General features: G+C 60.7%; 53 protein-coding genes and 1 pseudogene (2 of these 54 running past the window's edge). 29 read left to right on the top strand and 25 right to left on the bottom strand.

Annotation, left to right across the window (positions count from 1 at the left end):
• The 4 genes in view from trkA to def are tightly spaced (at most 57 nt apart) and all read right to left on the bottom strand, a layout consistent with a single transcriptional unit that may run on beyond the window.
• Nucleotides 1–662, bottom strand: partial view of a Trk system potassium transporter TrkA gene (gene trkA / locus HU739_RS17550; RefSeq protein WP_186546234.1) — the beginning only. It extends 715 nt beyond the left edge of the window; 662 of the gene's 1377 nt are visible here — the first part of the coding sequence; the start codon lies at nucleotides 660–662; its stop codon lies beyond the left edge, outside the window.
• A gap of 22 nt (nucleotides 663–684) precedes the next feature.
• Complete coding sequence (gene rsmB / locus HU739_RS17545) at nucleotides 685–1995, bottom strand: 16S rRNA (cytosine(967)-C(5))-methyltransferase RsmB (RefSeq protein ID WP_186546235.1); 1311 nt, start codon at nucleotides 1993–1995, stop codon at nucleotides 685–687.
• Nucleotides 1992–2951, bottom strand: a complete 960-nt coding sequence (fmt, locus tag HU739_RS17540; RefSeq protein ID WP_186546236.1) for a methionyl-tRNA formyltransferase — start codon at nucleotides 2949–2951, stop codon at nucleotides 1992–1994. The genes rsmB and fmt overlap by 4 nt, the downstream gene beginning before the upstream one ends.
• Nucleotides 2952–3008: 57 nt before the next feature.
• Nucleotides 3009–3515, bottom strand: coding sequence for a peptide deformylase (def, locus tag HU739_RS17535; RefSeq protein WP_186546237.1), 507 nt, complete (start codon nucleotides 3513–3515; stop codon nucleotides 3009–3011).
• A gap of 160 nt (nucleotides 3516–3675) precedes the next feature.
• On the opposite strand from def, the gene HU739_RS17530 reads away from it, so the two are divergent.
• From HU739_RS17530 to HU739_RS17495, 8 genes are all read left to right on the top strand, one after another.
• Complete coding sequence (locus tag HU739_RS17530; protein WP_186546238.1) at nucleotides 3676–4701, top strand: LysM peptidoglycan-binding domain-containing protein; 1026 nt, start codon at nucleotides 3676–3678, stop codon at nucleotides 4699–4701.
• 81 nt (nucleotides 4702–4782) lie between these two features.
• A complete protein-coding gene (dprA, locus tag HU739_RS17525) occupies nucleotides 4783–5883 on the top strand; it encodes a DNA-processing protein DprA (protein ID WP_186546239.1) in 1101 nt (366 codons plus the stop codon).
• Nucleotides 5884–5937: 54 nt separating this feature from the next.
• Complete coding sequence (locus tag HU739_RS17520) at nucleotides 5938–6495, top strand: L-threonylcarbamoyladenylate synthase (protein ID WP_186546240.1); 558 nt, start codon at nucleotides 5938–5940, stop codon at nucleotides 6493–6495.
• A gap of 272 nt (nucleotides 6496–6767) precedes the next feature.
• Entirely contained in the window at nucleotides 6768–7436 is a 669-nt protein-coding gene (locus tag HU739_RS17515) for a hypothetical protein (RefSeq protein ID WP_186546241.1), read from the top strand.
• Complete coding sequence (locus tag HU739_RS17510; RefSeq protein ID WP_186546242.1) at nucleotides 7414–8148, top strand: iron-containing redox enzyme family protein; 735 nt, start codon at nucleotides 7414–7416, stop codon at nucleotides 8146–8148. Before HU739_RS17515 ends, HU739_RS17510 begins: the two co-directional genes overlap by 23 nt.
• A gap of 42 nt (nucleotides 8149–8190) precedes the next feature.
• Complete coding sequence (locus HU739_RS17505) at nucleotides 8191–9285, top strand: DUF3419 family protein (RefSeq protein ID WP_186546243.1); 1095 nt, start codon at nucleotides 8191–8193, stop codon at nucleotides 9283–9285.
• Nucleotides 9282–10550, top strand: coding sequence for an aminotransferase class I/II-fold pyridoxal phosphate-dependent enzyme (locus tag HU739_RS17500; RefSeq protein WP_186546244.1), 1269 nt, complete (start codon nucleotides 9282–9284; stop codon nucleotides 10548–10550). The genes HU739_RS17505 and HU739_RS17500 overlap by 4 nt, the downstream gene beginning before the upstream one ends.
• Nucleotides 10540–11862, top strand: coding sequence for a phenylacetate--CoA ligase family protein (locus tag HU739_RS17495; protein WP_186546245.1), 1323 nt, complete (start codon nucleotides 10540–10542; stop codon nucleotides 11860–11862). Before HU739_RS17500 ends, HU739_RS17495 begins: the two co-directional genes overlap by 11 nt.
• Nucleotides 11863–11883: 21 nt before the next feature.
• On the opposite strand, the gene HU739_RS17490 is transcribed toward HU739_RS17495, so the two are convergent.
• Entirely contained in the window at nucleotides 11884–12861 is a 978-nt protein-coding gene (locus HU739_RS17490) for a quinone oxidoreductase family protein (protein ID WP_186546246.1), read from the bottom strand.
• A 151-nt stretch (nucleotides 12862–13012) separates the two neighbouring features.
• Here HU739_RS17490 and hemF point away from each other — a divergent pair, with 151 nt between their 5' ends.
• Complete coding sequence (hemF, locus tag HU739_RS17485; RefSeq protein ID WP_186546247.1) at nucleotides 13013–13927, top strand: oxygen-dependent coproporphyrinogen oxidase; 915 nt, start codon at nucleotides 13013–13015, stop codon at nucleotides 13925–13927.
• Nucleotides 13928–13936: 9 nt separating this feature from the next.
• Nucleotides 13937–14758 carry a shikimate dehydrogenase gene (gene aroE / locus HU739_RS17480; RefSeq protein WP_186546248.1) on the top strand — a complete coding sequence of 274 codons (822 nt, stop codon included), beginning with the start codon at nucleotides 13937–13939 and terminating at the stop codon, nucleotides 14756–14758.
• 108 nt (nucleotides 14759–14866) lie between these two features.
• On the opposite strand, the gene HU739_RS17475 is transcribed toward aroE, so the two are convergent.
• The 3 genes from HU739_RS17475 to betC form a co-directional block, all read right to left on the bottom strand.
• Nucleotides 14867–16435 carry a SulP family inorganic anion transporter gene (locus tag HU739_RS17475; RefSeq protein WP_186546249.1) on the bottom strand — a complete coding sequence of 523 codons (1569 nt, stop codon included), beginning with the start codon at nucleotides 16433–16435 and terminating at the stop codon, nucleotides 14867–14869.
• A gap of 211 nt (nucleotides 16436–16646) precedes the next feature.
• Nucleotides 16647–17567 (bottom strand): choline ABC transporter substrate-binding protein, encoded by a 921-nt coding sequence (gene choX, locus HU739_RS17470; RefSeq protein ID WP_186546250.1) that lies wholly within the window; start codon nucleotides 17565–17567, stop codon nucleotides 16647–16649.
• Nucleotides 17568–17583: 16 nt separating this feature from the next.
• Nucleotides 17584–19098: a choline-sulfatase gene (gene betC, locus HU739_RS17465; protein ID WP_186546251.1), complete on the bottom strand. Its 1515-nt coding sequence runs from the start codon at nucleotides 19096–19098 to the stop codon at nucleotides 17584–17586.
• Between the two features lie 114 nt (nucleotides 19099–19212).
• On the opposite strand from betC, the gene HU739_RS17460 reads away from it, so the two are divergent.
• Nucleotides 19213–20163, top strand: a complete 951-nt coding sequence (locus tag HU739_RS17460; RefSeq protein WP_186546252.1) for a choline sulfate utilization transcriptional regulator — start codon at nucleotides 19213–19215, stop codon at nucleotides 20161–20163.
• Between the two features lie 3 nt (nucleotides 20164–20166).
• Here the strand turns inward: HU739_RS17460 and HU739_RS17455 are convergent, their stop codons facing one another.
• A complete protein-coding gene (locus HU739_RS17455; protein ID WP_186546253.1) occupies nucleotides 20167–20835 on the bottom strand; it encodes an NAD(P)-dependent oxidoreductase in 669 nt (222 codons plus the stop codon).
• Nucleotides 20836–20917: 82 nt separating this feature from the next.
• Between HU739_RS17455 and HU739_RS17450 the strand changes: the two genes are divergently transcribed.
• Entirely contained in the window at nucleotides 20918–21244 is a 327-nt protein-coding gene (locus tag HU739_RS17450; protein WP_186546254.1) for a DOPA 4,5-dioxygenase family protein, read from the top strand.
• Here the strand turns inward: HU739_RS17450 and HU739_RS17445 are convergent.
• Nucleotides 21241–21645, bottom strand: a complete 405-nt coding sequence (locus HU739_RS17445; protein WP_186546255.1) for a GFA family protein — start codon at nucleotides 21643–21645, stop codon at nucleotides 21241–21243. The two genes, HU739_RS17450 and HU739_RS17445, sit on opposite strands and share 4 nt — an antisense overlap.
• Before the next feature lie 322 nt (nucleotides 21646–21967).
• Between HU739_RS17445 and HU739_RS17440 the strand changes: the two genes are divergently transcribed.
• Nucleotides 21968–23275: a CitMHS family transporter gene (locus HU739_RS17440; protein ID WP_186546256.1), complete on the top strand. Its 1308-nt coding sequence runs from the start codon at nucleotides 21968–21970 to the stop codon at nucleotides 23273–23275.
• Between the two features lie 67 nt (nucleotides 23276–23342).
• On the top strand, nucleotides 23343–24110 hold the full coding sequence (locus HU739_RS17435) for a TerC family protein (RefSeq protein WP_186546257.1): 768 nt from the start codon (nucleotides 23343–23345) through the stop codon (nucleotides 24108–24110).
• 129 nt (nucleotides 24111–24239) lie between these two features.
• Here the strand turns inward: HU739_RS17435 and HU739_RS27080 are convergent.
• Nucleotides 24240–24329 (bottom strand): annotated as a pseudogene (locus HU739_RS27080) (DUF6124 family protein); the annotation flags it as partial.
• A gap of 211 nt (nucleotides 24330–24540) precedes the next feature.
• Here HU739_RS27080 and HU739_RS17430 point away from each other — a divergent pair.
• The 10 genes from HU739_RS17430 (at nucleotide 24541) to HU739_RS17385 (ending at nucleotide 35375) form a co-directional block, all read left to right on the top strand.
• Nucleotides 24541–25038, top strand: a complete 498-nt coding sequence (locus HU739_RS17430; RefSeq protein ID WP_186546258.1) for a PAAR domain-containing protein — start codon at nucleotides 24541–24543, stop codon at nucleotides 25036–25038.
• Nucleotides 25039–25055: 17 nt separating this feature from the next.
• Nucleotides 25056–26213, top strand: coding sequence for a DUF2515 family protein (locus HU739_RS17425; RefSeq protein ID WP_186546259.1), 1158 nt, complete (start codon nucleotides 25056–25058; stop codon nucleotides 26211–26213).
• Nucleotides 26210–26845 carry a hypothetical protein gene (locus HU739_RS17420; protein ID WP_225922741.1) on the top strand — a complete coding sequence of 212 codons (636 nt, stop codon included), beginning with the start codon at nucleotides 26210–26212 and terminating at the stop codon, nucleotides 26843–26845. The genes HU739_RS17425 and HU739_RS17420 overlap by 4 nt, the downstream gene beginning before the upstream one ends.
• A 527-nt stretch (nucleotides 26846–27372) precedes the next feature.
• Nucleotides 27373–29031 (top strand): Na/Pi cotransporter family protein, encoded by a 1659-nt coding sequence (locus HU739_RS17415; RefSeq protein WP_186546260.1) that lies wholly within the window; start codon nucleotides 27373–27375, stop codon nucleotides 29029–29031.
• Nucleotides 29032–29200: 169 nt separating this feature from the next.
• On the top strand, nucleotides 29201–30589 hold the full coding sequence (locus HU739_RS17410) for a M16 family metallopeptidase (protein WP_186546261.1): 1389 nt from the start codon (nucleotides 29201–29203) through the stop codon (nucleotides 30587–30589).
• A 191-nt stretch (nucleotides 30590–30780) separates the two neighbouring features.
• Complete coding sequence (locus HU739_RS17405) at nucleotides 30781–31809, top strand: DUF5924 family protein (RefSeq protein WP_186546262.1); 1029 nt, start codon at nucleotides 30781–30783, stop codon at nucleotides 31807–31809.
• 54 nt (nucleotides 31810–31863) lie between these two features.
• Nucleotides 31864–33012 (top strand): ABC transporter permease, encoded by a 1149-nt coding sequence (locus HU739_RS17400; protein ID WP_186546263.1) that lies wholly within the window; start codon nucleotides 31864–31866, stop codon nucleotides 33010–33012.
• Nucleotides 33009–33812 (top strand): ABC transporter ATP-binding protein, encoded by an 804-nt coding sequence (locus tag HU739_RS17395; RefSeq protein WP_186546264.1) that lies wholly within the window; start codon nucleotides 33009–33011, stop codon nucleotides 33810–33812. The genes HU739_RS17400 and HU739_RS17395 overlap by 4 nt, the downstream gene beginning before the upstream one ends.
• A 1-nt stretch (nucleotide 33813) precedes the next feature.
• The gene (locus tag HU739_RS17390; protein ID WP_186546265.1) at nucleotides 33814–34752 is read left to right on the top strand and encodes an MlaD family protein; all 939 of its coding nucleotides are present in this window, start codon (nucleotides 33814–33816) and stop codon (nucleotides 34750–34752) included.
• Nucleotides 34749–35375, top strand: coding sequence for an ABC-type transport auxiliary lipoprotein family protein (locus HU739_RS17385; RefSeq protein ID WP_186546266.1), 627 nt, complete (start codon nucleotides 34749–34751; stop codon nucleotides 35373–35375). The genes HU739_RS17390 and HU739_RS17385 overlap by 4 nt, the downstream gene beginning before the upstream one ends.
• Nucleotides 35376–35491: 116 nt before the next feature.
• Here HU739_RS17385 and HU739_RS17380 read toward each other — a convergent pair whose 3' ends face one another.
• From HU739_RS17380 to HU739_RS17360, 5 genes are all read right to left on the bottom strand, one after another.
• On the bottom strand, nucleotides 35492–36721 hold the full coding sequence (locus tag HU739_RS17380) for a nucleoside recognition domain-containing protein (RefSeq protein ID WP_186546267.1): 1230 nt from the start codon (nucleotides 36719–36721) through the stop codon (nucleotides 35492–35494).
• Nucleotides 36722–36919: 198 nt separating this feature from the next.
• Complete coding sequence (gltP, locus tag HU739_RS17375; protein ID WP_186546268.1) at nucleotides 36920–38251, bottom strand: glutamate/aspartate:proton symporter GltP; 1332 nt, start codon at nucleotides 38249–38251, stop codon at nucleotides 36920–36922.
• A gap of 710 nt (nucleotides 38252–38961) precedes the next feature.
• Complete coding sequence (locus HU739_RS17370; RefSeq protein WP_186546269.1) at nucleotides 38962–39426, bottom strand: inhibitor of vertebrate lysozyme family protein; 465 nt, start codon at nucleotides 39424–39426, stop codon at nucleotides 38962–38964.
• A gap of 2 nt (nucleotides 39427–39428) precedes the next feature.
• Nucleotides 39429–39593, bottom strand: a complete 165-nt coding sequence (locus HU739_RS17365; protein ID WP_003177151.1) for a DUF1328 domain-containing protein — start codon at nucleotides 39591–39593, stop codon at nucleotides 39429–39431.
• A 75-nt stretch (nucleotides 39594–39668) separates the two neighbouring features.
• Nucleotides 39669–39953 carry a hypothetical protein gene (locus HU739_RS17360; RefSeq protein WP_186546270.1) on the bottom strand — a complete coding sequence of 95 codons (285 nt, stop codon included), beginning with the start codon at nucleotides 39951–39953 and terminating at the stop codon, nucleotides 39669–39671.
• Nucleotides 39954–40381: 428 nt separating this feature from the next.
• Between HU739_RS17360 and algB the strand changes: the two genes are divergently transcribed.
• A complete protein-coding gene (gene algB / locus HU739_RS17355) occupies nucleotides 40382–41728 on the top strand; it encodes a sigma-54-dependent response regulator transcription factor AlgB (protein WP_186546271.1) in 1347 nt (448 codons plus the stop codon).
• Nucleotides 41729–41738: 10 nt separating this feature from the next.
• Nucleotides 41739–43526: an ATP-binding protein gene (locus HU739_RS17350; protein WP_186546272.1), complete on the top strand. Its 1788-nt coding sequence runs from the start codon at nucleotides 41739–41741 to the stop codon at nucleotides 43524–43526.
• Here the strand turns inward: HU739_RS17350 and HU739_RS17345 are convergent.
• The 7 genes from HU739_RS17345 to HU739_RS17315 all read right to left on the bottom strand — a co-directional run bounded on the left by HU739_RS17345 (nucleotide 43523) and on the right by HU739_RS17315 (nucleotide 50829).
• Entirely contained in the window at nucleotides 43523–45139 is a 1617-nt protein-coding gene (locus HU739_RS17345; RefSeq protein ID WP_186546273.1) for an EAL domain-containing protein, read from the bottom strand. The two genes, HU739_RS17350 and HU739_RS17345, sit on opposite strands and share 4 nt — an antisense overlap.
• A gap of 73 nt (nucleotides 45140–45212) precedes the next feature.
• Nucleotides 45213–45995: an N-acetylmuramoyl-L-alanine amidase gene (locus tag HU739_RS17340; RefSeq protein ID WP_186546274.1), complete on the bottom strand. Its 783-nt coding sequence runs from the start codon at nucleotides 45993–45995 to the stop codon at nucleotides 45213–45215.
• Between the two features lie 101 nt (nucleotides 45996–46096).
• Entirely contained in the window at nucleotides 46097–48151 is a 2055-nt protein-coding gene (locus HU739_RS17335) for a diguanylate cyclase (RefSeq protein WP_186546275.1), read from the bottom strand.
• Entirely contained in the window at nucleotides 48148–49026 is an 879-nt protein-coding gene (locus tag HU739_RS17330; protein ID WP_186546276.1) for an endonuclease/exonuclease/phosphatase family protein, read from the bottom strand. The genes HU739_RS17335 and HU739_RS17330 overlap by 4 nt, the downstream gene beginning before the upstream one ends.
• Before the next feature lie 14 nt (nucleotides 49027–49040).
• Nucleotides 49041–49682, bottom strand: coding sequence for a thiol:disulfide interchange protein DsbA/DsbL (locus tag HU739_RS17325; RefSeq protein WP_186546277.1), 642 nt, complete (start codon nucleotides 49680–49682; stop codon nucleotides 49041–49043).
• Between the two features lie 199 nt (nucleotides 49683–49881).
• Nucleotides 49882–50493 carry a c-type cytochrome gene (locus HU739_RS17320; protein ID WP_186546278.1) on the bottom strand — a complete coding sequence of 204 codons (612 nt, stop codon included), beginning with the start codon at nucleotides 50491–50493 and terminating at the stop codon, nucleotides 49882–49884.
• Nucleotides 50494–50523: 30 nt separating this feature from the next.
• Nucleotides 50524–50829: a c-type cytochrome gene (locus HU739_RS17315; RefSeq protein ID WP_186546279.1), complete on the bottom strand. Its 306-nt coding sequence runs from the start codon at nucleotides 50827–50829 to the stop codon at nucleotides 50524–50526.
• Nucleotides 50830–51020: 191 nt separating this feature from the next.
• Here HU739_RS17315 and yihA point away from each other — a divergent pair, with 191 nt between their 5' ends.
• Nucleotides 51021–51665 carry a ribosome biogenesis GTP-binding protein YihA/YsxC gene (gene yihA, locus HU739_RS17310; protein ID WP_186546280.1) on the top strand — a complete coding sequence of 215 codons (645 nt, stop codon included), beginning with the start codon at nucleotides 51021–51023 and terminating at the stop codon, nucleotides 51663–51665.
• Between the two features lie 281 nt (nucleotides 51666–51946).
• On the opposite strand, the gene polA is transcribed toward yihA, so the two are convergent.
• Complete coding sequence (gene polA / locus HU739_RS17305; RefSeq protein ID WP_186546281.1) at nucleotides 51947–54748, bottom strand: DNA polymerase I; 2802 nt, start codon at nucleotides 54746–54748, stop codon at nucleotides 51947–51949.
• A 74-nt stretch (nucleotides 54749–54822) separates the two neighbouring features.
• Between polA and HU739_RS17300 the strand changes: the two genes are divergently transcribed.
• Nucleotides 54823–55113 carry a DUF2782 domain-containing protein gene (locus tag HU739_RS17300; protein ID WP_039757137.1) on the top strand — a complete coding sequence of 97 codons (291 nt, stop codon included), beginning with the start codon at nucleotides 54823–54825 and terminating at the stop codon, nucleotides 55111–55113.
• Nucleotides 55114–55167: 54 nt separating this feature from the next.
• The gene (locus HU739_RS17295) at nucleotides 55168–56121 is read left to right on the top strand and encodes a homoserine kinase (RefSeq protein ID WP_186546282.1); all 954 of its coding nucleotides are present in this window, start codon (nucleotides 55168–55170) and stop codon (nucleotides 56119–56121) included.
• Between the two features lie 122 nt (nucleotides 56122–56243).
• Here HU739_RS17295 and znuA read toward each other — a convergent pair whose 3' ends face one another.
• Nucleotides 56244–56252 carry the 3' end of a zinc ABC transporter substrate-binding protein ZnuA gene (gene znuA, locus HU739_RS17290; RefSeq protein ID WP_186546283.1) on the bottom strand. Its footprint extends 921 nt past the window's final position, so the window shows 9 of its 930 coding nt (coding positions 922–930); its start codon lies off the right edge, out of view; the stop codon is at nucleotides 56244–56246.

Below are 56252 nucleotides of genomic sequence, written 5' to 3'. Positions count from 1 at the left end.
ACCGCTCGAATGTCCTCACGGGCGGCGATGAAGAACACTTCGTCGTCGGCCTCGATCACCGTGTCGCCCTGCGGCAGGATCGGCCGGTCGCGACGGAAAATCGCTGCCACGCGGGTTTCGACGTTCGGCATGTGTTCGCGCAACTGGCGCAGTTGCTGACCCACCAGCGGCCCGCCGTAATAGGCCCGCACCGCCACCAGTTGCGCCGCGCCTTCAGCGAAGTCGATCACCTGCAAGGCGCCGGGATGCTGGATCAGGCGCTTGATGTAATTGGTCACGACCTGCTCGGGGCTGATCAGCACATCGACCGGAATCGCCTCGTTCTGGAACAGTTGTTCCTCGCGATTGAGGTACGAAGCCTCGCGCACCCGGGCGATCTTGGTTGGCGTGTGGAAGAGCGTGTGGGCGACCTGGCAGGCGACCATGTTGGTCTCGTCGCTGTTGGTCACGGCCACCAGCATGTCGGCGTCGTCGGCACCGGCCTGGCGCAGCACCGACGGCAGTGAGCCGCGGCCCTGCACCGTGCGGATGTCGAGACGGTCGCCAAGGTCGCGCAGGCGTTCGCCGTCAGTGTCGACCACGGTGATGTCGTTGGCCTCGCTGGCCAAATGTTCGGCCAGCGAACCGCCGACCTGTCCCGCACCGAGGATGATGATTTTCATCCAGTCACTCCATCGAATCTGTTTAGCCGCGCGCGGCAGCGATCTTGATCAGCTTGGCGTAGTAGAACCCGTCATGCCCGCCCTGCTGGGCCAGCAATTGGCGACCGTGGGGCTGCTTGATGCCCGCCGCCGTCGCCAGATCGAGTTCGCGGGCGCCCGGCGTGCGTTCAAGGAACGCGGCAATCACTTCGGTGTTCTCGGTCGGCAACGTCGAGCAAGTGGCGTAGAGCAGGACGCCGCCGACTTCAAGGGTTTTCCACATCGCGTCGAGCAGTTCGCCTTGCAGTTGCGCGAGCGCGACGATGTCGTCGGGCTGACGGGTCAGCTTGATGTCCGGATGCCGACGGATCACGCCGGTGGCCGAGCAAGGCGCATCGAGCAGGATGCGCTGGAACGGTTTGCCGTCCCACCATTTATCGATATCACGACCGTCGGCGGCGATCAGTTCAGCGCTGAGGCCGAGGCGTTCAAGGTTCTCCTTCACGCGCACCAGGCGCTTGGCTTCCAGGTCCACCGCCACCACGCCGGCCAGCGCCGGTTCGGCTTCGAGGATGTGGCAAGTCTTGCCGCCGGGCGCGCAGCAGGCGTCGAGCACCCGCTGGCCCGGCGCCAGGTCGAGCAGATCGGCAGCCAGTTGCGCGGCTTCGTCCTGCACGCTGAGCCAGCCTTCGGCGAAGCCCGGCAGGCTGCGCACGTCGGCGGCGGCTTCAAGTACGATGCCGTCGCGGCTGTACACGCACGGCGCTGCGGCGATCCCGGCTTCGCCCAGCAGGGCGAGGTAGGCGTCGCGGCTGTGATGACGGCGGTTGACCCGCAGGATCATCGGCGGATGCGCGTTGTTGGCCTCGCAGATGGCTTCCCACTGCTCCGGCCAGAATGCTTTTAGCGATTTTTGCAGCCAACGAGGATGGGCAGTGCGCACCACCGGGTCGCGTTCCAGCTCGGCGAATATAGTTTCGCTTTCGCGTTGGGCATTGCGCAGCACCGCGTTGAGCAGCCCTTTTGCCCAAGGCTTCTTCAACTTGTCGGCGCAACCGACGGTTTCGCCGATGGCGGCGTGGGCCGGGACGCGGGTGTAGAGCAGTTGGTAGAGACCGACCAGCAGCAGCGCCTCGACATCGGCGTCGGCGGCTTTGAACGGCTTTTGCAAAAGCTTTTCCGCCAGCGCCGACAACCGTGGCTGCCAGCGCGCAGTGCCGAAGGCCAGGTCCTGAGTGAAGCCGCGGTCACGATCTTCAACCTTGTCCAGTTGCGTCGGCAGGGAGCTGTTCAGCGAAGCTTTGCCACTGAGCACGGCGGCGAGTGCCTTGGCGGCAGCCAGACGCGGATTCATTGTGCGTCCACCGCTTTACCCAGCACGGTGCCGACGGCAAATTTCTCGCGGCGGCTGTTGAACAGGTCACTGAAGTTCAGTGCCTTGCCGCCGGGCAATTGCAGACGGGTCAGGCACAGCGCCTGTTCGCCGCAAGCGACGATCAGGCCGTCCTTGCTGGCGCCGAGTATTTCACCCGGTGCGCCTTTGCCCTCGGCGAGCGTCGCTGCCAGCACTTTCAACGCTTCACCGTCGAGGGTGCTGTGGGTGATCGGCCAAGGGTTGAAGGCGCGCACCAGACGCTCCAGTTCAACCGCCGGACGGCTCCAGTCGATCCGCGCTTCGTCTTTGTTCAGTTTGTGCGCATAGGTGGCGAGTTCGTCGTTCTGCACCTCACCTTCCAGCGTGCCGGCCACCAGACCGGCGATCGCTTGCACCACGGCGGGCGGACCCATCTCGGCGAGGCGGTCATGCAAGGTGCCGCCGGTGTCTTCGGCGCTGATCGGGGTGACGACCTTGAGCAGCATCGGACCGGTATCGAGACCGGCCTCCATGCGCATCACGGTCACGCCGCTTTCGGCATCGCCGTGTTCGACGGCGCGCTGGATCGGTGCCGCACCGCGCCAGCGCGGCAGCAGGGACGCATGGCTGTTGATGCAGCCCAGACGCGGAATATCCAGCACCGCTTGCGGCAGGATCAGGCCGTAGGCGACCACCACCATAAGGTCTGGTTTCAGCGCGGCCAGTTCAGCCTGAGCGTCAGCGTTGCGCAGCGTCGGTGGCTGCAACACCTGGATATGGTTTTCCAGGGCCAGCTGTTTGACCGGGCTCGGCATCAGTTTTTGTCCACGACCGGCCGGGCGATCCGGTTGGGTGTAGACCGCAACGATCTCGTAAGGGCTGCTCAGCAGGGCCTTGAGGTGTTCGGCGGCGAATTCCGGGGTGCCGGCAAATACGATGCGCAATGGCTCAGTCATGAAAGGCGTCTCACAAAAAGAAAAAGGCTTGCCGCAGCAAGCCTTTGAAGAGGGGCATCAAGCGTTCTGGCGGTGCAGCTTTTCCAGCTTCTTCTTGATCCGGTCGCGTTTGAGCGTGGACAGGTAATCGACGAACAATTTGCCATTGAGGTGGTCGCATTCGTGCTGGATGCACACCGCGAGCAGGCCCTCGGCGATCAGTTCATAGGGCTTGCCGTCGCGGTCCAGCGCCTTGATTCTGACCTTCTGCGGGCGGTCGACGTTTTCGTAGAAGCCCGGTACCGAGAGGCAGCCTTCCTGATACTGGTCCATCTCTTCGGTCAGCGGTTCGAACTCGGGGTTGATGAACACCCGTGGCTCGGTACGGTCTTCGGAAAGGTCCATCACGACGATACGTTTGTGCACGTTGACCTGGGTCGCGGCGAGGCCGATGCCCGGCGCTTCATACATTGTTTCAAACATGTCGTCGACCAACTGACGCACTTCGTCGTCCACTACAGCCACTGGTTTGGCGATAGTGCGCAGACGCGGGTCCGGAAATTCGAGGATGTTTAAAATGGCCATAGGCTTTGATTGCTGCACACGTTGAGTAAAGTCGGGTCGATGGCCTGGCAGGTCCGAGGATGCAGGCTACCGTTGTGAAGCGTAGCTTCTACAAAATCAGAAGCGAGCCACGGGGGCTCTGACGATTCACGCGAACGCACATGATAAAGGGATTCACTGCATGAGGAAAACACTACTCGCCCTGCTGTTGCTGGCTTCGGCCGGCGTGGCACAAGGGCAGGTGCAACTCAGGGATGGTTTTCCGCAGCAATACACGGTGGTGACAGGGGATACCCTCTGGGACATTTCCGGCAAATACCTGCGCGAGCCCTGGCAGTGGCCGCAACTGTGGCGGGCCAACTCGCAGATCGAAAACCCCAATCTGATCTACCCCGGCGACACGCTGACGCTCAGCTACGTCAACGGCCAGCCACAACTGACGGTCAAGCGCGGCGAATCACGCGGCACCATCAAACTGTCGCCACGGATCCGCACCAGCCCGGTGGCCGAGGCGATTCCGAGCATTCCACTGAAGTCGATCAACAGCTTTCTGCTGAGCAACCGTATCGTCGACACGGCGGAAGATTTCGACAAGGCGCCCTACATCGTTGCCGGTGATGCCGAACGCGTCCTCAGCGGCACCGGCGATCGCATCTTTGCCCGTGGTCACTTCGACCCGGATCAGCCGGTCTACGGGATCTTCCGCCAAGGCAAGGTCTACACCGACCCGCAGACCCAGGAATTCCTCGGCATCAATGCCGACGACATCGGCGGCGGCGAGATTATCGCCACCGAAGGCGACGTCGCCACGCTCGCGCTGCAACGCACCACCCAGGAAGTCCGTTTGGGTGACCGCTTGTTCAGCGGCGAGGAGCGCTCGATCAACTCGACCTTTATGCCCGGCGCGCCCACTACCGCCATTAACGGCGTGATCATCGACGTGCCTCGCGGCGTCACGCAGATCGGCGTGATGGATGTCGTTACCCTGAACAAGGGCAGGCGCGACGGTCTGGCCGAAGGAAACGTGCTGGCGGTGATGAAAACCGGCGAAACCGTGCGCGACCGGATCACCGGCCAGCCGGTGAAAATTCCCGACGAACGCGCCGGTTTGCTGATGGTGTTTCGTACGTACGAAAAGCTCAGCTATGGCCTCGTCCTCAACGCATCGCGCTCGCTGGCGGTGCTCGACAAGGTACGCAATCCGTAAGCTTGCTCAACAAGTTATAAACAGAGTTATCCACAACTTGTCCCGAAGGGTTCGGGGCTTGTCCATGATCAAGGATGATCCATGATGTCGTCTGTCTGTACGCCGGTCTCGCCGGCAGAACTGGAAGCGCGCCTGCGCTTGCACCGCTTGCCGGACATCGGTCCCAAGCGTTTTGCAAAATTGTTCGAAGCCTTCGGCTCGGCGTCCAAAGCCCTCAGCGCACCGGCCAGCGCCTGGCGCTCGCTGGGGTTGCCAGCGACGTGCGCCGAGGCCCGGCGCAGCCCTGAAGTTCGTGATGGCGCCAGCCATGCACTGCGCTGGCTAGAGCGTCCGGGCCAACATCTGTTGATGTGGGACCAGCCGGATTACCCGGCGCTGCTGGCGCAGATTCCCGACCCGCCGCCGCTGCTGTTCGTGGCCGGGGATCCGCTGATTCTGGAAAAGCCGCAACTGGCCATGGTTGGCAGCCGCCGCGCATCGCGCCCGGGAATGGACACCGCGGCCGCGTTCGCCCGCAGTCTCGCCGGGGCCGGTTTCGTCATCACCAGTGGTCTGGCGCTGGGCATTGATGCGGCGGCCCATCAAGCTGCACTGGACATCGGCGGGCAGACCGTTGGCGTCCTTGGCACCGGGCTTGAAAAGTTTTATCCACAGCGCAATCGGCGGTTGGCCGACGCCATGATCGAGTCAGGCAGTGCCGTGCTGTCGGAGCTGGTGCTGGATGCCGGGCCGAGCGCCAGCAACTTCCCCCGGCGCAACCGGATTATCAGCGGCTTGTCCCTCGGCGTGCTGGTGGTCGAAGCGAGTGTCGCCAGCGGTTCGCTGATCACCGCCAGGCTGGCGGCGGAACAGGGGCGCGAGGTGTATGCGATTCCGGGGTCGATCCACCATCCGGGTGCGCGTGGCTGTCACCAGTTGATCCGTGACGGCGCAGTCCTGGTGGAAACCATAGAACATATCCTCGAAGCCCTGCGTGGCTGGCAACATCTGCCTTTATCCACCGATATAGCTGAGGCCGATCACCCGCTGCTCATGTTGCTCCACGCGGCGCCTCATACCAGCGAGGCGCTGGCCAACAGCAGTGGCTGGGCCTTGCCCAAAGTGCTGGCAGCGCTGACCGAACTGGAAATGGACGGCCGCGCCGTGTGCGAAAACGGTCGCTGGTTGGCCAGGACAAGCTAGGTTTTACGGGGAAGATCGGTAAACTGCGCGAAACCTGTTTGCGGAGATTTTTTCATGGTCAACAGTTGGCGTGTGCAGCAAGCCGCACGAGATATTCGCGCCGGCGCGGTGATTGCCTATCCAACCGAAGCCGTCTGGGGGCTGGGGTGCGACCCGTGGAACGAGGAAGCGGTGGATCGGCTGCTGGCGATCAAAAATCGCTCGGTCAATAAAGGCCTGATTCTGGTGGCAGACAACATCCGCCAGTTCGACTTTTTGTTTGAAGACTTCCCGCAAGAGTGGCTCGACCGCATGGCCAGCACCTGGCCGGGGCCAAACACCTGGCTGGTACCGCACCAGAACCTGTTGCCGGAATGGGTTACCGGGGTGCATGACACCGTGGCGCTGCGCGTCAGCGATCATCCACAGGTGCGCGATCTGTGCTCGATGGTCGGGCCGCTGATCTCCACCTCGGCCAACCCACAAGGGCGCCCGGCGGCGCGTACTCGCCTGCGGGTCGAGCAATATTTCCGCGGACAGATCGACCGCGTGCTGGGCGGGCAGTTGGGAGGGCGCAAGAACCCCAGCGTCATCCGCGATCTGGTCACCGGCAACGTCATTCGCCCCGACTGACAGCATTTTTTCCCGCAATCCTTGAGTACTCCTCGATCGTCCAGACGAGGAGTACTACACCCATTGGTTATTCGTCTTTCAATCTCGCTCGTAATTTAAACAACTTGTTTGTTGTGCTGTTTCTTTGTGTGTCAGACGAATCGATAACTATAAAAATCCAGTAATTTTTCCCACGTGATTATCAGAAGTCGCGCAGTGGCGATATTTCCAAAAGCATCCATTATTCAAATGCGCGCAGAAAACTTCGATAAGTTAACGTTTGCGGAGAAGGAATGGATACTACGGATTTACAACTCAGGGACTATCTGCAACGACTGCAAGTGGCATTGATTAATCAGCAAGGCGGTTATCGTGTCGTTATTCTTGAAGCCGGATCGGATGCTCGCGAATTTGAGCGATTTGTCGGGCGGCAGTTTCGTTTGCGCTTACAACATTACATGCTGACCTCCAGAGCCCGGGCGCTGGAAACCAGCCTGGCGATTGTGGCGCGCAGTACTCATTTTCTGATGTACCAGCGTGACCAACTGGTGGGCGTATTGAGGGTAACGCCCTCGCCTTTCGAATGGGCCTCCCTGGCGCAACAGTATCTTTCACCGACGGTGGCGCTGGCGCGTCATGTCGAGTTCAGTCGCCTGATCACCCATTCGCAACAGCACCGGTCCGTACCGATCAATGGCCTGCTGGCGGTTGCTACCGAGTGGGCGATCAACCGTGGCTATCAAGGGATCACCGCCTTGTGCCGGTCGCCACAGCGGCGCATGTTCCAGCGTTTCGGCCTGACCCCGCTTCCCTCCACCGCCCTTCATATCGAGCAACGCGCGCGTGGCGATTACTGGCTGCTCGCGGCGCAATGGCGGGAAATCCTTGCGGCCCTGCAGCAACCCGTCGCCCTCAACGCCAACCCTTCGGAGAATTGCGATGAACACGTCCGTCAGTTTTGAACAGCAGTTGATTCTGCTTGACCAGCGAATCGAAAAAACATGGGCCGATATTCTCGACAACTCACGGTTGGTCAGGGCCATCCGCGAGGGAAGCGTGAGCAAAGCGTTATATGCCCTCTATATGATCGAAACATTTCACTACACCGCGCACAATGCCCGTAATCAGGGATTGGTGGGCGTGCGTCACGCCGATAATCCGGTCTATGCAAAGTTCTGCTTCGAACATGCCGCCCAGGAAGTCGGCCATGAAAAAATGGCCCTGCACGATGTCATGAGTCTGGGCCTCAAAAGCGAAGTTTTCGATATGCCGCCTGCACTTCCGGCCACAGAAGTACTGATCGCTTATTTGTACTGGATTTCTTTCACCGGGAATCCATTACAGCGACTTGGCTACAGTTATTGGGCAGAAAACGCCTATCAGTTCATCACGCCATTGATCACCCGGATAAGCGAAGTTCTGGCACTGAAACCTGCCCAGTTGACGTTTTTTATTGCGCACTCCGATATCGATATCGAGCACTTCAACGAAATCAAACTCATCCTGCAGCGAACCTGCAAAAGTCAGGCTGACTGGGACGCCATTACGGTGGTGATGGAAACCAGTCTGCGCCTGACCGGCAACATGCTCGAAGCGGTGTATGAGCAGTACGAAGCCTGGCAAAGCGGCCAGGCGCCCCGCTACGACTTTCTGCATGCCCTGGATCAATCATGACGCGTGCCTGTTCATTTTCGCAGCGGACGCAGGGAGGCCGGCATGGCTGATTACTTCGAGCGGCTGAATTATTCGCTGGGTGATGAAGACGCCGCGCTCGAGCACAGGATTGTGCCCGAGCATGCCCGGCATGTGGTGGACGTCGCCGGATGTGGCAGCCGGCTTTTGCCCTTGCTCGCCCGATTCCCGGCACGCCTGACCTGTGCTGATATCAGTGCACCGCAACTGGCGTTCACCCGGTTGCGCCTGGCCCTGCTGGAGCAGACCGACCATGAGTCGTTCATGGACTTCATGGGGTATCGCCCAGACACCTCGATCACGCGGCGCCAGTCGGTTTTCCGGCAACTGGACCTGCCCCTGGTGGATCGCCGCTGGCTGGCGGACCTGTTCCAGTCCAGTCACTGGCACGCGCCGATCTATCTGGGCGCGTTCGAGCAGACCTTGCGGCGCCTGGCGAGGATCAACGGTCTGGTCACTGGAAAGGCCGGCCGTGGGATTTTCCAGTGTTGCGACCTTGGCGAGCAATCGGACTATTACCGCCGCCATTTTCCACTTCGGCGCTGGAAAGCCGTCATCGGGTTGCTGGGCAATGCCGCCGTACTCAACTCGTTGCTGTACCGCGGTGCGTTTCCGGCGAATAACCTGGGAATCAGTTCGCGCAAGGTCTACCTCGACATTTTCCATGCCTTGTTCACGACACAGGTCGTGCGCGAAAGCTTCTTTCTGCAGATGCTGTTCTTCGGTGAGCTGCGGTATCCGCAAGGCTACCCGCTGGAGTGTGATCCACAGATTTTTCAAAGTGCTCGTGAAGCGTTGAAGCAGTGCCGAGTGAGCGTGGTACAGGGCGACATCGTTGATTGCGTGGCCGCGTGCACTGAAGTGGATTTCGTCTCGCTGTCGGATGTGCCTTCATTTTTGCCCGATGCTACTGCCGCGACGGTTCTACAGCGGCTGCGACCGGCCCTGGCCGAGCATGCCCTCACGGTGATGCGCGGCCATTTGCGCGTGGTCCGGCCCGACTGCGAAGGCTTCCGTGATGTCAGCTCGCAGTTTCACGAAGCGATTGCGCGTGAAAAAACCCAGCTCTGGCGCGTACAGGTCTATCGCCAGACCTCACCTGTGCAGGTATCCCGATGAATACACCTCATCCGACCGTCAACTGGGTCAGCAATCGCGTTCGCCAGGCCCGTGACGACCAACAGCAACTGTTCGATGCCGGCCTCAACGGTCTCAAGGTCATGACGCGCGACGGCAAGAACATCGAGTTGGACAGTGGCGAATGCCTGACTGAATTTCTTTCCTGCTCTTATCTGGGACTCGAATGCGATCCGCGCTTGATTGAAGGCGCGGTGCAGGCCGTGGAAATGTTCGGCGTGCAGTTCGCTGCCGCGCGCACCCGGGCACTGTTGCCGCCGATGCGCGAACTTGATGAGCGGCTGAACCAAATTTTCCAGGGGCATACGGTCACCTTCAACTCCGTCGGTAGCGCGCACCTCGGTTGCCTGCCGCTGCTCGGCTCCGGCGAGTTGCCCTCGTATCCCTTGCGTCGAGGTCCCGGCTGGATCGTCGACCGGGCTGCCCATGCCTCAATGCAGGTATTGCAAGGCATCCTGTGCCAGTTCGGACCCGTGCTGCGCTGTGATTGCAGCGATGTGCAGCAAGTCGAAGATGCCTGTACAACAGCCGTCGCGGCAGGCAATACGCCAATCATCCTGACCGACAGCATCGGTTCGATGCGCGGGGTGTATCCGGTCAATCGCTTGCTGCAACTGGCCGAGCGCTTTGACGGTTACCTGTATGCAGATGACGCCCATGGCACCTCGATCCACGGGCTGGCAGGCGGCGGATATGCGCTTGTCGCCGCCACGGAGTCACTGCGCGATCGCATGATTGTGTTGTCTTCCCTGTCCAAGGCCTTTGGCGCAACCGGTGGGGCAATTACCGTGCGGGCGGTGGCCGATGCCGAACTGATACGGCGCCACGCCTCGACCTATACCTTCGGCGGCCCTCTGTCCATGGGCGGTGTCGGTGCTGCGGTCGCCTCTGCGAACATTCATCTTTCACCGCAGTTGGGTCCGCTTCAGGCCGCGTTGTGGCGCAATGTCGCGCTGATCGATGACTTGCTGGGAGCGCGACTGGGCAATCACCGAATCGCATCGCCCATACGCTTCGTCCGGGTCGGCGCCGAGCGTGATGCAGTGAGTCTGGCGCTGCATCTGCGCCGGCAGGCCATTGCGGTCACCACTGCGCTGTTTCCGGTGGTGGCCAAAGGCGAGGCGATGCTGCGTCTGGCAATCAGCGCGAATCACAGCCAGGCCCAGCTCGAACACCTGGCGACAGCCGTGAGCACTGGCTTCGACGAGTTGTGCATCCGTCAGGGAGAACGCACCCATGACCGATGATCCGCTGCTGTTTGCCAGCGCTGCCACGGTTTACGCGGCAGCGACCGAAGCCCTTGCGCGCAAGTTCGCCCATGCGCGTTCGTTGTCCTGGTTCTGTACGGTGTGTCCGCCGATACGGCGCGTGCAGAGCGCGGAGGATCTGCACCTGCTGCCGGTTCAGGCCGTAGAGGACGAACAGGGCGGATTGCTGTTTTCTCTGCTGGGCGAGGCATCGCACCTGGCGCCGGGTGGTGGGTTGACCCTGACATCGGGCGGTAGCACCGGCAACCGCAAGCACATCACCCACTCCTGGGCCTTCAACGACAGCATCGTGCGCTTGGGCGTACGGATGTTTGCGACGGGCCAGACCCCCTCTGTGGTGATCAATTGCCTCACTGCCGGCGAAATGCAGGGCGCGTTTCAATACGCGGCGGCCATCGTTCAGCGCCTCGGCGCGCGCTTGTTACCCGCCGGCTCACTGATGGGCCTTCAACGCATTGCCGAACTGGTCCAGTCACAAAAGGCCGATGCCCTGATCTGCACGCCCTCCTTCGCGGCGGCGCTGTTCAATGATGTCGCTGTCGACAGAAGACAGCTGGGTAGCCTGAAGTGGCTCTACTACATCGGAGAACCGTGCAGCGCGCTGCTGCGTGAGCAACTGACCCGAGACTGGCCGGGCCTGACCTTGCGATCACTGGGCTACAGCGCGACGGAGACCGGCCCGATCGGTTTTCAGTGCGCCCATCTGGAGCCGGGTTTCTATCATCTGCATGCCGACGCGATGCTGGTCGAAGTGGTCAATCCGTTGACCCTGCAAGCGCTGCCCGAGGGTGAGTGCGGCGAGTTTCTGCTGACGCCATTGCTGCCGGACCATGTGCCGTTGCTGCGTTACCGCATTGGTGACTGCGGGCGAATCGTGCCCAACTTGCCCAAGTGCGCCTGTGGCAGTGCCCTGCCAGTGCTGGAGCTTGTGGGGCGAGTAGAGACGACGATCAAGCTGGGCGGTGCGATCATTACCCAGCGGCAGATTCTGAGTGTGCTCGCACAAGCAATTCCTGATCTGCATGCGGCGGATATTCAGGTGCAGATTGATCGACAGGTGAACGGCGCGTGCATGCGTCTGGTCATCGCCGAGGACAAACTCCCCGCTGCTGCGCAGGGTGGCCTTGAGCAGGCTTTGCACGCCGAGGCGCAGGCCAGTGCCTTGCTCAAATTGCCCGGCGTGCTTGGGTTGCAGGTGCGGCGGCTGCCCCGTGGAGCCTTCGCGACCACCACGGCCGGCAAGACGCCGTTCTTTGTCGAGTTGCAACAGGCGCCGACCCGCCTAGCGTGACGGGTCGGGTCAGCAACTGGTTCAGGGCAGCAGAACGGTGGAACCGGTGGTGCGCCGTGCCGACAGTTCGGTTTGTGCTTTTGCCGCATCAGCCAGCGAGTAGCGCTGGCTGATGTCCACCTTGAGTTTGCCGCTGATGATCATCTCGAACAGCTCATCCGCCATGCGTTGCAGGTTGTCGGCGTTATTGGCGTACGTCGCCAGGGTCGGACGGGTGACGTACAGCGAGCCTTTCGCCGCCAGAATGCCCAGGTTCACGCCGTCCACCGCACCTGACGCATTACCGAAGCTCACTACCAGCCCGCGCGGTGCGACGCTGTCCAGCGACGTCAGCCAGGTGTCCTTGCCGACCCCGTCGTACACCACCGGGACTTTCTTGCCATCGGTCAACGCCAGTACGCGCTCGGCTACGTTTTCATGGCTGTAATCGATGGTTGCCCATGCGCCGTTAGCCTTCGCCAGTTCAGCCTTTTCTTTCGAACTGACCGTGCCGATCAGTTTCACCCCCAGCGCCTTGGCCCATTGGCAGGCCAGTGACCCGACGCCGCCGGCAGCGGCGTGGAACAGAATGGTTTCGCCTCCCTTCAATTCGTAGGTCTGGCGCAGCAGGTATTGCACGGTGAGACCCTTGAGCATTACCCCGGCAGCGGTTTCGAAGCTGATTTCGTCAGGCAGGTGCACCAGATTGTCCTGGGGCAAAACGTGTTGCGTGCTGTAAGCCCCCAACGGGCCGCTGCCATACGCCACGCGGTCACCGACCTTGAACCGGGTGACCTCGCTGCCCACCGCATCAACAATACCGGCGCCTTCGGCACCCAGGCCGGACGGCAAGGCGGGCGGCGCATACAGCCCGCTGCGGTAATAAGTGTCGATGAAATTCAGGCCAATCGCCTGGTTGGCCACGCGCACCTGATTCGGTCCGGGCGCGGCAGGTTCGTAGTCAACATACTCGAGCACTTCGGGACCGCCATGGGCGCGGAACTGGATACGCTTTGCCATCTGCCTGCTCTCCTTGGGATTGTTGCGAGGCCCCTATGCAACTCCCCTGGTTGATCTTCGTCAACTGCGGCGCGCCAGTCTGCGATGGTATGCTACGCGCCCATTTGCGCTGCCCGCCTGCCTGGGGCGCCGCTCGATCCAAGGTGATGCCATGACGACCCGCACCGACGCCGTAAAGGCCTATCTGCTCGACCTGCAAGACCGCATTTGCGCCGCGCTCGAAACCGAGGACGGCGGCACGCGCTTCGTCGAAGACGCCTGGACCCGGCCTGCCGGCGGTGGCGGTCGCACGCGCGTGATCGAGAACGGCACGCTGATCGAAAAGGGCGGCGTCAACTTTTCTCACGTCTTCGGCAGCGGTCTGCCGCCCTCGGCCAGCGCTCATCGTCCGGAATTGGCCGGTCGCGGTTTTGAAGCCCTCGGCGTGTCGCTGGTGATTCACCCGCACAATCCGCACGTGCCGACGTCCCACGCCAACGTGCGCTTTTTCATTGCCGAGAAGGAAGGTGAAGAGCCGGTCTGGTGGTTCGGCGGCGGCTTCGATCTGACCCCTTACTATGGCAACGAAGAAGACTGCATTCATTGGCACCGTGTCGCCGCGCAAGCGTGCGCACCGTTCGGCGCGGACGTCTATCCGCGCTACAAGGCCTGGTGCGATACCTACTTCCACATCAAGCATCGGCATGAACCGCGTGGGATCGGCGGTCTGTTTTTCGATGACCTGAACGAATGGGACTTCGACACCAGCTTCGCCTTCATGCGTGCCATCGGCGACGCCTACATCGAGGCGTACCTGCCCATCGTGCAACGCCGCAAGAACGCTGCGTTCACTGCGCAGCAGCGCGAGTTCCAGGAGTTTCGTCGTGGCCGTTACGTCGAATTCAACCTGGTTTACGACCGTGGCACGCTGTTCGGGCTGCAATCGGGCGGGCGTACCGAGTCGATCCTGATGTCGCTGCCGCCCCAAGTGCGCTGGGGCTACGACTGGAAGGCCGAACCGGGCAGCGAAGAAGCGCGCCTGACCGACTACTTCCTGCAAGACCGCGATTGGCTGGCCCAGGCCTGAGGACCTTCGATGGATCGTTACGTCGTTTTCGGTAACCCGATCGGCCACAGCAAATCGCCGATGATTCACAAGCTGTTCGCCGAACAGACCGGCCAGCAGCTGGACTACAGCACGCTGCTGGCGCCGCTGGATGATTTTTCCGGTTGCGCCACGGCATTCTTTCAGGAAGGCCGCGGCGCCAATGTCACCGTGCCGTTCAAGGAAGACGCTTACCGTCTGGCCAACAGCCTGACCGCGCGCGCGCAGCGAGCCGGTGCGGTGAATACCTTGAGCAAACTGGACGACGGGTCACTGCTCGGCGACAACACCGATGGCGCCGGGCTGGTGCGCGATCTGACGGTGAATGCCGGGTTCAGCCTGACTGGCAAGCGCATCCTGTTGCTTGGCGCCGGTGGTGCAGTGCGTGGGGCGCTGGAGCCGTTGCTGGCGGAGCGACCGGCATCGGTCATCATCGCCAACCGTACAGTGGACAAGGCGGAGTTGCTGGCTGAATTGTTCAGCGACCTGGGACCGGTGTCGGCCAGTGGCTTTGACTGGTTGCGCGAGCCGGTGGACGTCATCATCAACGCCACGTCGGCCAGCCTTACCGGTGATGTGCCGCCCATCGCGCCGAGTCTGATCGAAGCAGGTAAAACCTTGTGCTACGACATGATGTACGGCAAGGAGCCGACCGCGTTCTGCCGCTGGGCCCGTGAGCACGGCGCGGCGGTCTCGATGGATGGCCTGGGAATGCTGGCGGAGCAAGCGGCCGAGGCGTTTTTCCTGTGGCGCGGGGTGCGCCCGGATACGGCGCCGGTACTGGCCGAGCTACGCCGCCAGCTAGCGCAATAATTCCCTGTAGGCCTTCGCCTGCTCGCGATAGCGGTGGGTCAGATATAAATGTTTCAACTGATACACCGCTATCGCGAGCAGGCTCACTCCTACAGGGGTATGTGATGTTCAGTCTTCAAAGCGGATCGGGCATTTCTCTGCCCCTTCCAGTTTCCGCAACTCCTCCACCACCTGCGGCCGCGCGCGGCGCAAGGTCAGGCTGCGATTCTGGCGCAGCAGGCGCCGTGCCTCCTGATGCAGCATTTCCACCCCTGAATAGTCGATGAAGTTGATCTGCTGCGCCTCGATCACTACCCGCGTGCCGTGCAGGCGTTGCAGGCGCACCTGCAAGTAATGGCTGGCGCCGAAAAAAATTGACCCCCCGACCCGCAGCACATCGTCTTCACCATCGCGCCAATGCTGCACCCGCGGTTGCGAGGTACGTTTGAGGTAGAAGAACAACGAGGCCAGCACCCCGGCGTAAATGGCCGTCTGCAATTCCAGCAGCAGTGTCGCCAGACACGTCAGGCCCATCACCACGAATTCGGCGCGGCTGACCCGCCACAAGGCGCGAATGCCCCGATGGTCCACCAGGCCCCAGGCGATCAACAAAATGCTGCCGGCCATGGCCGGGATCGGAATCTGCGCGATCAACCCTGCACCGAAGAGCGCGAACAGCGCCACCCACAGCGCTGAAAACACCCCGGCCAGCGGCGAGCAGGCGCCTGCTTCGTAGCTCAGACCGGAACGGGTAAATGACCCCGCCGACAACGATCCGGAAAAAAACGCACCGACCATATTCGACAAGCCTTGGGCACGCACTTCCTGATTGGCATCGAGCAGTTGTTGCGAGCGCGCCGAAATCGAACGGGCAATCGACAGACTGGTGACCAGCCCGAGCATGCCGACGGCCACGGCGCTGGGCAGCAACCGCAGGACCAGATCCAGATCCAGCGGCAGCGCACTGAAGGGCGGCAAGCGCCCGACAAAGGCGCTGACCAGATGCACATGCGCGAACATCGCCGGCCACAACCACACCCACAGACTGGCCAGCACCAAGGTGATCAGCAGGGTTGGCCAGCGTGGCAACAGGCGTTTCAACACCACGCCGAGCACCACCGTCGCCGCGCCAAGCATCAGCGACGGGTTATCCACAGCGCCGAGGTGGCGCAGCAGATCCATCAGGCTGGCAAGGGCCGTGGCACTGGCCGGCAACTCAAGTCCCAACAGATTCGGCAATTGGCCGATGGCAATCACCACCGCTGCGCCGAGGGTGAAGCCGAGCACCACCGAATGCGAAACGAAATTCACCAGCGCGCCGAAGCGCAGTAAACCCAGCAGCCACTGAAAAATCCCGGCGAGGAAAGTCAGCAACAGAATCAACGTGATGTAATCCTCGGAAGCCGGCATGGCAAGCGGACTGATGCTGGCATACAGCACAATCGAAATGGCCGCCGTCGGACCACAGATCAGGTGCCAGGACGACCCCCAGAGGCAGGCGATCAGTACCGGAATAATCGCAGCGTACAGGCCGTATTCGGGGGGCAGGCCGGCGATCAGCGCGTAGGCAATCGACTGGGGCAAGGCGAGAATCGCACCGCTAAGGCCGACGACCAGATCCCGTCCGACGCTGGCACGGGTTTGCCGGGGCAGCCAGGCGAGGAAGGGGAACAGTGAGTGACGGCTGGGGAAGGCCATGGGTCCTCGCGGTTGGGGTTTTCAGGCAAGCCTATCAGGACACAGCAATCATTGTGGCGAGGGGATTTATCCCCGATGGGCCGCGAAGCGGCCCCAAACCCAGAGTTCTCGGTGAGTCAGGTATATCGAGTTCATGGGGCTTGCGACTGCTTCGCAGCCGATCGGGGATAAATCCCCTCGCCACAGGCAAGTGGTCGACAGTCAGATAGCATTACAGTTTGGCTTTCACCGCCGCCAACGCATCCTTGCCATCCACAGTCTTCACGCCATCCAGCCACTTATCCAACACCGCGGGATTGGCCTTTATCCACGCCTTGGCGGCTTCGGCATTGCTGATCTTCTTGTTCACCACCTCGGCCATGATGCTGTTCTCCATTTCCTGAGTGAACGAAAGATTGGTCAGCAATTTACCCACATTCGGGCAAGCCTCCGCGTAGCCCTTGCGGGTCAGGGTGAATACGCTGCCGGTGTCACCGAAGTACTTTTCGCCACCCTTCAAGTAACGCATCTTCAGTTGCACGTTCATCGGGTGCGGCGTCCAGCCGAGGAAGGTGACGAATTTCTGCTTTTTCACCGCCCTCGATACTTCGGCGAGCATCGCCTGCTCGCTGGATTCGATCAGTTTCCACTGGCCCATGTTGAAGTCGTTTTTCTTGATGATGTCCTGCAACGAGATGTTCGCCGGTGCGCCCGAACCGATGCCATAGATCTTCTTGTCGAACTTGTCGGCGAACTTGTTCAGATCGGCGAAATCATGCACACCCGCCTCCCAGACATAATCGGGTACGGCGAGGGTAAATTCGGTGCCTTCGAGGTTCTTCGCCAGTTGCGTGACATCGCCGGTGGCGACGAATTTGTCGTAGAAACCCTGTTGCGCCGGCATCCAGTTGCCGAGGAACACATCGACCTGGCCGTCCTTCAAGCCGCCGAAGGTGATCGGCACCGCGAGGGTATCGACCTTGGCCTTGTAGCCCATGCCGTCCAGCAGAAACCCGGTGATGGCATTGGTCGCGGCGATGTCGCTCCAGCCCGGATCGGCCATTTTCACGGTTTCGCAGCCTTGCTCGGCGAAGGCCGAGGCGCTGCTCAACGCGATCAGGCCGACGGTCACTGCTGTGGATAACTTGCGCATGGACTTCCCCTTGAGATTATTGGTTTTGGCAGGGTTGTGGATAACGGGCTTTGCGCTCCAGATCATCAAGGTCGATGTGGTTGCGCATGTATTGCTGACTGGCATCGACCAGCGGCTGGTGGTCCCAGCTCTTCAGCTTGCCGATGGTCAAGGCGTCGGCGACGAAACGGCGTCGGCGCTGGCTGGCAAGTACGTCCCGATGGATCGCCGGAATGTCCCATTTGGCCCGCGCTTGCGCGAGAAAGTCTTCAAACAGCTGACGATGTTGCGGTGACTGGCTCAGCTCTTCCCTTTCGTGCGGATCGTTATGCACATCGAAGAGTAGGCACGGGTCGCTTTCGCTGTAGATAAATTTGTAGGCGCCACGGCGGATCATCATCAGCGGACTGACGGTGCCTTCGGCCATGTATTCGCCGAACACCTCGTCATGGCCGCCCTGCCCTTGCAGGTGCGGCACCAGTGAACGGCCGTCCAGTGGCAGGCCCGGCTGCAGCGTGCCGCCGGCCAGTTCGACGAAGGTCGGAAGCAAATCGGCGGTGGAAACCGCAGCGCTGACGCGACCGGCGCCAAACTGCCCGGGCGCACTGATCAGCAGCGGTACCCGCGCGGCCATTTCGTACCAGTGCATTTTGTACCAGAGGCCTTTCTCGCCAAGCATGTCGCCGTGATCGCCGGAGAAAACAATGATGGTGTCGTTGATCAGCCCGGTTTCTTCGAGGGTCTGCAGAAGTTTGCCGACATTGGCGTCGATGTAGCTGCAGGCACCGAAGTAGGCCCGGCGTGCGTCGCGAATCTTATCCACAGGCAGCGGCTTGTCCCACAGGTCGTAGACCTTGAGCAGGCGTTGCGAGTGCGGATCGAGTTCGTGCTGATCCGGCGTTGTCGGCAGCGGAATATCGCTGTCGTCATACAAATCCCAGAATGCCTTGGGAATCGTGTACGGATCGTGGGGGTGCGTCATCGACACGGTCAGGCAGAACGGCTGATCGCCCTCCTCGCGAATGTGATCGAACAGATACTGCTGCGCCTTGAACACCACCTCTTCGTCGAAGTCGAGCTGGTTGGTACGCACGCACGGCCCTGCCTGCAAGACCGACGACATGTTGTGATACCAACTCGGCCGCACATCCGGTTCGTCCCAGTTCACAGCCCAACCGTAATCGGCCGGATAAATGTCGCTGGTCAGGCGTTCTTCATAGCCGTGCAGTTGATCGGGGCCGCAGAAATGCATCTTGCCCGACAGCGCGGTGCGATAGCCGAGGCGACGCAGATAGTGAGCGTAGGTCGGGATGTCAGCGGGAAAATCGGCGGCGTTGTCGTAGGCGCCGATTTTGCTTGGCAATTGGCCGCTGACCAGGGTGAAGCGCGACGGCGCACACAACGGGCTGTTGCAATACGCCGCGTCGAACACCACGCCCTGCGCGGCGAGGCGCGAAAGGTTTGGCAATTTGATCGGCGACGGGCCGTAGAAAGGCAACAGGGGCGCGGCCATCTGATCGGCCATGATGAACAGGATATTCTTGCGCTTCATCTGATCGCGGCATTCCATAGTGAATATTTATGCGACATTGCTGCGATCCAGCATGGAGTCCATGCTGGATCGGGTAAAGCCCGCGCCGGGCAATGACTAGGATAAGCACAGCTTATGTATGAAGCCTTGGGAAGCCTGTCCCTCGACCTGCTGCGCGCCTTCGAAGCCGCCGCTCGCCATCGCAGCTTCACGGCGGCAGCGGTGGAGCTGGGCACCACACAACCGGCGATCAGCCAGCAAATCAAGCGGTTGGAAGAGCAGCTCGGCGCGCGGCTGTTCGATCGGATTTATCGGGGGATCGAAGTGACCGAGGTCGGCGCCCTGCTGTTTGAGCAAGTGGCCCTCGGTTTGCACCATATCGACGCCGGATTAAGCGCGATCAGCGCACAGCAGCAGCACGAAGTGCTGCAGGTCGCCACGGATTTTGCCTTCGCCGCGTATTGGCTGATGCCGCGTTTGCACCGCTTCCATGCCGCCAATCCTCAGGTCGACGTCAGCCTGGTCACCAGCGAGCGCAACCACAACATGCTGCGCACCGATATCGATGTGGCCATCCTGTTTGGCGACGGTCGATTCAAGCAAGGCGAAAGCCATTGGCTCTTCAGCGAGGAGGTCTTCCCGGTGTGCAGTCCGCAATTACTCAAGGATCGTCCATTGCCCCTGCCCGCCCAGGCGCTGCTGGAGTTTCCGCTGCTGCACTTGCGCGGGGAAAACAGCAGCAACTGGTTTGACTGGAGTGGTCTGTTTCGCGAACTGGGCATCACCACGCCGCCGGCACCGGGGCAGTTGCGTTTCGACAATTACACCTTGCTGATTCAAGCGGCGATTGGTGGTCAGGGCGTGGCGATCGGCTGGCGCCACCTTGTGGATAACTTGCTGGTCCAGGGTCTGCTGTGCCGGCCGCTGGCGCAAACCACGTTGTCGCGACTCGGGTATTACGTGGTGCTGCCGCAACGCAAACGCCGCGGGGCGCTGATCCAGCAGTTTGTCGACTGGTTGATGTCCGAGCAGGCCAGCAGCGCCGAATCGCTCAACGGTCTGGCCTTGCCCTCGATTGCGGTATGAAGATCAAGAGATCGCTGAAGCCGCCACGAAATTCACATGCTCCCCCACATGCAGATTCAGCCGCAGCTCATCGGCAATCCCCACCGCGACGCGATTCAAGCGCTCCAGCGGTTCGGTCAGACCCGGCTCAAGATTGCCGCCGACCTGGCTGAAATGCTCAATCGTCAATCCGGCCACGCCATGCGGCGCATTGACCAAAGTCCAGCGCAGTGAGCTGCTTTGTACGGCCTCGAGCATTTCTTCGGCAGCATGGCGTTGCAGGCGCTCGTCGCTGTCCGGCTCGTCGAGTACGCCGAAATTGCCGATCAGAAACAAGCGCGGCACGCTGGCCAGTTGCAAGCCTTCAACCAACGCGTCGACGGCCAGCACTTGTTCGACCGGCCCGAGCGTTACCGAACGCTCAACGTGGTCACTATTGAAGGGCAAACCCGGCGCGTCCAGCAGGCAGATCACTGCCGAACTGCCGGCGACACTCTGATTGACCCGCTCGGCGTCGAACAGATCGCCGGTTTTAGTGCGCAGCCCAGGGCGCGGCGCGAGCGCGGTGAGATCGTCGAGAATGGCGATGACTTCGTGCTGGCGACGCAGCAATTCAGCCATCAACGCACCGCCCAGGCTGGCCATGGCACCATAGAGCGCCACTTTCATCGCCGGGGTTTCGGCATTTTTCATGGCTGTTTTCCTTATCGTTGTCCTATATGGCCTGTGACGGTGGAAACCGCCAAGGGTTCGAACCGATTCAGAAGAGGTACACATGCAAGCGATCAAGGGCTACCACGCCCATGTCTATTTCGATGCACAAACCATCGAGCAGGCGCGCGCCTTGTGCGAACAGGCTGTGCAGTTGTTCGCCGTGAAAATGGGCCGTGTACATGAGCGTCCGGTGGGACCGCACCCCGACTGGAGCTGCCAACTGGCCTTCGGTCCAGAGCTCCTTGGCGAGGTATTGCCGTGGCTTGCGCTCCACCGCAAAGGCCTGGTGGTGTTCCTGCACCCGGACACGGGCAATGATTTGCTTGATCACACCGAGCATGCGATCTGGATGGGCGCGGTCCGGCGGTTGGATTTGTCGGTTTTCTAATCAAGCGTTTCTTCGGCTTCGCCGGGCAGGTGCTCATCCAGGTGCAGCCACGGCAATTGGCTGTCGGTCCAGATATGCCGCTCGGCGGCAGCCCGCTCCGCGTGTTCCAGGGTAGCGATGGTCACATCGATGCTGTCCGGGCTGAGCGATGTCACCAGCGCCAGATGTGCGCCGCAGTTCGGGCAGAAAAACCGCCTGCAACTGGACGACGAGTCGTAACGCGCCGGCGTACCGGCCAGCCAACGAAAATTCGCTGAGGGCACGGTGATCCACGTCGTGACGATCCCGCCACTGACCTTGCGGCAGATCGAGCAATGACAATGAGCGATGTCCTGCAACGCCCCGCTGAACTGATAGCGGATATGTCCGCAATGGCAACCACCGCTGTGCAATTGGCTCATTCCGAAAGCTCCCGTTTCCGTATTCATTGACTTTGGCCGCAACCGACAGCCGGTTGACCGTTCATTCGACGCTTTCGCTACCGAAAGGTAGCTGAAAGCTTCCGCGATTAGGATCGCCCCACCTCCGGCAACAGACCGGTTGGCCCAACGCGTGTGATGGCTTGCACGCCCGGCCCAATTAACAACAACAATGGTGATTCTGATGTTCTCTGTAACCCGCCTCTTCGCTGTCACTCCGCCCGTACGCCTTGTGCTTGCTGCTCTGCGCTGATCGCGCCCGATCCGCTCATTTCATTCGCCGCGCTACGCCTGGAGTATTCCCATGCTGACTTTCCTTGGCTTTGCCATGGTCATCACGTTCATGTTCCTGATCATGACCAAGCGCCTGTCCGCGCTGATCGCTCTGATCATTATCCCGATCCTGTTTGCCCTGTTCGGTGGTTTCGCGCCGAAGATCGGCCCGATGATGCTCGAAGGCATCACCAAGCTCGCGCCGACCGGCGTGATGCTGATGTTTGCCATTCTCTATTTCGCCCTGATGATCGACTCCGGCCTGTTCGACCCGGCGGTGCGCAAGATCCTCAAGCTGGTCAAGGGCGACCCGCTGAAAGTGTCGGTCGGCACCGCCGTGCTGGCGCTCGTCGTTTCCCTGGACGGTGACGGCGCGACCACTTACATGATCTGCGTGGCCGCCATGCTGCCGCTGTACAGCCGCATCGGCATGAGCCCGCGGATCATGGCCGGTCTGATCATCCTCGCCGGCGGCGTAATGAACATGACCCCGTGGGGCGGCCCGACTGCCCGTGCGGCGAGTGCGCTGCATGTCGACCCTTCGGATATTTTCGTGCCGATGATTCCGGCAATGTGCGCCGGTGTGGTGGCGATCCTGATCATTGCCTACTTCTACGGCAAGCGTGAACGTGCGCGCCTGGGCGAACTGCACCTGATCGGCGATGACCTCGATCACAGCGAAATCAGCGTGTCGCAGTTCCCCGACGCCCGCCGTCCGAAGCTGATCTGGTTCAACGGCCTCTTGACCCTGGTGTTGATGTGCACCCTGATCGCCGGACTGCTGCCGTTGCCGGTGCTGTTCATGGTGGCGTTCAGTATCGCGATGATCGTCAACTACCCGTGCCTGCAAATGCAGAAGGATCGTGTGGCGGCCCACGCCGGCAGCGTGCTGTCGGTGGTCAGTCTGATTTTCGCAGCGGGCATTTTCACCGGTATCCTGTCGGGAACCGGGATGGTCGACGCCATGTCGAAAAGTTTGCTGGCAGTGATTCCGGACTTCCTCGGCCCGTACCTGGCGGTGATCACGGCGCTGGTGAGCATGCCGTTCACGTTTTTCATGTCGAACGACGCGTTCTACTACGGCGTGTTGCCGGTGCTTTCCGAAGCGGCCAGCCACTACGGCATCACCGCTGTGGAAATGGCACGTGCCTCGATCGTCGGTCAGCCCGTCCACTTGCTCAGCCCGCTGGTTCCGTCGACGTACCTGCTGGTGGCCCTGGCCGGTATCGAGTTCGGTGACCATCAACGTTTCACCCTGAAGTGGGCAGTTCTGGTCTGCCTGTGCATACTGGTGGCCGCCCTGCTGTTGGGAACTTTCCCGCTGTTCAGCACTTTGTAACGGCATCAACTCACCAACACGCCAGCTGCCCGCTGGCGTCTTGGTTTAACACATCAAAGGAATACACATGGAATGGCTGACCAACCCCGAAATCTGGGTTGCCTTCTTTACCCTGACCGCCCTGGAAATCGTCCTCGGTATCGATAACATCATCATGATTTCGATCCTGGTCAGCCGCATGCCCAAGCACATGCAGGCGCGCACGCGGATCTTCGGTCTTGCCCTGGCAATGATCACGCGGATCCTGTTGCTGCTCTCGATCACCTGGGTCATGCGCCTCACCGCCGACCTGTTCGAAGTGTTCGGCCAGGGCATCTCCGGCCGCGACCTGATTCTGTTCTTCGGTGGCCTGTTCCTGCTGTGGAAAAGCTCGCAGGAGATGTACCACGCGCTGGAAGGCGAAGACGAAAGCGACGACGCGCCTTCGGGCAAGGGCGGCAACTTCCTCTACACGATCATCCAGATCGCGATCATCGACATCGTCTTCTCGCTGGACTCGGTGATCACCGCCGTGGGCATGGTGTCCCACGTCCCGGTCATGGTTGCGGCGATTATCGTTGCGGTGCTGGTGATGATGCTGGCGTCGGGCAAGATCAGCGAATTCATCGACAAGCACCCGTCGCTGAAAATGCTCGCGCTGTCGTTCCTGCTGGTGGTCGGTACCGTGCTGATCGCCGAGTCGTTCGACGTGCACGTACCAAAGGGCTACGTCTACTTCGCCATGGCGTTCTCGCTGGCGGTGGAAGCGATCAACATCAAGTTGCGCGGCGCGATGGACCGGAAAAAGAAGCAGCAGGACCCGGTGAAACTGCGCAAGGATATGCCGGGCCAATAACCCGGTAGTCTTCAGGCAACACCCCTTGTAGGAGTGAGCTTGCTCGCGATAGCGGTCTGTCAGTCAACAATGATGTTGAAGCTGATGGCCCTATCGCGAGCAGGCTCACTCCTACATTTGTTTCTGTGTTCAGGCTGGCGGCACGAGGTTGTCGAGGACGCGGTTGACGGCGAGTTCACCCAACATGATGACTTGCTGGATCCCCAACAACGAATTTCGCTCCAGATCAGACACCAAACCTGTGGGAGCGAGCCTGCTCGCGAAGGCGCCATATCGGTCGAAGAAGAGGCTGTCTGACCCAACGCATTCGCGAGCAGGCTCGCTCCCACAGCGGCATATCGCATCCATTCGAAACGGGCCGAAAAGGTTGACTCACCGACCTTCGCTCGTTAGCGTCCCTGCTCGCCTCAGCGACAAACAAGGAACGTTCATGTCTGGAAAACCCGCCGCGCGCGTCACGGACCCGACCACTTGCCCAATTCCCGGCCACGGCACCAACCCGATTGCCAGCGGTTCCGGCAACGTCTTCTTCAACGGCCTCGCCGCCGCCCGCCTCGGCGACAAGTGCACCTGCGGCCAGGCGCTCAGCGGCGCCTTTTCGTCGACTGTGTTCATCAACGGCAAGAACGCCATGACTATCGACAGCACCGCCAGCCATGGCGGCGTCGTGATTGGCGGTTCCGGTAATGTGATTATCGGCAGCTCGCACACCCCTGCGCCGTTCGTTCCACCGTTGCCGATCATCGGCCAGCCCTTGGTCGAATTCAAAGCGATCAGCGCCGGCAACGGCGAACCCATCGCTGAACAGGGCTATGAAATCGAAACTGCTGAAGGCCGTATCGTCAAAGGCCTGACCAATGCGCAGGGCATGACCCGGAGCGTCGCGACCCTGCAGCCCGATCTCGCCGTCGTACGCTGGACTGCCTGAGCTTCAAGGAAGAAACAATGACTGCACAATGCATCGCGCCAGACGACCTGGACATGAAAAAACTCTGGGACGGCACCTGTGAGCTGCCCGCCTGCAAACGGGAAACCAGCACCGCCGGCCCCAACCCGAAAACCCGCGTCGAAGTCCCGCTGCTGACCTGCAACTGCCTGTGGCGCCGCTTCCAGAAAGAAGCCGAAGACTGGGTCGCCCCCGGCGGCGTCCTCATCGCTGACCCCCAGGCTCGCAACCGTAAGATCAACGCCGCGTACGCGCAGTTGTGGTTGGCGGATAACCGTTTTCAGTGGGCAGGGTTGGCGGCGTTTGCTTCGAAGCAGGTGGGGTGTGGGCTGATCCACGCCACTAAACTGCAAACCGCCATCGCTGCACAGAAGGCGGCACAGGAAAAGCTCCGAACCGCACCATCTGAAACGCTGTTCGAAGGTTTCGGCTTCAAATTCAGCAGGACCAATCCCGAGGCAGAGCAGGAACTGGAAAAGGCTCGGGCGGCCAATCCGATGCCGACGGAGGACATCACCTTCGGTGACAACCCACGTTCAGTGGTTCAGCAACAGCTGGACTATGTGTATGAGATGTTGGCGCTGGGTAATACATCGCTGTTTCTGGACGTTTATCCGTTGCATCGATTTTTTATGGTGCGGGGATTCAAAGAGATGCAAGCGTGTCTCCCGCTGCGCAATAAACTTAAAAACGAAGTGCTGTGGCCTATTTCCAGTAAAGTTGAATTTGGGCTGGTGCAATCACAAGTCAGTGACACGTTCAAAGCCATTGATGAAGGAAGGATTTCGAAAAGTGTTGAGTTCATGGCTCAGCACGAACAAATCAATATTTTGCAGCCAGCGATGTACGACGATGCACACTTTTCCTACCTGATGCGCGGGACACACGCAGGCAACGCGGTATCCGTGGTTACCGGAATTATGTCAGGAGCCGCTGAGGAAATTCAGTTGACCCTTGCAAGTCAATGCAAAGCTCCGGACGAAAGAAAAGTCGCATTTGGTAGCAACCCACTGGCTAATTTGGCTGACAAAGATCAACGGATGGAGTTCGTCATCCGAGCGGCTAGTCAGTTCGATGCATTGCTCAAAGACCCTGCTTCACGAGCAAAACTCACGCAGTCCATAACAGAAATTTCTAAGGGTGGGGGAGTGCAGTGATCCAGCTGTCGAGAAAGCGCTTCGTGATAATTCTCGCTGCTGTTTTAATTGGGGCGGGAATCGCGTATTCCACTTGGGGTACGGACACCCTGCGAGTTCATATCGGAAAGACTTACGATGCGACAGTTGCCGATTCCACATTTAGCGTGGCAGCTCACACTGTGATTTACCCTGGAAACCCTCCGCATCCGAGCTCAGCCTGGATTTCCACACCAGTTATTATCCATTTCGATGACCCGGAGCACGGCTTTACGTTGCCTGCCACCAAATTCGCCTCAATCGGATTTGACGAGGGAAAGGTTTCGAATATGACGACCTCTCCGATGCTCGAAACGTTGCCCTTCGACCAACTCATGGCGGTGCTTGATCAACTTCAGAGCCATCTTAAAAGCGCCGGATGGGTAGAGTGGAACAGTGAGACAAATCCTTGGGTGAATACGGCTGATGAAACCAGTCGAAAGGCGCTTCAGGTCGAGTTGTTTGATCACGTCAAGGTGGCAGTGCTCTTGATCCCTCATAAGTACAGTCTCGCGCTCAACGTCAAATGTTACGCCCGCTGTAATGAGCGCGATCCGGAGACAGCTAAGTATCTGATCGATGTCAGCGTAGGAAAGGATTACTACAGCGAATGAGCAAGCGATATACGGCTCATAACCGAAGTCGCAAGTGAAAAATTGCTACGGGGGGGCACAGTCGATGCTGGCGCACAGCAGTGTTCTGCTTGTTGTTCGTGTGCCTGACGTCTTTTCACTTTCCAATGGATTTTCTGGTTGTTCGTATTGGCGATGTGATGAGCGGAATGTGAAGACGGCCAGGTATTTAATTGACGTTGGCCTGAGCAGAGACCACTTCAGCGATTGATCCTGCAAAACCACAAACCTGTAGGAGTGAGCCTGCTCGCGATAGGGCCATATGCTTCAAAATTGATGTCGGCTGACAGACCGCTATCGCGAGCAGGCTCACTCCTACAGGGATTTGTGTTCGTTTCAGCGAGGTGGGTGCACCTGTTTCCATGACACTTTTGTTTCAATCCACGCTTTAGCTGTGCAATGCTGGCGCCGAGACCGTTCGCCAACTACAGCTTAAGTATCCAACACGTAGAAACCGCGCGGTGCCGTCCACTTGCCCCTCTGGGGCGCTGCTACTACAGGGGGTCTGCATGCTCACCCTGCTCAATCTGCTCTCCGCCGTCGCCCTGCTGATCTGGGGTACGCACATCGTCCGAACCGGCATTTTGCGGGTCTACGGCACCAACCTGCGACATGTGATCGGCCAGAACATGTCGAAGAAATGGCTGGCGTTTGTCGCCGGCATTCTGGTCACGGCGATGGTGCAAAGCAGCAACGCTACCGCCATGCTCGTCACCTCGTTTGTCGGCCAGGGCCTGATGGCGCTGACCCCGGCACTGGCGACCATGCTCGGCGCCGACGTCGGTACGGCGTTGATGGCGCGCGTGCTGACTTTCGATCTGTCGTGGCTGTCGCCGCTGCTGATTTTCCTCGGGGTGATTTTCTTTCTCTCGCGCAAGCAGACGCGGCTCGGGCAGATGGGCCGGGTGTCGATCGGCCTGGGGCTGATCATTCTCGCGCTGCAATTGATCGTCGAGGCCGCCGCGCCGATTACCCATGCGCAAGGGGTGAAGGTGATCTTCGCCTCGCTGACCGGCGACATCCTGCTCGACGCCCTGGTCGGCGCGCTGTTCGCGATGATTTCCTACTCCAGTCTCGCCGCCGTGCTGCTCACCGCCACGCTGGCTGGCGCTGCGGTGATCAGCTTACCGGTGGCGATCGGTCTGGTGATCGGCGCCAACATCGGCAGCGGCATACTTGCGTTCATGAGCACCAGCATGCAGAACGCCGCCGGCCGCCAGGTGGCGCTGGGCAGCCTGTTGTACAAACTGATCGGCCTGCTGCTGATCATCCCGGTGCTTGATCCACTGGTGCACTGGATCGACAGCCTCGATTTCAGCCCGCAGGAAATGGTCATCGGCTTTCACCTGCTGTACAACACCGCGCGCTGCCTGATTCTGCTGCCAAGCGTCGGGCCGATGGCGCGGCTGTGTGCCTGGCTGTTGCCGGAGCGCCCGGAGGTCAATGGCACGGCCAAGCCCCGTCACCTCGATGCGACGGCGCTGTCGACACCGAGTCTGGCGCTGGCCAACGCCGCGCGAGAAACCCTGCGCATGGGCGATCTGCTCGACAACATGCTCGACGCCAGCCTTGATGTCCTGCGCGGCAAGCAAACGGCAGTGACTCAGGAAATTCGCCGGATGACGGACGACATCGAGTCGCTGTACAGCGCAATCAAGCTCTACCTGGCGCAGATGCCGCGCGAGGACCTCGGCGAGCAGGACAGCCGGCGTTGGGCCGAGATCATCGAACTGGCGATCAACCTGAAACTGGGCGCTGATTTGATCGAGCGCATGTTGCGCAAAATCCAGCAGCAGAAAACCTCGCAACGGCGTTCGTTCTCTGAGGAAGGCCTGGAAGATCTGGCCGGGCTGCAGCAGCAACTGATCGCCAATCTGCGGCTGGGGCTGTCGGTGTTTCTCAGTGGCGACAAGGAGAGTGCCCGGCAGTTGCTGCGCGAGAAACGCCGCTTTCGCGCACAAGAACGACGCTTGGCCCATGCCCACGTCAGCCGCTTGCAACGCAAGGTCGTGCAGAGTATTGAGACCAGTTCGCTGCACCTGGAGTTGATTGCCGATATGAAACGTCTGAACTCGCTGTTTTGCGGCAGTGCCTATGTGGTGCTGGAAACGGCGGATACCGGGGCGCTGGCCGTGGATGATATCGCCGACATTACGCATTCGCCTTGAACGTCTGGGGCTGGGGTCAGTCAGTTACAGTGATTCAGCCCTTGAGACCGCTATCGCGAGCAGGCTCACTCCTACAGGGGAGCGTATTTCAAATGTAGGAGTGAGCCTGCTCGCGATAGCGGTCTGACTGACGACACGGATCTCCAAATCAGCCGTATGGAAGCCTGTTATGCGTTGCCTGTTGTTCGCCTGTCTGTTGCTCGGTTCCCTGCCCGCTTTTGCCCTGGATCGTTTTCAGGTTGAAGGCTATGCGTTGCCCAACGGTTTGCAGTTGCTGCTCAAACCCGGCACCGAGCGCGGCCACGTGGCGATTCGTCTGGTGGTCGGCGTCGGTCTCGATGACTTCGATTGCGCAGACAAAGAGCTGCCGCACTTGCTCGAACACTTGCTGTTCAGCGGCATCGACGCCACGGGCGAAGGCGGCCTGGAAGAACGCATGCAGGCGCTCGGTGGCGACTGGAACGCGTTCACCAGTAACGCCGACACCACGTTTGTTATCGAGGCTCCGGCGAAAAACCAGCGCAAGGTCCTCGACCTGCTGCTCGCGCTGTTGACCCAGACACGCATCGACGAGAACGCGATCAACGCCGCCAAACGCGTGGTCGAGCGTGAGGACGGCGGCCATTACACGCGCCTGCGCCGCTTCCTCGATCGTCAGGACCTGGGCCACTCCGCGAGCAATCAACTGGCGGTCGAGCTGGGCCTGAAATGCCCGCAGCGCGCCGAAGTCGGCCACCTGACCCAAGCGCAACTGGAGAAAGTGCGCCAAGCCTGGTACGCGCCGAACAACATGACGCTGATCGTCGTCGGCGAGCTCGACAAGTTGCTGCCGGCGTATCTGGAGCGCACCTGGGGCGCGTTGCAAGCCGTCGAGCCGAGCGAACATCGTCCGCTGCCGGACCTGCGCGTCAGCGCCGCGCATGAGCGCACCCTCACCCGTGGTTTCATGGGCGATGGCGCCAAGCTGCACTGGCTGGTGCCGGAGCCGGTGCTGGACGATCAGCACGACGAGACGTTCGATATTCTCAAGGATTACCTCGACTGGGCGCTGTACCGGCAGATTCGCCTCAACCATGGGTTGTCTTACGGGCCGTGGGCCGAGCGCGAAGTGTTTGGCGGCGTCGGCTTCATGAGCCTCAATGCCGACCTGGATCGCGATGACGTCGACGAAGCCATCCAGGTGCTCGAGGATCTCAAGGCCGACCTGCTGAAAAACGGCCTCGACCCGACCACCTTCGCCCGCATCAAACAAGCCGCCATCGCCCACCAGGCCTGGGCCGTGCAGGGCAACAGCGCCCTGGCGGATTTTTACTGGAGTGCGCTGAACGACTACGAGGACGGCCGCTTCGCCAACCCGGCACGGGAGCTGCAAGGCGTGACGTTGGAAGAAGCGAACAAGGCCATGCGCGAGCTGCTGTTGCAGCCGGGGTATTTCAGGATCGAAAAGCCGTTGATCAGTGATGATCAGGTGCTGTGGCTGGTGGCGGGTGGCGTCGGTGTGTTGCTGCTGATCGTGATCGGCTGGCGCCTTCACCGCCGAAAACCCGCCGAACACTAACCCCTGTAGGAGTGAGCCTGCTCGCGATAGCGGTGTGTCAGTCGATATCAGTTTGAGAATGAGACCGCTATCGCGAGCAGGCTCACTCCTACAGGAGGTATGTGTTGGTTTCCGCGACCGCAACCTCGCCACAACGCCCGGCGGACGCTACTCTGTCGGAGTATTTCCCTACCTTGTCGTGAATCGCCCCCATGTCGAAAATTACCCTCCTGATCCAGCGCCTTCTCGAACTGATGAAGCGCTATCCCGGGGTCATTGCGGCGGGTGGTTTCATCTCCGGGGTCGGCAGTTTCATTCTGGTCGATCGCCAACAGGGGCTGGCGAGCTGGATCACCGTGATCATGCTGCTCAGCTGGATCTGGCTGATGCTGGAGAACACCCTGACCGGGTTGTTCACGCGGATCTTCAAACGCGAAATTCCCCAGCCGTTGCTACGTTACGCGACGCAGATGATCCATCAGGAAAGCCTGTTTTTCGTTCTGCCGTTTTTCTTTATCACCACGACGTGGAACAGCGGCCAGTTGATCTTCACCGGCCTGCTCAGCGTCGCCGCGCTGATCTCCATCGTCGATCCGCTTTATTACAAATGGCTGGCGCCACGGCGCTGGGCGTTTCTGGCGCTGCACACCCTGACCCTGTTCGCCGCCCTGCTCACGGCGCTGCCGGTGATCATGCACCTGACCACCGCGCAGAGTTTCAAATGGGCGCTGGGGATTGCCGTGCTGCTGTCGTTCCCGAGCCTGGCGTCGATCTTCCCGATCCGCACCGTGCGTAACGCCCTGGCCATTCTGTTTATCACCGTCGGCATCGGCGGCGTCGGTTGGGCGCTGCGGTCGTGGGTGCCGCCGGCGACGCTGTGGATGACTGACGTGGCGATCAGTACGCAACTGCAGGACCGCACCCCGGGCGCCAGCCTGGATACCGTCAGCGCCGAGCAGATCCGCAACGGCGGGCTCTATGCCTACACCGCGATCAACGCACCGCGTGGCCTCGACGAGCGGATTTATCACGTCTGGCAATTCAACGGCAAAGAGGTCGATCGCATCGCCCTCGATATCCATGGCGGGCGCAAGGAAGGCTACCGGGCGTGGACGCACAAGCAGAACTTCCCCGGCAACCCGGCGGGCAAATGGCAGGTGCGGGTGTTGACCGAGGATGGCCAGTTGATCGGCGTGCTGCGCTTCGCCATCACGGACAGCACACCGGCCAAAGAAAAGTAATCCGGTTCGTGCTATTACGTAGGTTCTTGTAACAGCCGTATAAGCACGGAGCTTATGACCACCAGCCCAACGCCCGGCAGTGCCCACCTGGACACCTCGCTCAGCCCCGCCCGCCTGCGGGTCACCGGCGACTGGACACTCGCCCATTACGCCGCACTCAAACGCCTGAGCGAACAGCTGCACGGCGAATACGACGGCAGTACCTCGATTGATCTGAACGGCCTCGGCGCCCTCGATACCGCCGGCGCCTCGTTGCTGGTCGAATTGCTCGGTGCCGAGCGCCTGGGCAAATCCGCCGAACACCCTGATTGCACCCTGTCCACCGCCGACCGCGCGCTGCTGCAAACGGTGTATTGCTCTCTGAACGATTTTTGCGTGCCGATCAAAGAGCCGGAAATCAGCGTCAGCGTGCAACTGCTCACGCGCATCGGCCGTGCGGTGGATACGGTGTGGAAGGACACGATGCAGTTGCTCGGCTTCGTCGGGCTGATTCTGGAAGTCATCGCCCGTGGCCTGTTTCGGCCCAGACGCTGGCGCATTACGCCGATGATTGCGCACATCGAGCAGACCGGCCTTGACGCCGCGCCCATCGTGGCGCTGCTGACCTTTCTGGTCGGCGCCGTGGTGGCCTTTCTCGGTGCGACGGTGTTGGCCAGTTTCGGTGCGACGATTTTTACCGTGGATCTGGTCGGCTTTTCGTTCCTGCGTGAATTTGGCGTGCTGCTCACCGCGATCCTGATGGCCGGGCGCACCGCCAGTGCCTTCACCGCGCAAATCGGCTCGATGAAGGCCAACGAAGAAATCGACGCGATCCGCACCCTCGGCCTCGACCCGATCGAATTGCTGGTGGTGCCGCGCGTGCTGGCGCTACTGGTGGCGCTGCCGATGCTGACGTTTCTGGCGATGCTCTCGGGGATTGTTGGCGGCGGCGTGGTCTGCGCGGTGTCGCTGGATATTTCGCCGGCGATGTTCCTCTCGCTGCTGCAATCGGACATCGGTATTCAGCATTTTCTGGTGGGCCTGGTGAAGGCGCCGATCTTCGCCTTCCTGATCGCGGCGATTGGCTGCCTGGAAGGCTTCAAGGTCAGCGGCAGCGCCGAATCGGTTGGTGCTCACACCACGTCCAGCGTGGTCCAGTCGATTTTCGTGGTGATCGTGCTCGACGCGGTGGCCGCGTTGTTCTTCATGGAGATGGGCTGGTGAGTCGTTTACCCCGCGCGCCCTCCGAGGCGGTGATTGAAGTCCGTGACCTGTGCAATCGCTTCGGCAGCCAGAGCGTGCACGAGAACCTTGATCTGGACGTGTACAAAGGCGAAATTCTCGCCGTGGTCGGCGGCTCCGGCACTGGTAAATCGGTGCTGCTGCGCAGCATTGTCGGGCTGAACCGGCCCAGCGAAGGCAGCGTCAAAGTCTTCGGCCAGAACCTGCCGAGCCTGGCTGAACATGAACGTTCGCTGATCGAACGGCGCTTCGGCGTGCTGTTCCAGAAAGGCGCGCTGTTCTCTTCGCTGACCGTGACCGAGAACGTCGCCCTGCCCCTTATCGAACACGCCGGCCTCAGCCGCCATGACGCCGAGCACTTGGCGGCGGTAAAACTGGCACTGGCCGGGCTGCCGCTGTCTGCGGCGGATAAATACCCGGCGTCGCTGTCCGGCGGCATGATCAAGCGCGCGGCACTGGCGCGGGCCCTGGCGCTGGATCCGGACATCCTGTTTCTCGACGAACCCACCGCCGGACTCGATCCGATTGGCGCTGCGCAGTTCGATCAATTGATCCTGACCCTGCGTGACGCGCTGGGCCTGAGCGTATTTCTGGTGACCCACGACCTCGACACGCTCTATACCATCACTGATCGCGTGGCGGTGCTGGCGCAGAAGAAGGTGCTGGTCGCCGGCCCCATCGACGTCGTCTCGGAAACCGACGACGCCTGGATTCATGGATACTTCCACGGCCCGCGCGGCCGCTCGGCGCTGGACGCCGCCAAACTGCTCAACGAGGTCTGACATGGAAACCCGAGCCCATCATGTGTTGATTGGCCTGTTCACGGTAATCGTCGTGGCGGGCGCCCTGCTCTTCGGCCTGTTTCTGGCCAAATCCAGCGTCGACACCGAGTTCAAGGATTACGAAGTGGTCTTCAACGAGGCGGTCAGCGGTCTGTCCAAGGGCAGTTCGGTGCAGTACAGCGGGATCAAGGTCGGTGACGTGGTCAGCCTGCGCCTCGACCCGCAGGATCCACGGCGAGTCCTGGCGCGGATTCGCCTCGCTGGCGACACGCCGGTCAAGGAAGACACTCAGGCCAAACTGGCGCTGACCGGCATCACCGGCACCTCGATCATCCAGCTCAGCGGCGGCACGCCCGAGAGTCCGAAACTGCGCGGTCACGACGGTCAGTTGCCGACCCTCATCGCCTCGCCCTCGCCTATTTCGCGCCTGCTCAACGACAGCAGCGACTTGATGACAGGCATCAGCGCGCTGCTGCACAACGCCAACCAGATGTTTTCCGCCGAGAACGTCGAACGCGTCAGCAGCACCCTCGCCCATCTCGAGCAGACCACCGGGACGATCAACGACCAGCGCGGCGACATCAAACAGGCCATGCAGCAATTGGCGACTGTCGGCAAACAGGCCGGCAGCATGCTCGAACAGACCTCGCTGCTGATGCGCAACGCCAATGGCTTGCTCAACGATCAGGGCAAACAGGCCTTGGGCAGTGCCGAACAGGCGATGAAGTCGCTGGAGCAAAGCAGCGTGACCATCAACGGCTTGCTCAGCAAAAACCAGAATTCGCTGGACAACGGCATGCAGGGCCTCAACGGCCTGGCCCCGGCGATTCGCGAACTGCGCGAGACGCTGACCTCGCTGCGCGCCATTTCCCAACGCCTCGAGGCCAACCCCAGCGGTTACCTGCTGGGCAGCGACAAGAACAAGGAATTCACCCCATGAAACTGACTCGAATCGCCCTGCTCGTCGCTGGGTTGAGCCTGCTCGGCGCGTGCTCGATTTTGCCCCAGTCGGAGCCTTCGGATGTCTACCGCTTGCCCGCCGCGCAGGCGCCCGCCTCGGCCAGTCCGGCGGCGGCTCAGTCGTGGTCGCTGCGCTTGAATAAATGGCAGGCGAGCGAAGCATTGAATCGGCCGAGTATTGCGGTGATCCCCCAGGGCGACATGATCAGCAGCTACAAGGGCTCGCGCTGGAGCGATCCGGCGCCGGTATTGCTGCGTAACCGCTTGCTCGACGGCTTTGCGCGTGATGGTCGGGTGACGTTGCTGAGCACTGATGACAGCAACTTCCAGGCGGATCTGGAACTGGGCGGCAGCTTGCAGGCGTTTCAGACGGAGTATCAGGGCACGCAGGCCGGTGTCGTGGTGCGGGTCGACGCAGTGCTGGTGCGCGGTTATGACCAACGAATCCTCGCCAGCCGCCGCTTTGAAGAGCGCCAGCCGCTGAACGATGTGCAGGTCCCGGCGGTGGTGGCCGGGTTTGGCCAGGCCAGTGATCGGCTTACCGCGAAAGTCGTGGCCTGGGCCGTCGAACAAGGCCAGAAATTAGCTCCACAACCCCGCTGACACACCACAACCCCTGTAGGAGTGAGCCTGCTCGCGATAGCGGTGTGTCAGTCGCCATCATCGGTGACTGCTACGCCGCTATCGCGAGCAGGCTCACTCCTACAATGGATCTATGATCAGCCGAAGAACCAGTAGCAGACGGCGATAGCACCCACGACCCCGGCAAACTCCGCCAGCAACGCACAGCCCACCGCATGTCTCGCGCGCTGAATCCCCACCGCACCGAAATACACCGCCAGCACATAAAACGTCGTCTCGGTACTGCCTTGAATCGTCGCCGCGACCAGGGCCGGGAAGCTGTCGACGCCCGAAGTTTTCATGGTTTCGATCAGCATCGCCCGCGCCGCGCTGCCGGAAAACGGTTTGACCATCGCCGTCGGCAGCGCATCGACAAAGCGCGTGTCCCAGCCAGCCCATTCGACCAGATGACGAATACCGTCCAGGCCGAAATCCAGAGCACCTGACGCACGCAACACGCCAACCGCGCAGAGCATCGCCACCAGATACGGCAACAGATTTTTTGCCACGTCGAAGCCTTCTTTCGCGCCCTCGACGAACGCCTCATAGACCTTCACTTTGCGTAAAGCGCCGATGATCAAAAACAGCATGATCAGCCCGAACAGCGTGAGATTGCCGAGGATCGACGACAATCCCGCCAGAGCGGTGGCCGAAAGGGTGCCGAGCAGGGCCATGAAACCGCCGAGAATCAGCGCACCGGGCACCAGATAGGCCAGCACCACCGGGTCCCAGATGCGCAGGCGCTGCATGAACGCCACTGAGAGAAAGCCGACGATCGTCGAGCAACTGGTTGCCAGCAGAATCGGCAGGAACACCAGGGTGGGATCCGGCGCACCTTGCTGCGCGCGGTACATGAAGATGGTCACCGGCAGCAGAGTCAGGGAGGAGGCGTTGAGCACCAGAAACAGGATTTGCGCGTTGCTGGCGATGGTGGCGCTGGGATTGAGCTCTTGCAGCGCCTTCATGGCTTTCAGGCCGATGGGCGTGGCGGCGTTGTCCAGGCCCAGGCCGTTGGCGGCGAAGTTCAGGGTGATCAGGCCAAGGGCAGGGTGGCCGGCCGGCACTTCCGGCATCAGCCGCAGGAACAGCGGCCCAAGGACTTTCGCCAGCCATTCGACGATCCCGGCCTTCTCGGCGATGCGCAGAAAGCCCAGCCACAGGGTGAGGGTGCCGAACAGCAGCACCATGACTTCGACCGACAGCTTGGCCATGGCAAAAATGCTTTCCACCATTGCCGCGAAAATTTCGGCGTTGCCGCCAATCAGCCACTGAGCCAGCGCCGACACGGCTGCCACGATGAAGAAGCCAAGCCACAGGCCATTAAGCATCAGTCAAATCCCCCGAAGAATGCGGCGAATGATAGCGGGGTCGCCAGAAACGACAAACCCCGGATTGCTCCGGGGTTCGTGTGTTCGACTCGGTCCCCTGTAGGAGTGAGCCTGCTCGCGATGAGGGCAGCACATTCAACATCTCTGTTGTCTGGCACACCGCTATCGCGAGCAGGCTCACTCCTACAAGGTTTTGTATCAGTTCTTGGAGGTCTCACCCGCCGGCAGTTTTTCCTTGCTGCGCCAGTGCGGCAGGGAGTTCCAGTAGCGCTGGCCCTTGGCGTCGTCGTACATACCTTCCCAGCGTGCGATGACCAGCACTGCCAAGGCGTTGCCGATGACGTTCAATGCGGTACGGGCCATGTCCATGACGCGGTCGACACCGGCGATGAACGCCAGGCCCTCCAGCGGAATGCCAACACTGCCCAGCGTCGCCAGCAGCACGACGAAGGACACGCCCGGTACGCCGGCGATGCCTTTGGAGGTGACCATCAGCGTCAGTACCAGCAGCAGTTGCTGGCTGATCGACAAGTCGATGCCGTACAGCTGGGCGATGAAGATGGCGGCGATGGACTGGTACAGGGTCGAGCCGTCGAGGTTGAAGGAGTAGCCGGTCGGCACCACGAAGCTGCAGATGGCTTTCGGCGCGCCGTAGGCTTCCATCTTCTCGATGACCCGCGGCAGCACGGTTTCCGAAGAAGCGGTGGAGTAGGCCAGCACCAGCTCATCCTTGAAGATGCGCATCAGCTTGATCACCGAGAAACCGAACAGTTTGGCGATCAGGCCCAGCACCACGAAGGCGAAGAAGGCGATGGCGACGTAAACCAGAATCACCAGTTTCGCCAGCGGCACCAGCGAGGCGAAACCGAAGTTGGCGACGGTCACCGCGATCAGTGCAAACACGCCGATCGGGGCGTAGTTCATGATCATGTGGGTGACTTTGAACATGCTTTCCGAGACGCCCTGGAACATCTTCACCAGCGGCTCGCGCAGGTCCGACTGCAGGCTCGACAGACCGAGACCGAACAGCACCGAGAAGAAGATGATCGGCAGCATTTCGCCGCGGGCCATGGCCGCGAAGATGTTCGACGGGATCAGGTTGAGGATGGTCTCGATGAACGCATGCTCATGCTGCACTTCGGCGGCGGTCGCCTGGTACTTCGAGATATCGACCGTGCCCAGGGTGCTCATATCGATGCCGGTGCCCGGGTGGAACACATTGGCCAGCACCAGACCGACGACGATCGCGATGGTCGTCACAATTTCGAAGTAGATGATCGTCTTCAGGCCGATCCGCCCCAGCTTCTTGGCGTCGCCGACGCCGGCAATGCCGACGATCAGGGAAGAGATGACGATCGGAATCACGATCATCTTGATCAGACGGATAAAGATATCGCCTGCCGGTTGCAGGACGTTGCTGATCCACCAGGCCTTCTCGGCACTGAAGTGGTTGAGCAACGCACCAATTGCAATCCCCAATACCAGACCGATGAGGATCTGCCAGGCGAGGCTAAGCTTTGCCTTCTTCATTATCTTTACCCTTACTTGCGTTTGACTCAGGCACATGCAGGAACTGGAACGCTCATCAGCGGAAAAGTCTGTGCATCTGCCTCCGTATAAGGTGCCCCGAAGCGCGTATTTACGGCTCTTCGGCAGGCGAAAAAAGGCGCAACTATTCCGATGCAAGGTTGCGCCGTCTAATGCCGTAAACGCCTACCCTATGCCGAATCGGCATGAGCTTTTTTAAATGAAACTGGCGTCCCAACCGGTTCGATTGTGACATTTCAGCCGGCAAAAGTGCCGTGAACCGGCCATTGCAGCGTAGATTGATTATTTTTTGAGCGAAAAAAATCGGCGAAAATTCTCGGAAAAAGCCTACGTAGGGAGACTAGAAGTCTTACTGTTTGGACGGTCTCTTTGTCGATATACGGTCGCCAGGAAACACTACGAAATGTTTTCCCGCGCAGTATTGTCGCTTCCAACGCTGAGCTGGGCGCTCTGGATCAACGTTTTGCTGAATGGGAAGCTCAGCGCAAGTCCGTCGAGCCGCGGTGGGCTGGCGAACCTGCGTTGCAGCTTTTACTGACCCTGACCCGGCCCTCGCGCAGGCACTCCCTGTACCCGTAGGTCACTCCGACCTTGCAACAGTCAGAGCGTCCCGGCCCCCTGGTCATGCCTCGACCCTGGGTGGGTCGGGCAGTGGAAAGCAGCAGGGCTGCTGCCTTCATGTGCGAATCAATTCAATACCACTTCGGATCTTTCTTGAGGGTTTCCATCAACAGATCCTGCATGCCCTGGTCGGGTTTGCCGAAGAAGCGGTAGGTGGCGTGTCGCGTCGGCGACTTGTCCTGCGGCAGGCCTTCAGGCACATCGACCAGCATGGCGTAAGCGTCGTCCTTGTCGAAGCTGAAGGCGACGATCAAGCGATGGTTCAGGCACTTGTCCTGATTTTCGCAGAGCGGGCCGACCAGATATTTGTCGCCATCTTCAGTGACGGCATGCATCTGTTGCTCGGAGGTACCCGACAGGTTGATCACCCACTCCGGTACACGCTCTTCCTTTTTGATCACGCCTTCCCAGGTTTCGCGGTACTGCTCGTCTGCGGCGAGCAATTCGTTGACCCGGGTCTGGCCGTCGTTGGCCGCCATCGCCATGGCACTGCCGCCCAGGAGCAGGGCGGCTGCCAATGTCTTTAACGCACTCATCGTTAACCTCGGCCGCGACGGCCAAAGAAGAAGGAAGCGATGAACATCACCAGGAACACGACAAAGAGAATCTTGGCGATACCCGTGGCGGTGCCCGCGATACCACCGAAGCCCAGAACTGCAGCGATGATGGCAATGATCAGAAATGTGATTGCCCAACTCAACATGGTGATTCTCCTTACTTCTCTATTTAGGGATCTTGCGTTTCCGGCGTCTGGCGCCGAATTCATTCATTCAATCGTTCAGAACACCCAGCGTTCCTGCCGTGGTAGCTCGTCCAGTGGCTGCGCCTGGTCGACATCCATCATGCGCATCGAGGCGCTCTCGGCCTGGCTGTTGCTGACGGCACTGAAGTGCGTTTGCGTCGTGTGCTGGACCGAGATCAGCGGCTCACGCTGCTGGCTGCTTTCCCAGCGCAGGTACTGCTGACAGGCAATCAGGGTGATCAACAGGGCAAGTGCGCCAAACAGAGCTTGCTGAATGTGCAGTGGCGAAATACGCGGTTGGGCGGCACGTTGGCGAGTCATCCTGGGTTCCTCACTCTTATTCGGTTGGGGCAGTTCATGTCTGCCCGGGGCTACCAGAGGTATTGCAGTCTGCATGCCAGTTTTTTCATTGAAAAAAATGCAATAAAATCAATAAGTTATAATTGATATAGAAAAAGGCTACGACGCATCCTGCACGATGGCTCATCTGCGGTCGTGCGCAATGCACGATTATTTCGTAGGAGAATTCATAGTTATGGAATTGATGGCAGGATGCAGATGTCAGAACAGGACGTAAGGCGCGTCGGGAAAATCTCGCTTTGTTTAAAAATTCAACAAAATCAAAGGATTGGCCGTAAAGGCAGGAGAGGGCTACCCTCCCATGACTGGCTTCGTTCAGAATCAACCATGCAACTTGCCCGATTTTTCCGGGACTAACCCAAGACTAATCACTATGGAGCGTAGGAAAAATGGAATCTGCCACTGAGCATCAAGGCCGCATTCTGCTGGTGGACGACGAATCCGCCATCCTGCGTACGTTCCGTTATTGCCTGGAAGATGAAGGCTATACGGTGGCCACCGCCAACAGCGCGGCACAGGCCGAAGCATTGCTGCAACGCCAGGTCTTTGATCTGTGCTTTCTCGATTTACGCCTGGGCGAGGACAACGGTCTCGACGTTCTCGCGCAAATGCGTATCCAGGCGCCGTGGATGCGCGTGGTGATCGTCACCGCACACTCGGCGGTCGACACCGCTGTGGATGCCATTCAGGCGGGCGCCGCCGATTATCTGGTCAAGCCGTGCAGCCCCGACCAATTGCGTCTGGCGACTGCCAAGCAGCTGGAAGTGCGCCAGCTCTCGGCGCGCCTCGAAGCCCTCGAAGGAGAGATGCGCAAGCCCAAGGACGGTCTCGATTCCCACAGCCCGGCGATGAAAGTCGTACTGGAGACGGCGCGGCAAGTGGCGAGTACTGACGCCAACATTCTGATTCTTGGCGAGTCCGGTACCGGTAAAGGCGAACTCGCCCGGGCCATTCACGGCTGGAGTAAGCGCGAGAAGAAGTCCTGTGTGACCATCAACTGCCCGTCGCTGACCGCCGAATTGATGGAAAGCGAATTGTTCGGTCACAGCCGCGGCGCTTTTACCGGCGCCAGCGAAAGCACTTTGGGGCGAGTCAATCAGGCCGACGGCGGCACGTTGTTTCTCGACGAGATCGGCGATTTTCCTTTGACGTTGCAACCCAAGTTGCTGCGTTTCATTCAAGACAAGGAATATGAGCGGGTCGGCGATCCGGTCACGCGCCGGGCTGATGTTCGAATTCTCGCGGCGACCAACCTCAACCTTGAAGACATGGTCCGCGATGGGCGCTTCCGGGAAGACCTGTTGTATCGCCTGAACGTTATTACGCTGCACCTGCCGCCGTTGCGCGAGCGCGCCGAGGACATCCTGACCCTGGCAGACCGCTTTCTTGCGCGTTTCGTCAAAGAGTACGCGCGGCCAGCGCGGGGGTTCAGCGATGAAGCCCGCGAAGCACTGCTCGGCTATCGCTGGCCGGGCAATATTCGTGAATTGCGCAACGTGGTCGAGCGGGCGAGCATTATCTGCCCACAGGAACGCGTGGAGATCAGCCACCTCGGCATGGCCGAGCAACCGGCCAACAATGCGCCTCGTGTCGGCGCAGCGCTGAGCCTCGATGAATTGGAGAAAGCGCATATCGGCGCCGTGCTCGCCACTGCCGGCACCCTCGATCAGGCGGCCAAAACCTTGGGTATCGACGCTTCGACCCTGTATCGCAAGCGCAAGCAGTACAACCTGTGAGCGCCGCGCGATGAAACTGGCGATGAAGCTGCGCACGCGCCTGTTCCTGAGCATTTCTGCATTGATCACGGTGGCTTTGCTCGGGCTTCTGCTCGGGCTGGTCAGCGTGTTGCAGATGGCCGGTTCGCAGGAAGCGCTGGTGCGCAGCAATTTCATCACCCTGGACCTGGGCCTCAAGCTGCGGCAGACGCTGGGCGATCAATTGATCATCATGCTCGCGCAGAAGCCCGATCCGGTCGCGTTTGAAGCGTCCAAGCAGCATTATTTCGAATTGCTTGATCAGGGTATCGCCCAACAGGGCAGCGATGAGCTGGCCTATGGCTTCAAGCAGGCCAAGGCCGATTACCTCAAGTTTCTCGCGTCCTTCGATGTCTCGGCAGAGGCGGCCAGAGACGCCAGCGCCAGTGCGGACTTCCGTGAGCGCTTCAATATTCTGCGCAGTGGCTTGATCGCCGAGCACAAGCAGGCCCTGGACAACATCAACGCGGTGCAACACGCCGCGCGTGAGCGCGCCTTGCTCATCGCCGGACTGCTTGGGCTGGTGGGCCTGGCGGTGTTGATCATCGGTTTCGTGACGGCCCAGGGCATCGCCCGACGCTTCGGTGCGCCCATCGAGGCGCTGGCCAAGGCCGCCGACAGTATCGGCCAGGGCAATTACGATGTGACCTTGCCGATTTCATCGGCCATGGAAGTGAACCTGTTATCTCGGCGTTTCGGCCTGATGGCCGAGGCGTTGCGCCAGCACCAGGCAACCAACGTGGATGAGCTGCTCGCCGGCCAGCAACGTTTGCAGGCGGTGCTCGACAGTATCGACGACGGCTTATTGATGATCGATCGACAGGGTCATCTGGAGCACCTCAACCCGGTGGCGCAGCGCCAGTTGGGCTGGGAAGACGATCGCCTGGGGCAGGGGCTGGGGACCGCTCTCGGGCGCCCGGAACTCGACGCGCAGCTGCAACTGGTGTTGCGCGGCGGCACGCTGGAGCGCGCGCCGGAAGACTTGAACATCGAGATCGATGGCGAGTCGCGCTTGCTGACCTACAGCCTGACGCCGGTCAGCCACACGCAAGGACATATCCTCGGCGCGGTGATGGTCTTGCACGACGTTACCGAGCAACGCGCCTTTGAGCGCGTGCGCAGTGAGTTCGTCTTGCGTGCTTCCCATGAACTGCGCACGCCGGTCACTGGCATGCACATGGCGTTTGGTCTGTTCCGCGAGCGGACGCAGTTTGCCCCCGAGTCTCGCGAAGCCGACCTGCTTGATACCGTGAACGAAGAAATGCAGCGCCTGATGCAGTTGATCAATGACTTGCTCAACTTCTCGCGGTATCAGAACGGTCTGCAGAAGCTGACGCTGGCGCCGTGTTCCATCGACGATTTGCTGGAGCAGGCGCAATCACGCTTTGCCGATGTCGCCGCAGCGCAAGGCATTGCGTTGACAGTGGAAGTGCAAGGCCCGTTGCCGCGTTTGCAGGCCGACCAGGCGCAGCTTGATCGGGTACTCGACAATCTGATCGACAATGCCTTGCGCCATACCACGCGCGACGGGCAGATCCGCTTGCAGGCGCGGCGCCATGGCGAGCGAGTGATCATCAGTGTCGAAGACAACGGCGAGGGGATTCCCTATGGCCAGCAGGGGCGGATCTTCGAGCCGTTCGTGCAGGTCGGGCGCAAGAAGGGCGGCGCGGGTCTCGGCCTGGCTCTGTGCAAGGAAATCGTCCAACTGCACGGTGGGCGGATGGGCGTTTATTCGCGGCCGGGGCAGGGCACGCAGTTCTACATGGCGCTCGCGGTTTAGGCTTCGTCATCCATCCTGCGCCCGACGAGCCGGCGCCCCCGGGTGATCAGTTCGATGAACTGCACCGCGCTCAGCGCATGGGCGAACAGCCAGCCCTGACCGAATTTCACCCCCTCGCTGCTGAGCAGTCGGGCTTGTGATTCCAGCTCGATGCCTTCGGCGATCACCTTCAGGTCCAGCGCCTGCGCCATGTGAATGATGTGCGGAGCGACGCCGCTGCTGGCCGCGTCATGGCCGAGCGCATCGATGAATGATTTATCGATCTTCAGGCAATCCACCGGCAGCGTCTGCAAGTAGGCGAGGCTGCAATAGCCGGTGCCGAAATCGTCGATCAGTACTTGATGGCCGACATCGCGCAGGGCCTGCAGGTTTTCCCGCGCCACCACGACATCGATCAGGCCGCGCTCGGTAACTTCAAAGGCGATCTGCCGCGCGGCGACGCGGTGCAGCGTCAGCAGCCGCGCCATCACCTGGCCGATGCGCGGCACCATCACATCGCATGCGGCGAGGTTTACCGAGATGTACAGCTGCGGATTGGCTCGCAGCAGTTGGCCCAGTTGCTCCAGCAAGCGCTGCAGGACGAAGTCGGTCATCTGGCGAATCTGTCCGGTATTTTCTGCCATCGGTATGAACAGGTCGGGACTGGTCAGGCTGCCGTCCGGGCGCCGCCAGCGCAGCAGGGCCTCGGCGCCGACGCAGTTGCGGCTGTCGAGGTCGAAGATCGGTTGATACAGCACCTGCAACTCGCCTCGGCGAATGGCGCCGTGCAGTTCGGCGTCCAGCGACTGACGTTGGCGCACCAGTAACAACACCAGAAACCCGACAATCGCCCCGGCGAGCAGACAGGCCGGCACCAGCCACCACCAGCCGGGCGGAATGTGCATACCGTTACGCGGTGTGATCAGCATCAGTTGATATTCGGGGTTATCGGTGGGCATGCGGTAGATCAGGTGGGTCTGGGTGACTTGCAGCGCATCGCCGGTTTGCGGTGGCCAGGGTGCGGTGGGGGGCCACGTCAGCGCCGTGCCGAGCACCGGAATTGCCCGGGTGCCATGATCGAGCACAACGAGCAAGCTGCTACCGGGTGACAAATCGACCATGTCAGTCAAATGGCCGCGCGAGGTGGCCACACGGAAATTGCCACGCCCCAGCATCAAGGCGGCGCGATTTTCATCGGGTTCGGTGGTGGTGTTCAGCCAGTAGCTATAGGTCGGACCCTCGATGTCCGGTGCGCGGACCATCGACAAGCCGTCCTGGCGAGGGCGATTGGAACAGACCCGCGTAGCGTCCATGAACGCGGCTTCATAGACGAAGCGGTAATTGGAGGTGACTTGTTGCAGGGTGGCGATCATTTCGTCGTCACAACTGCGCAGAGGCTGGGCTTCGAGATCGTCGAGACTTTCACGCAATTGACCGAACAACTGTTCAAGGCGCGCGAGAAAACGCTCGCCCTGGGCGTTCATTTCCTGACTTTCGTTGTATTCGAGCTGGCGCATGGCGACGAACGTGCCGCCAGCCATGAGCAGGCCGGCACTGAGGACAGCCGCGATCATCGCCAGAACGCCGGGGCGATAGAGTCCGCTACGCAGTGTCTCTCGGGTAGCAACCATCATGGAATATCCGAAGATTTACCAATGAGTTATAGCTGCTGATTGCAATTTCGCCCTGACCGTCGGGCGGGCGTCATTATTTTGTCTGGTTGAGTACCAGCAACAGCGCGGCCGTTTGCGCGTCCGGCGTGCCGTCGAAGCGCGAAGGGCGGTAGTGCATTTGAAACGCGGCGAGGACATGGCGCGTGGCGACATCCAGTTCGCCGGTCTGCGGTGTGTCGTAGCCCAGATGCGCCAGTTGGGCCTGAAACCAGCTGATGCCCGGTAGCTCGCGGCTGTTGAACAGCGCCTGCTGGCGCGCCACGGCTTGCTCGTCGGGCCACAGGCCAAGGCCTTCGGCCGCGAGACGCTTCCACGGGAACAACGGCCCCGGATCGAGTTTGCGCAGTGGCGCGATATCGCTATGACCGATGATATGGCGAGGACTGATGCCGTTGCGCTGGCTGATGTCCTTGAGCAGAACGATCAACGATCGAATCTGCGCTTCGCTGTACGGGTACCAGAGGCGTCCGGTCGGAGTGTCCTTGAAGCCGGGATTGACGATTTCGATGCCGATCGAGCTGGAGTTCAGCCAGGTGCGGCCCTGCCATTGGCTTTCGCCGGCGTGCCAGGCGCGCTGGTTTTCATCCATCAGCTTGTAAATGGTGCCCCCCTTGTCATCGCCGATCAGGTAATGACTGCTGACGTCGCCGTGAGTCAGCAACTGCAGCGAGCGCTCCAGCGATGTGGAGGTGTAATGCACGACCACGAACTGGATGCGGCTGTCGTAATTGGCCGAAGGATGGCTGGTATCGAAACGCGGACCGCTGGCACAACCGGCCAGCACGAGTAATGAGGCAACAAGGACTAAGAATTTCATGGCAGAGAGCAATACGCAGAAGACGATAATGCAACAGTGTAACGTACGGATTTGCCCGAAGTCGGTCAGCCAGCGGATTTAAACAAAATGGAACAATTGCCTTAGCTCAGTTCCACGCGGTTGCGACCGGCGTTTTTTGCACGATACAGCGCCTGATCGGCTCTTTTCAGCACCATATCGCTATGTTCTCCGACCCTGAACGATGCCAGCCCCATGGAAATCGTGATCGTCACCCGTTCGCCTTTGAAGTGAAACGGGCAGGCTTCAATCGCCGCGCGCAATGTTTCGAGCAATTTGGCGCCCGCCGCCGGGGGCGTTGCGGGCAGTAGCAAGACAAATTCTTCGCCGCCGAAACGGGCAATGAAGTCTGAACCGCGCAGGCGTTTGCGCAGCACCGTGGCGATGATCTTTAAAACCTTGTCACCCGCCAGATGGCCGTAGCTGTCGTTGATCCGTTTGAAATGATCGAGGTCGAGCATTGCCAGGCTCAAGGTGTTGCCGTGTTGTTGCCACTGCCGGATCTCGTGTTCGAGGCGTTCGCTCCACGCCGCGCGGTTGGGCAAACCAGTGAGCGGGTCGATCAGGGCCTTCTGGCGTTGTTCCTCCAGATGCTCGCGAAAGCCCTGGGCTTCCTGCTCCATGTGAGCCACGCGTTCGGACAGGCCCTTGAGTCGGGCCGCCACTTCCTGCTCGCGGGCGTCGCGTTGCTTCTGGTGCTGGTCCATGGTGCCGAGCAGGCCTTCGAGGTGGTTCTCCAGCACTTGCTTGAGGTCGTCCAGGTCCGCCGCTTCCTGCACGCTGGTTTGAAGACCGTCGACTTGTTCACGAATCTGCGTGTCCATGGCCCGCGCTGCCGAACGGTTGTCGGCATGGCCGTCACTGGCCGCCTGCAGGTTGCTCTGGAACGCTTCGAGGCGCTCGTTGAGTTGTTGCAGATAGGCTTCGAATTCGTGCTGGCCGCTGTCGGTGATCGCCAGCATCAACGTCGCAAGATCGTCGAGGATGGGGATCAGTTCGTACCAGTTCAACCCGTGTTGGAGGCGGTCACGCATGGCCTCGGCTTGCGGGCGATGGCGCTCGGGCAGCGTCAGGTCATCCAGCAGGCCGATCAAGGTTTCTTCGATGTGCCTGGCTACCGAGCTGTAGGAAGGCTCTGGGGAATCCGGGAGGGCGAACAGAATGTCGTGTTCCGATTGCTCCGGGTCGATCGCCGCCAACGCTTGGGCGATGGGTTCGGGCAGCGGCAGGCTATCGAGGATCAGCGGCGCTGGATCGCCCGGATGGATCAGTTCGTCGGGGTTGAAAGGGGTCGGCGTGGCGGGCGTTTGAGCCGGCTCGGCGGCGGCGTCGACTGCCGGCAGGGCGGCTTCGTCGGTAATCGCCACAGGGGCCACGTCGGTGGGCACCGTTGGCGGGACGAAGGCCACCACGTCCGGTTCCGCGTGAGTCTCGGGTACGGGCGCAGTCGCCGCATCTACAGGCGCAGGTTCTACGCCCCGTGGTTCGGTGCCAGTCGCCGGGGCCACTGGCGTGGATTGCGCTTGTGGCTCGACCGTGACCGGCGCTGGTGCCGCAGGTGCTTCGTGCGTCGATGCGACGGTGTCTGGGGGCACTGCGGGCATTTCCTCGCTGTCGCGGCTGCCGAACAGTCGTTGTAGCAACCCCGGACGCCCCGGTTCGGTTGGCGTCTCCAAGTGACTCAACGCCTTGCCTTGCAGCCCGCTCAATTCGCTGAGCAGCAGTGGCATTTCCCGTGCCGAACCGACGCGGCTGTCCAGTTGCTTGGCGAACTTCTTCAATGGCTGGGCGACTTCGCGTGGCAGCGGCAAGGACTGCAACTGCGTGACCAGTGCCGTCAGCGCGGTGCTGACCTGATCGATCCGGGTTTCACGGCGCTGCTCGGAATCGAGCACGGCTTTTTCCAGGCGTGGCAGCAGGGCGGCGAGGCCGGCGTCCATGTCGTCGGTGCGTACTACCTCGCGCATCTCCTTCATGCACTGATCGACGACTTTGTCGGTGCCCTCGGCCGCCAGCGTACTGCGCACCAGTCCGCGTCGCAGCAGATCGAGCCGGGCGGCCCAGCGTCGTTCGAGCTTGTCCTGCTGTTCGATGCTTTTGAGGTACTTCTCTTTCCAGCGCTGGGCTTCGTCGCTCATTCACAGGTTCCGCGAGGGGCAGGGCTCAACGCGGGCAATGCATCGGCCATGAGCGAACCCGGCAGACGAATTTCCACCGCGACCGGCAGGTGATCGGAAATGGGGTGGGCCAGCACCTCGACCTTTTCCAGGGTCAGGGTCGGGCTGAGCAAAATATGATCAAGGCAACGTTGTGGGCGCCAGCTGGGGAAGGTCGCTTCCACCTGCGGGGCCAGCAGGCCGAGATCGCGTAACGGCGACTGTTCCAGCAGATCGCTGGCATGGGTGTTCATGTCGCCCATCAGTACCTGGTGTTTATAGCCACCGATCAAATCGCGGATGTAGGCCAGTTGCAGGCTGCGCGTCCGCGCTCCGAGGGCCAGGTGCATCATCACCACCACCAACGCTTCCGGGCCTTCGCCGAAACGCAGCAGGATCGCGCCGCGTCCTTTCGGGCCGGGCAGCGGGTGATCTTCGATCGCCCACGGCTTCAGACGGCTGAGCACGCCATTGCTGTGCTGGGCCAGCCGGCCGAGGTTGCGATTGAGTTGTTGATACCAGTAGGGGAAGGCGCCGAGGTGGGCCAGGTGTTCGACCTGATTGACGTAGCCTGAACGCAGGCTGCCGCCATCGGCTTCCTGCAGGGCGACCAGATCGAAGTCGCCGAGCAGGTCGCCGATCTTCTGCAGATTGCCCGAGCGCCCGGTGTGCGGCAGCAAATGCTGCCAGCTGCGGGTCAGGTAATGCCGATAGCGCTCGGTGCTGATGCCGACCTGGATGTTGAAGCTGAGCAGGCGCAGACGCTGATCCGCGGGCAAGCCCGTCGATGCCAGGTGATGCTCGTTGACCTGCGGATCATGCAGGCCAACGATGCGTTCGGACTTCCAGCGGCGCATGGCGGTTGCCGCGCTTAGTTGGCAGCGGCCTTGGTGGCGGCACGCTCTTTGGCGACCAGTTGGTCGGCCAGCTTCACCGCTTGTTCGGCGCCGCCGGCGGAGCCGATGTCGAAGCGGTACTTACCGTTGACGATCATGGTTGGCACGCCAGTGATTTCATACTTCTTGGCCAGCTCGCGAGCCTTGACGATCTGGCCCTTGATGGCGAACGAGTCGAAGGTGGCGAGGAATTTGTCCTTGTCCACGCCCTGAGTGGCGAGGAAGTCAGCCATGTCGTTTTTGTCGGTAAGCTTTTTGTGTTCTTTCTGAATGGCGTTGAACACGGCGTTGTGAACCTCGTGCTCGACACCCATGGCTTCCAGAGTCAGGAACATCTGGCCGTGAGCGTCCCACGGGCCACCGAACATGGCGGGAATGCGCACGAAGTTGACATCGGACGGCAGCTTTTCAACCCAAGGATTGATCACTGGTTCAAAGGCGTAGCAATGCGGGCAGCCGTACCAGAACAGCTCGACCACTTCGATTTTGCCAGGCACCGCAACCGGGACCGGGTTAGCCAGTTCAACATAAGGGGCGGCAGGGGCTTCAGCGGCCTGGGCGGTCACGCCGAACAGGCTGGCAGCGACGAGGGCGGCGCTGATGATCAGATTACGCATGCTTTACTCCTGGACAATTTGGGTCGCCTCGCGCGGGTTGTTCGGGACAGATCCTGGCGGGCATGAGTGCTGTAGTGTAACGGCAGCGGCCACAAAAAAGGGCGGCCAAAGCCACCCTTTTTATACTTGCTGTGAAGGATTAATCGAGCGTTAACGTGGCAGGCGTTGCGCGCCGCGTTCAACGCTCGAAATCAAGGCCTTAGTGCAAGCCCTGGATATAGCTGGAAACGGCAGCGATGTCTTCATCGCTCAGCTTGCGTGCAATGGTGCGCATGGTCATCGCGTCGCCATCGTTGCTGCGTCCGGCCTCTTCCTTGCGGAAGTCGGTCAGCTGTTTGGCGATGTATTGAGCGTGCTGGCCACCCAGGTGCGGGAACCCGGCGGCGGCGTTGCCGGCACCATTCGGCGAATGGCAGCCGGTGCAGGCTGGCAGGCCTTTTTCCAGGTTGCCGCCACGGAACAACGCTTCACCGCGTGCGACGATCTTCGGATCGGCGGCGCCAACGCTGCCTTTCTGGCTGGCGAACCAGGCGGACATGTCGGCCAGATCCTGATCGTTCAGGTTGGTCAGCAGGCCGGTCATTTCCAGAACGACGCGCTTGCCCGACTTGATGTCGTGCAGTTGCTTGTTCAGATAGCGCTCACCCTGGCCCGCCAGTTTCGGAAAGTTTGGTGCCATGCTGTTGCCGTCCGGGCCATGGCAGGCCCCGCAAACGGCGGCTTTCGCCTGGCCTGCTGCGGCATCGCCGGCAGCATGGGCGAAGCCTGAAATTCCCACGGTCAACAGCAGACTCACGATCAATTTGTTCATCAGCTAATCCAACTACGGCTAAGGGTTAAGTTATGGACCGGGTTTACTCTCGCTCATCCACAGGATGATGGCCTGGTAATCCTCGGCACTGCAGTCCATGCACAAACCACGCGGCGGCATCGCCTTGAAACCCTGGGTCACGTGTTGCACCAGCGTCCCCATACCTTTCGCCAACCTCGGCGTCCAAGCTTCCTGATCGCCTCTTTCGGGCGCCATGGGTAGTTGGCCGGAATGACAGGCACCACAAACACGGTTGTACACAGCTTCCGGATCCTGTGTAGCCTGTGCGCTGTAAAGCGGCATCAAGACTCCGGCAGCCAGCAGCCATTTCGTCATAAAACGACCTTTTCAGGGTTGAGAGCGTTCTGCGTTCTAATGCGCAATCAAAGTCTGTCGCTCTCGTGAACTTCATCCTTCGCTGGGACAAAGCACACACAAAATCTGCGGCATTATATACTGGCGTCACTGAAACGGAAGCGACACCGCGTTCCGCGCCCAATCCCGGCGCCGCCCACATCGGAAATCCCATGCAACTCAAGAATCCCATCCTCGGCCTGTGCCAACAGTCCACGTTCATGCTCAGTGCCGCCAAAGTCGATCAATGCCCTGACGACGAAGGCTTCGAAGTGGCTTTCGCCGGTCGTTCCAACGCCGGCAAGTCGAGCGCATTGAACACCCTGACGCATGCCAGCCTTGCGCGTACCTCGAAAACCCCGGGTCGCACACAGCTGTTGAACTTCTTCAAGCTAGACGATGATCGGCGTCTGGTCGACCTGCCGGGCTACGGTTACGCAAAAGTACCGATCCCGCTCAAGCAACACTGGCAGCGTCACCTTGAGGCTTATCTGGGTGGCCGCGAGAGTTTGAAAGGTCTGATTCTGATGATGGACATCCGCCATCCAATGACCGACTTCGACCTGCTGATGCTCGATTGGGCCGTGGCTGCCGGCATGCCGATGCATATCCTGCTGACCAAGGCTGACAAGCTGACCTACGGCGCAGCCAAGAACACCCTGCTCAAAGTGCAGGCGGAAATTCGCAAGGGTTGGGGTGATCTCGTGACGATCCAGCTGTTTTCTGCGCCAAAACGCATGGGCCTGGAAGAGGCCTACACTGTCTTGGCGGGCTGGATGGAGCTGGCTGACAAGGGCGCTGAATTGCCTGCGGAGTAAATCGCAGGCAAAAAAAGCCCCGGGATTCATTGGGGAGGGAGAATTCCGGGGTTCAAGTTCCGAACCGCTAGGGCGGGGTTCAGATATCTGCCAACACTTAACACAACATAGGAGCATCGAAGGGCTTCACCAGCCATTCAGTACCTCTGAGTGTTCGGTTGGCAGATTAGTTCAGATTTTTTTCGAAAAGCTTGGGAATAAGTTCTAGCGCGTTTCGGACTAAGCTGATTTTGCCTGTGCTGCCGCGACGCGACCTCGCGGCAACACGGGCCTCAAAGGGCTTAGTGAGCCTCATCCCAGTTGTGGCCCACGCCCACTTCGACCAGCAACGGCACATCCAGCTTCGCCGCCTCGCTCATGTGCACGCGGATTTCGGCACTGACCTGCTCGACCAGATCTTCGCGAACCTCCAGTACCAATTCATCGTGGACCTGCAGGATCACCCGGGCATCCAGCCCGGACGTTGCCAGCCAGTTATCCACAGCCACCATGGCTTTCTTGATGATGTCGGCCGCCGTGCCCTGCATCGGCGCATTGATCGCTGTGCGTTCAGCAGCGGCGCGTTCCTGTGGCTTGTTCGAATTGATCTCCGGCAAGTACAGGCGGCGACCGAAGAACGTTTCGACGTAACCCTGATCCGCCGCTTGCGCGCGGGTGCGGTCCATGTACTCGCGAACCCCCGGATAACGGGCGAAATAAGTGTCGATGTAAGCCTTGGCGGTCTTGGTGTCGACGCCGATGTCCTTGCCGAGCTTCTGCGCACCCATGCCGTAGATCAGCCCGAAGTTGATCGCCTTGGCGCTGCGGCGCTGGTCGGAGGTCACTTGGTCGAGCTCGACCTTGAACACTTCCGCCGCGGTGGCGGTGTGCACGTCGAGGTTGTGGCGGAAGGCGTTCATCAAACCTTCGTCTTTGGACAGATGCGCCATGATCCGCAGTTCGATCTGCGAATAGTCCGCCGCCAGCAGTTTGTAGCCCTTGGGGGCGATGAAAGCCTGACGAATACGTCGGCCTTCAGCGGTGCGCACCGGAATGTTCTGCAGGTTCGGATCGCTGGAGGACAGGCGCCCGGTCGAGGCGACGGCTTGATGATACGAGGTGTGGATGCGCCCGGTGCGCGGGTTGATCTGCTCCGGCAGGCGGTCGGTGTAGGTGCTTTTCAGCTTGCTCATCGAGCGGTGCTCCATCAGCACCTTCGGCAAGCGGTGATCGTCCTCGGCAAGCTTCGCCAGCACTTCTTCGGCGGTGGATGGCTGGCCCTTGGCGGTTTTCTTCAGCACCGGCAGGCCAAGTTTTTCGTAGAGAATCACCCCCAACTGCTTGGGCGAGCCGAGGTTGAATTCTTCCCCGGCGATCTCGAACGCTTCACGCTCCAGCGCGACCATCTTGTTGCCCAGCTCGATGCTCTGGATGCCCAGCAGTTCGGCATCGACGAACGCGCCCTGGCGTTCAATACGAGCCAGCACCGGCACCAGCGGAATCTCGATGTCGGTCAGCACGCTCGCCAGGCTCGGGATGGCGCTGAGCTTGTCAAACAGAGTCTGGTGCAGACGCAGGGTGATATCGGCGTCTTCGGCGGCATACGGCCCGGCCTGTTCCAGGGCTATCTGGTCAAAGGTGAGCTGCTTGGCGCCTTTGCCGGCGATGTCCTGGAAACTCACCGTGGTGTGGTCGAGGTATTTCTGCGCGAGGCTGTCCATGTCATGACGGGTCGCGGTGGAGTTGAGCACATAGGATTCAAGCATCGTATCGAAGGCGATGCCGCGCACGGTGATGCCGTCGTTCTGATCGCCGCCGATGGCGCAGTTGGCCAGAATATTCATGTCAAACTTGGCGTGCTGGCCGACCTTGAGTTTGTTCGGGTCTTCGAGAATCGGTTTGAGTGCGCGCAGCACGGTGTCGCGATCCAGTTGCTCAGGCACGCCAATGTAGGAGTGGGTCAGCGGGATGTAGGCGGCTTCGTTGGCCTGCACGGCGAACGATAGACCGACCAGTTGCGCCTGCTGCGCGTCGATGCCGGTGGTTTCGGTGTCGAAGGCGAAGAGTCTGGCGTTACGCAGTTTTTCCAGCCAGGCGTCGAAGCGTGCCTGATCGAGGATGGTTTCGTACGCGGCTTGAGCGGGGGCAGGCGCTTCGGCTTCTGGCGTGCTGAACAGATCGGCGGCCGGCGCAGGCTCGACAGCCGCGCTCAGTTCCAGGCGCTTGGCGTCACGATCAAGGTCGTTCAACCAGCTCTTGAATTCCAGCAGGGAGTACAGCTCGTAGAGTTTGGCCGGATCTTCTGGACCCATCTGCAAATCATCGAGACCGATGTCCAGCGGCACGTCGATTTTGATGGTTGCCAGTTGATAGGAGAGGAAGGCCATCTCTTTGTGCTCTTCGAGCTTGGCCGGCAGGGTTTTAGCGCCGCGAATCGGCAGGGTCGGCACGATGTCGAGGTTGGCGTACAGCTCGGTCAGACCACCATTGACGCCAACCAGCAGGCCGGATGCGGTCTTCGGGCCAATGCCCGGCACGCCCGGGATGTTGTCGGAGGAATCGCCCATCAGCGCCAGATAATCGATGATCTGCTCCGGTGCGACGCCGAATTTCTCCTTCACGCCCTCCACATCCATCGAGCTACCGGACATGGTGTTGACCAAGGTAATGTGGCCGTCGACCAGTTGCGCCATGTCCTTGTCGCCGGTGGAGATGATCACCGGGCGATCCGCCGCCGCGCTGCTGCGGGCGAGGGTGCCGATCACGTCGTCGGCCTCGACGCCGTCCACGCACAGCAGCGGGAAGCCGAGGGCGATCACGCTCTGGTGCAGCGGCTCGATCTGCACACGCATGTCATCGGGCATGCTCGGGCGGTTGGCTTTGTATTCGGCGTACATCTCATCGCGAAACGTCCCGCCCTTGGCGTCGAACACCACGGCGAACGGGCTGTCCGGGTACTGCTTGCGCAGACTCTTGAGCATGTTCAACACGCCTTTGACCGCGCCGGTCGGCAGGCCTTTGGACGTGGTCAGCGGTGGCAGCGCGTGAAAGGCGCGATACAGGTAAGACGAACCGTCCACCAGGACGAGGGGGGCTTGGCTCATGAGCAGGATCAACCTTTTCGGCGGGTCCGGCGCTAGAATAGCGGGACCGTTGACGACAAAGGGACAAGGTTATCATGCGTACGTTAAATCGCTTGCTGCTGGTCGGGTTGATCGCTGTCTCACCACTGGCCGCGATGGCGGCGGATGATGCGCCGGGCGGCGACCCCGAGGTCACCATCCGCACGGAAGGCGACAAGACCATTCAGGAGTACCGCCAGAACGGTTTCCTGTATGCGATCAAAGTCACGCCCAAGGGCGCGCCGCCGTACTTTCTGGTGCGTGCCGACGGGACGGATGCCAACTTCATCCGCTCGGATCAGCCGGATATGCTGATTCCGTCATGGAAGATTTTCGAATGGAAGTAAGTTTTTAATTCACCCGGCGCCGCATGTTGCGGCGCCCGTACTGGCAGTTAAGACATGTCTGTGTTCACTCCCCTGGCTCGGCCCGAGCTGGAAACCTTTCTCGCCCCTTACGGGCTCGGCCGCCTGCTTGATTTCCAGGGGATCGCCGCCGGCAGCGAAAACACCAATTTCTTCGTCAGCCTGGAGCAGGGCGAATTTGTCCTGACCCTGGTCGAACGCGGGCCGGTGCAGGAGATGCCGTTCTTCATCGACCTGCTCGATGTGCTGCACCATGCCGATCTGCCGGTGCCATACGCGCTGCGCACCACTGACGGCGTGGCGTTGCGTGAACTCAAAGGCAAACCGGCGCTGCTGCAGCCGCGCCTGTCCGGCAAACACATCAAGATCGCCAACGCCCAGCATTGCGCGCAGGTCGGCGAATTGCAGGCGCACCTGCACCTGGCGACCCAGGGCGAGCGCATGATCAAGCGCAAGACCGATCGTGGTCTCGACTGGATGCTGGAGGAGGGTGGCGAGTTCCTGTCACACCTGAGCGATGAGCCGCAGGCCTTGCTGCAAAAGGCTTTGGATGAAATTACCGCACAAAAGGACAGGATTCTCGCGCTGCCACGGGCCAATATTCACGCCGATCTGTTCCGTGACAACGCAATGTTTGAAGGCACGCACCTGACCGGGCTGATCGACTTCTACAACGCTTGCTCGGGGCCGATGCTGTATGACGTGGCGATCGCCTTGAACGACTGGTGCTCGGATGAGGAGGGCGTGATCGATGGCCCGCGCGCGCGGGCGTTCCTCGGAGCTTACGCGGCGCTGCGGCCGTTTACGGCGGCGGAGGCTGAGTTGTGGCCGACGATGTTGCGCGTCGCGTGTGTGCGGTTCTGGCTGTCACGCTTGATCGCGGCTGAGCAGTTCGCCGGGCAGGATGTGTTGATTCACGATCCGAGGGAGTTCGAACAGCGGTTGGCGCAGCGGCAGAAGATCAGTACGCCCCTACCTTTCGCGCTTTGAATTGTGGCGAGCGAGCTTGCTCGCGCCGGGCTGCGAAGCGGCCCCAAGATTCTGCCAGGCAGATTTTGTGAGTGCTGCGCACTCAAGCGGGAGCAAGCTCCCTCGCCACAGGGTTTACAGGCTTACAGCGA

Origin of the sequence: Pseudomonas hamedanensis, from assembly GCF_014268595.2 — a bacterium.
GTDB lineage: Bacteria > Pseudomonadota > Gammaproteobacteria > Pseudomonadales > Pseudomonadaceae > Aquipseudomonas > Aquipseudomonas hamedanensis.
The sequence above is the reverse complement of the archived record's forward strand: the minus strand, read 5'-3'. Positions and strand labels throughout refer to the sequence as shown.

What these genes read in the sequence shown, in the direction of transcription:
- HU739_RS17510 (WP_186546242.1), top strand. Translation starts at nt 7,414, where the DNA reads ATGAACACGTCCGTCAGTTTTGAACAGCAGTTGATTCTGCTTGACCAG.
- HU739_RS17360 (WP_186546270.1), bottom strand. Translation starts at nt 39,953, where the DNA reads ATGACTCGCCAACGTGCCGCCCAACCGCGTATTTCGCCACTGCACATT.
- HU739_RS17530 (WP_186546238.1), top strand. Translation starts at nt 3,676, where the DNA reads ATGAGGAAAACACTACTCGCCCTGCTGTTGCTGGCTTCGGCCGGCGTG.
- HU739_RS17295 (WP_186546282.1), top strand. Translation starts at nt 55,168, where the DNA reads ATGTCTGTGTTCACTCCCCTGGCTCGGCCCGAGCTGGAAACCTTTCTC.
- HU739_RS17500 (WP_186546244.1), top strand. Translation starts at nt 9,282, where the DNA reads ATGAATACACCTCATCCGACCGTCAACTGGGTCAGCAATCGCGTTCGC.
- rsmB (WP_186546235.1), bottom strand. Translation starts at nt 1,995, where the DNA reads ATGAATCCGCGTCTGGCTGCCGCCAAGGCACTCGCCGCCGTGCTCAGT.
- HU739_RS17365 (WP_003177151.1), bottom strand. Translation starts at nt 39,593, where the DNA reads ATGTTGAGTTGGGCAATCACATTTCTGATCATTGCCATCATCGCTGCA.
- hemF (WP_186546247.1), top strand. Translation starts at nt 13,013, where the DNA reads ATGACGACCCGCACCGACGCCGTAAAGGCCTATCTGCTCGACCTGCAA.
- yihA (WP_186546280.1), top strand. Translation starts at nt 51,021, where the DNA reads ATGCAACTCAAGAATCCCATCCTCGGCCTGTGCCAACAGTCCACGTTC.
- HU739_RS17415 (WP_186546260.1), top strand. Translation starts at nt 27,373, where the DNA reads ATGCTCACCCTGCTCAATCTGCTCTCCGCCGTCGCCCTGCTGATCTGG.
- HU739_RS17495 (WP_186546245.1), top strand. Translation starts at nt 10,540, where the DNA reads ATGACCGATGATCCGCTGCTGTTTGCCAGCGCTGCCACGGTTTACGCG.
- HU739_RS17460 (WP_186546252.1), top strand. Translation starts at nt 19,213, where the DNA reads ATGTATGAAGCCTTGGGAAGCCTGTCCCTCGACCTGCTGCGCGCCTTC.
- HU739_RS17455 (WP_186546253.1), bottom strand. Translation starts at nt 20,835, where the DNA reads ATGAAAAATGCCGAAACCCCGGCGATGAAAGTGGCGCTCTATGGTGCC.
- HU739_RS17410 (WP_186546261.1), top strand. Translation starts at nt 29,201, where the DNA reads ATGCGTTGCCTGTTGTTCGCCTGTCTGTTGCTCGGTTCCCTGCCCGCT.
- HU739_RS17370 (WP_186546269.1), bottom strand. Translation starts at nt 39,426, where the DNA reads ATGAGTGCGTTAAAGACATTGGCAGCCGCCCTGCTCCTGGGCGGCAGT.
- HU739_RS17445 (WP_186546255.1), bottom strand. Translation starts at nt 21,645, where the DNA reads ATGAGCCAATTGCACAGCGGTGGTTGCCATTGCGGACATATCCGCTAT.
- HU739_RS17380 (WP_186546267.1), bottom strand. Translation starts at nt 36,721, where the DNA reads ATGCTTAATGGCCTGTGGCTTGGCTTCTTCATCGTGGCAGCCGTGTCG.
- HU739_RS17400 (WP_186546263.1), top strand. Translation starts at nt 31,864, where the DNA reads ATGACCACCAGCCCAACGCCCGGCAGTGCCCACCTGGACACCTCGCTC.
- HU739_RS17435 (WP_186546257.1), top strand. Translation starts at nt 23,343, where the DNA reads ATGGAATGGCTGACCAACCCCGAAATCTGGGTTGCCTTCTTTACCCTG.
- HU739_RS17385 (WP_186546266.1), top strand. Translation starts at nt 34,749, where the DNA reads ATGAAACTGACTCGAATCGCCCTGCTCGTCGCTGGGTTGAGCCTGCTC.
- dprA (WP_186546239.1), top strand. Translation starts at nt 4,783, where the DNA reads ATGATGTCGTCTGTCTGTACGCCGGTCTCGCCGGCAGAACTGGAAGCG.
- HU739_RS17345 (WP_186546273.1), bottom strand. Translation starts at nt 45,139, where the DNA reads ATGATGGTTGCTACCCGAGAGACACTGCGTAGCGGACTCTATCGCCCC.
- HU739_RS17515 (WP_186546241.1), top strand. Translation starts at nt 6,768, where the DNA reads ATGGATACTACGGATTTACAACTCAGGGACTATCTGCAACGACTGCAA.
- HU739_RS17350 (WP_186546272.1), top strand. Translation starts at nt 41,739, where the DNA reads ATGAAACTGGCGATGAAGCTGCGCACGCGCCTGTTCCTGAGCATTTCT.
- HU739_RS17505 (WP_186546243.1), top strand. Translation starts at nt 8,191, where the DNA reads ATGGCTGATTACTTCGAGCGGCTGAATTATTCGCTGGGTGATGAAGAC.
- HU739_RS17490 (WP_186546246.1), bottom strand. Translation starts at nt 12,861, where the DNA reads ATGGCAAAGCGTATCCAGTTCCGCGCCCATGGCGGTCCCGAAGTGCTC.
- HU739_RS17450 (WP_186546254.1), top strand. Translation starts at nt 20,918, where the DNA reads ATGCAAGCGATCAAGGGCTACCACGCCCATGTCTATTTCGATGCACAA.
- HU739_RS17520 (WP_186546240.1), top strand. Translation starts at nt 5,938, where the DNA reads ATGGTCAACAGTTGGCGTGTGCAGCAAGCCGCACGAGATATTCGCGCC.
- HU739_RS17430 (WP_186546258.1), top strand. Translation starts at nt 24,541, where the DNA reads ATGTCTGGAAAACCCGCCGCGCGCGTCACGGACCCGACCACTTGCCCA.
- HU739_RS17300 (WP_039757137.1), top strand. Translation starts at nt 54,823, where the DNA reads ATGCGTACGTTAAATCGCTTGCTGCTGGTCGGGTTGATCGCTGTCTCA.
- HU739_RS17325 (WP_186546277.1), bottom strand. Translation starts at nt 49,682, where the DNA reads ATGCGTAATCTGATCATCAGCGCCGCCCTCGTCGCTGCCAGCCTGTTC.
- algB (WP_186546271.1), top strand. Translation starts at nt 40,382, where the DNA reads ATGGAATCTGCCACTGAGCATCAAGGCCGCATTCTGCTGGTGGACGAC.
- HU739_RS17335 (WP_186546275.1), bottom strand. Translation starts at nt 48,151, where the DNA reads ATGAGCGACGAAGCCCAGCGCTGGAAAGAGAAGTACCTCAAAAGCATC.
- HU739_RS17340 (WP_186546274.1), bottom strand. Translation starts at nt 45,995, where the DNA reads ATGAAATTCTTAGTCCTTGTTGCCTCATTACTCGTGCTGGCCGGTTGT.
- HU739_RS17425 (WP_186546259.1), top strand. Translation starts at nt 25,056, where the DNA reads ATGACTGCACAATGCATCGCGCCAGACGACCTGGACATGAAAAAACTC.
- aroE (WP_186546248.1), top strand. Translation starts at nt 13,937, where the DNA reads ATGGATCGTTACGTCGTTTTCGGTAACCCGATCGGCCACAGCAAATCG.
- HU739_RS17315 (WP_186546279.1), bottom strand. Translation starts at nt 50,829, where the DNA reads ATGACGAAATGGCTGCTGGCTGCCGGAGTCTTGATGCCGCTTTACAGC.
- HU739_RS17440 (WP_186546256.1), top strand. Translation starts at nt 21,968, where the DNA reads ATGCTGACTTTCCTTGGCTTTGCCATGGTCATCACGTTCATGTTCCTG.
- choX (WP_186546250.1), bottom strand. Translation starts at nt 17,567, where the DNA reads ATGCGCAAGTTATCCACAGCAGTGACCGTCGGCCTGATCGCGTTGAGC.
- HU739_RS17330 (WP_186546276.1), bottom strand. Translation starts at nt 49,026, where the DNA reads ATGCGCCGCTGGAAGTCCGAACGCATCGTTGGCCTGCATGATCCGCAG.
- betC (WP_186546251.1), bottom strand. Translation starts at nt 19,098, where the DNA reads ATGAAGCGCAAGAATATCCTGTTCATCATGGCCGATCAGATGGCCGCG.
- HU739_RS17405 (WP_186546262.1), top strand. Translation starts at nt 30,781, where the DNA reads ATGTCGAAAATTACCCTCCTGATCCAGCGCCTTCTCGAACTGATGAAG.
- HU739_RS17390 (WP_186546265.1), top strand. Translation starts at nt 33,814, where the DNA reads ATGGAAACCCGAGCCCATCATGTGTTGATTGGCCTGTTCACGGTAATC.
- fmt (WP_186546236.1), bottom strand. Translation starts at nt 2,951, where the DNA reads ATGACTGAGCCATTGCGCATCGTATTTGCCGGCACCCCGGAATTCGCC.
- def (WP_186546237.1), bottom strand. Translation starts at nt 3,515, where the DNA reads ATGGCCATTTTAAACATCCTCGAATTTCCGGACCCGCGTCTGCGCACT.
- HU739_RS17475 (WP_186546249.1), bottom strand. Translation starts at nt 16,435, where the DNA reads ATGGCCTTCCCCAGCCGTCACTCACTGTTCCCCTTCCTCGCCTGGCTG.
- HU739_RS17320 (WP_186546278.1), bottom strand. Translation starts at nt 50,493, where the DNA reads ATGAACAAATTGATCGTGAGTCTGCTGTTGACCGTGGGAATTTCAGGC.
- gltP (WP_186546268.1), bottom strand. Translation starts at nt 38,251, where the DNA reads ATGAAGAAGGCAAAGCTTAGCCTCGCCTGGCAGATCCTCATCGGTCTG.
- polA (WP_186546281.1), bottom strand. Translation starts at nt 54,748, where the DNA reads ATGAGCCAAGCCCCCCTCGTCCTGGTGGACGGTTCGTCTTACCTGTAT.